At 59.9% G+C, this 57,671-nt stretch carries 48 protein-coding genes (1 of these 48 running past the window's edge); 30 read left to right on the forward strand and 18 right to left on the reverse strand.

Features of this window, described 5'->3' with window-relative positions; genetic code table 11:
• The 3 genes from ACFE0K_RS07475 to ACFE0K_RS07485 all read left to right on the forward strand — a co-directional run.
• Positions 1 to 449, forward strand: a 449-nt coding sequence (locus ACFE0K_RS07475; RefSeq protein ID WP_434535469.1) for a sodium:calcium antiporter, incomplete at its 5' end; no start/stop codon positions are given.
• Positions 450 to 610: 161 nt separating this feature from the next.
• Positions 611 to 967 (forward strand): roadblock/LC7 domain-containing protein, encoded by a 357-nt coding sequence (locus ACFE0K_RS07480; RefSeq protein WP_434535470.1) that lies wholly within the window; start codon positions 611 to 613, stop codon positions 965 to 967.
• A 172-nt stretch (positions 968 to 1,139) separates the two neighbouring features.
• Positions 1,140 to 2,960 (forward strand): S8 family serine peptidase, encoded by a 1,821-nt coding sequence (locus tag ACFE0K_RS07485; RefSeq protein ID WP_434535471.1) that lies wholly within the window; start codon positions 1,140 to 1,142, stop codon positions 2,958 to 2,960.
• Between the two features lie 72 nt (positions 2,961 to 3,032).
• Here ACFE0K_RS07485 and ACFE0K_RS07490 read toward each other — a convergent pair whose 3' ends face one another.
• Positions 3,033 to 3,188 (reverse strand): hypothetical protein, encoded by a 156-nt coding sequence (locus ACFE0K_RS07490; RefSeq protein ID WP_434535472.1) that lies wholly within the window; start codon positions 3,186 to 3,188, stop codon positions 3,033 to 3,035.
• 20 nt (positions 3,189 to 3,208) lie between these two features.
• Positions 3,209 to 4,729, reverse strand: a complete 1,521-nt coding sequence (locus tag ACFE0K_RS07495; protein WP_434535473.1) for a cryptochrome/photolyase family protein — start codon at positions 4,727 to 4,729, stop codon at positions 3,209 to 3,211.
• A 119-nt stretch (positions 4,730 to 4,848) separates the two neighbouring features.
• Between ACFE0K_RS07495 and ACFE0K_RS07500 the strand changes: the two genes are divergently transcribed.
• Positions 4,849 to 5,151 (forward strand): hypothetical protein, encoded by a 303-nt coding sequence (locus ACFE0K_RS07500; protein ID WP_434535474.1) that lies wholly within the window; start codon positions 4,849 to 4,851, stop codon positions 5,149 to 5,151.
• A gap of 50 nt (positions 5,152 to 5,201) precedes the next feature.
• Here ACFE0K_RS07500 and ACFE0K_RS07505 read toward each other — a convergent pair whose 3' ends face one another.
• Positions 5,202 to 7,784, reverse strand: a complete 2,583-nt coding sequence (locus ACFE0K_RS07505; protein WP_434535475.1) for an EAL domain-containing protein — start codon at positions 7,782 to 7,784, stop codon at positions 5,202 to 5,204.
• A gap of 208 nt (positions 7,785 to 7,992) precedes the next feature.
• Here ACFE0K_RS07505 and mtgA point away from each other — a divergent pair, with 208 nt between their 5' ends.
• Genes mtgA through ACFE0K_RS07520 form a run of 3 tightly spaced genes read left to right on the forward strand, consistent with a single transcriptional unit; the run spans position 7,993 to position 10,775 of the window.
• Positions 7,993 to 8,727, forward strand: coding sequence for a monofunctional biosynthetic peptidoglycan transglycosylase (gene mtgA / locus ACFE0K_RS07510; RefSeq protein WP_434535476.1), 735 nt, complete (start codon positions 7,993 to 7,995; stop codon positions 8,725 to 8,727).
• Positions 8,724 to 10,055 carry an META domain-containing protein gene (locus tag ACFE0K_RS07515; RefSeq protein WP_434535477.1) on the forward strand — a complete coding sequence of 444 codons (1,332 nt, stop codon included), beginning with the start codon at positions 8,724 to 8,726 and terminating at the stop codon, positions 10,053 to 10,055. Before mtgA ends, ACFE0K_RS07515 begins: the two co-directional genes overlap by 4 nt.
• Positions 10,056 to 10,085: 30 nt before the next feature.
• A complete protein-coding gene (locus ACFE0K_RS07520) occupies positions 10,086 to 10,775 on the forward strand; it encodes a type 1 glutamine amidotransferase (RefSeq protein ID WP_434535478.1) in 690 nt (229 codons plus the stop codon).
• A gap of 101 nt (positions 10,776 to 10,876) precedes the next feature.
• Here the strand turns inward: ACFE0K_RS07520 and ACFE0K_RS07525 are convergent, their stop codons facing one another.
• Positions 10,877 to 12,556, reverse strand: coding sequence for a 2-isopropylmalate synthase (locus tag ACFE0K_RS07525; RefSeq protein WP_434535479.1), 1,680 nt, complete (start codon positions 12,554 to 12,556; stop codon positions 10,877 to 10,879).
• A gap of 301 nt (positions 12,557 to 12,857) precedes the next feature.
• Between ACFE0K_RS07525 and ACFE0K_RS07530 the strand changes: the two genes are divergently transcribed.
• Together ACFE0K_RS07530 and ACFE0K_RS07535 are read left to right on the forward strand one after the other, a co-directional pair.
• A complete protein-coding gene (locus tag ACFE0K_RS07530; protein WP_434535480.1) occupies positions 12,858 to 13,352 on the forward strand; it encodes an Lrp/AsnC family transcriptional regulator in 495 nt (164 codons plus the stop codon).
• Positions 13,353 to 13,624: 272 nt separating this feature from the next.
• A complete protein-coding gene (locus ACFE0K_RS07535) occupies positions 13,625 to 14,086 on the forward strand; it encodes a flavodoxin family protein (RefSeq protein WP_434535481.1) in 462 nt (153 codons plus the stop codon).
• 135 nt (positions 14,087 to 14,221) lie between these two features.
• On the opposite strand, the gene ACFE0K_RS07540 is transcribed toward ACFE0K_RS07535, so the two are convergent.
• Entirely contained in the window at positions 14,222 to 14,989 is a 768-nt protein-coding gene (locus ACFE0K_RS07540; protein ID WP_434535482.1) for an enoyl-CoA hydratase-related protein, read from the reverse strand.
• 138 nt (positions 14,990 to 15,127) lie between these two features.
• Between ACFE0K_RS07540 and ACFE0K_RS07545 the strand changes: the two genes are divergently transcribed.
• Complete coding sequence (locus ACFE0K_RS07545; protein WP_434535483.1) at positions 15,128 to 15,925, forward strand: ATP-grasp domain-containing protein; 798 nt, start codon at positions 15,128 to 15,130, stop codon at positions 15,923 to 15,925.
• Here the strand turns inward: ACFE0K_RS07545 and ACFE0K_RS07550 are convergent.
• On the reverse strand, positions 15,868 to 17,061 hold the full coding sequence (locus ACFE0K_RS07550; RefSeq protein ID WP_434535484.1) for a hypothetical protein: 1,194 nt from the start codon (positions 17,059 to 17,061) through the stop codon (positions 15,868 to 15,870). The two genes, ACFE0K_RS07545 and ACFE0K_RS07550, sit on opposite strands and share 58 nt — an antisense overlap.
• Before the next feature lie 240 nt (positions 17,062 to 17,301).
• Here ACFE0K_RS07550 and serB point away from each other — a divergent pair, with 240 nt between their 5' ends.
• The gene (serB, locus tag ACFE0K_RS07555; protein ID WP_434535485.1) at positions 17,302 to 18,537 is read left to right on the forward strand and encodes a phosphoserine phosphatase SerB; all 1,236 of its coding nucleotides are present in this window, start codon (positions 17,302 to 17,304) and stop codon (positions 18,535 to 18,537) included.
• 158 nt (positions 18,538 to 18,695) lie between these two features.
• On the opposite strand, the gene ACFE0K_RS07560 is transcribed toward serB, so the two are convergent.
• The 3 genes from ACFE0K_RS07560 to epmB form a co-directional block, all read right to left on the reverse strand.
• Complete coding sequence (locus ACFE0K_RS07560) at positions 18,696 to 20,783, reverse strand: EAL domain-containing protein (protein WP_434535486.1); 2,088 nt, start codon at positions 20,781 to 20,783, stop codon at positions 18,696 to 18,698.
• A gap of 221 nt (positions 20,784 to 21,004) precedes the next feature.
• Positions 21,005 to 22,771, reverse strand: coding sequence for a hypothetical protein (locus ACFE0K_RS07565; protein WP_434535487.1), 1,767 nt, complete (start codon positions 22,769 to 22,771; stop codon positions 21,005 to 21,007).
• 223 nt (positions 22,772 to 22,994) lie between these two features.
• Positions 22,995 to 24,008: an EF-P beta-lysylation protein EpmB gene (gene epmB / locus ACFE0K_RS07570; RefSeq protein ID WP_434535488.1), complete on the reverse strand. Its 1,014-nt coding sequence runs from the start codon at positions 24,006 to 24,008 to the stop codon at positions 22,995 to 22,997.
• A 39-nt stretch (positions 24,009 to 24,047) separates the two neighbouring features.
• Between epmB and efp the strand changes: the two genes are divergently transcribed.
• Positions 24,048 to 24,617, forward strand: a complete 570-nt coding sequence (gene efp, locus ACFE0K_RS07575) for an elongation factor P (protein ID WP_035248329.1) — start codon at positions 24,048 to 24,050, stop codon at positions 24,615 to 24,617.
• 2 nt (positions 24,618 to 24,619) lie between these two features.
• Positions 24,620 to 25,555 carry an EF-P lysine aminoacylase EpmA gene (epmA, locus tag ACFE0K_RS07580; protein WP_434535489.1) on the forward strand — a complete coding sequence of 312 codons (936 nt, stop codon included), beginning with the start codon at positions 24,620 to 24,622 and terminating at the stop codon, positions 25,553 to 25,555.
• 131 nt (positions 25,556 to 25,686) lie between these two features.
• On the opposite strand, the gene ACFE0K_RS07585 is transcribed toward epmA, so the two are convergent.
• Positions 25,687 to 26,619, reverse strand: coding sequence for an alpha/beta fold hydrolase (locus ACFE0K_RS07585; RefSeq protein ID WP_434535490.1), 933 nt, complete (start codon positions 26,617 to 26,619; stop codon positions 25,687 to 25,689).
• A gap of 86 nt (positions 26,620 to 26,705) precedes the next feature.
• On the reverse strand, positions 26,706 to 27,311 hold the full coding sequence (locus ACFE0K_RS07590; RefSeq protein WP_434535491.1) for a TetR/AcrR family transcriptional regulator: 606 nt from the start codon (positions 27,309 to 27,311) through the stop codon (positions 26,706 to 26,708).
• A 174-nt stretch (positions 27,312 to 27,485) separates the two neighbouring features.
• Here ACFE0K_RS07590 and fadI point away from each other — a divergent pair, with 174 nt between their 5' ends.
• The 6 genes from fadI to ACFE0K_RS07620 all read left to right on the forward strand — a co-directional run bounded on the left by fadI (position 27,486) and on the right by ACFE0K_RS07620 (position 36,950).
• Positions 27,486 to 28,790, forward strand: a complete 1,305-nt coding sequence (gene fadI, locus ACFE0K_RS07595) for an acetyl-CoA C-acyltransferase FadI (protein ID WP_434535492.1) — start codon at positions 27,486 to 27,488, stop codon at positions 28,788 to 28,790.
• Between the two features lie 10 nt (positions 28,791 to 28,800).
• Entirely contained in the window at positions 28,801 to 30,960 is a 2,160-nt protein-coding gene (gene fadJ, locus ACFE0K_RS07600; protein WP_434535493.1) for a fatty acid oxidation complex subunit alpha FadJ, read from the forward strand.
• Between the two features lie 79 nt (positions 30,961 to 31,039).
• Positions 31,040 to 33,343: an acyl-CoA dehydrogenase gene (locus ACFE0K_RS07605; RefSeq protein ID WP_434535494.1), complete on the forward strand. Its 2,304-nt coding sequence runs from the start codon at positions 31,040 to 31,042 to the stop codon at positions 33,341 to 33,343.
• Between the two features lie 122 nt (positions 33,344 to 33,465).
• Positions 33,466 to 34,668 carry a CaiB/BaiF CoA transferase family protein gene (locus ACFE0K_RS07610; RefSeq protein WP_434535495.1) on the forward strand — a complete coding sequence of 401 codons (1,203 nt, stop codon included), beginning with the start codon at positions 33,466 to 33,468 and terminating at the stop codon, positions 34,666 to 34,668.
• 91 nt (positions 34,669 to 34,759) lie between these two features.
• Complete coding sequence (locus ACFE0K_RS07615; protein WP_434535496.1) at positions 34,760 to 35,650, forward strand: alpha/beta hydrolase; 891 nt, start codon at positions 34,760 to 34,762, stop codon at positions 35,648 to 35,650.
• A 70-nt stretch (positions 35,651 to 35,720) separates the two neighbouring features.
• Positions 35,721 to 36,950 carry an alpha/beta hydrolase family protein gene (locus ACFE0K_RS07620; protein WP_434535497.1) on the forward strand — a complete coding sequence of 410 codons (1,230 nt, stop codon included), beginning with the start codon at positions 35,721 to 35,723 and terminating at the stop codon, positions 36,948 to 36,950.
• Between the two features lie 224 nt (positions 36,951 to 37,174).
• On the opposite strand, the gene ACFE0K_RS07625 is transcribed toward ACFE0K_RS07620, so the two are convergent.
• The 3 genes from ACFE0K_RS07625 to ACFE0K_RS07635 form a co-directional block, all read right to left on the reverse strand.
• Complete coding sequence (locus tag ACFE0K_RS07625; protein WP_434535498.1) at positions 37,175 to 37,801, reverse strand: DUF502 domain-containing protein; 627 nt, start codon at positions 37,799 to 37,801, stop codon at positions 37,175 to 37,177.
• Positions 37,802 to 37,918: 117 nt separating this feature from the next.
• The gene (greB, locus tag ACFE0K_RS07630; protein WP_434535499.1) at positions 37,919 to 38,431 is read right to left on the reverse strand and encodes a transcription elongation factor GreB; all 513 of its coding nucleotides are present in this window, start codon (positions 38,429 to 38,431) and stop codon (positions 37,919 to 37,921) included.
• 5 nt (positions 38,432 to 38,436) lie between these two features.
• Complete coding sequence (locus ACFE0K_RS07635; protein WP_035248308.1) at positions 38,437 to 38,859, reverse strand: VOC family protein; 423 nt, start codon at positions 38,857 to 38,859, stop codon at positions 38,437 to 38,439.
• 96 nt (positions 38,860 to 38,955) lie between these two features.
• On the opposite strand from ACFE0K_RS07635, the gene hemB reads away from it, so the two are divergent.
• From hemB to ACFE0K_RS07650, 3 genes are all read left to right on the forward strand, one after another.
• On the forward strand, positions 38,956 to 39,963 hold the full coding sequence (hemB, locus tag ACFE0K_RS07640) for a porphobilinogen synthase (RefSeq protein ID WP_434535500.1): 1,008 nt from the start codon (positions 38,956 to 38,958) through the stop codon (positions 39,961 to 39,963).
• 70 nt (positions 39,964 to 40,033) lie between these two features.
• Positions 40,034 to 41,320, forward strand: a complete 1,287-nt coding sequence (locus ACFE0K_RS07645) for a TPM domain-containing protein (RefSeq protein WP_434535501.1) — start codon at positions 40,034 to 40,036, stop codon at positions 41,318 to 41,320.
• Positions 41,321 to 41,391: 71 nt separating this feature from the next.
• Positions 41,392 to 41,853, forward strand: a complete 462-nt coding sequence (locus tag ACFE0K_RS07650) for a MarR family winged helix-turn-helix transcriptional regulator (RefSeq protein WP_434535502.1) — start codon at positions 41,392 to 41,394, stop codon at positions 41,851 to 41,853.
• Here the strand turns inward: ACFE0K_RS07650 and ACFE0K_RS07655 are convergent.
• Positions 41,837 to 42,685 (reverse strand): alpha/beta fold hydrolase, encoded by an 849-nt coding sequence (locus ACFE0K_RS07655; protein ID WP_434535503.1) that lies wholly within the window; start codon positions 42,683 to 42,685, stop codon positions 41,837 to 41,839. The genes ACFE0K_RS07650 and ACFE0K_RS07655 overlap by 17 nt on opposite strands.
• A gap of 251 nt (positions 42,686 to 42,936) precedes the next feature.
• Here ACFE0K_RS07655 and ACFE0K_RS07660 point away from each other — a divergent pair, with 251 nt between their 5' ends.
• Together ACFE0K_RS07660 and ppk1 are read left to right on the forward strand one after the other, a co-directional pair.
• Complete coding sequence (locus ACFE0K_RS07660) at positions 42,937 to 43,065, forward strand: hypothetical protein (RefSeq protein ID WP_434535504.1); 129 nt, start codon at positions 42,937 to 42,939, stop codon at positions 43,063 to 43,065.
• A gap of 190 nt (positions 43,066 to 43,255) precedes the next feature.
• A complete protein-coding gene (gene ppk1, locus ACFE0K_RS07665) occupies positions 43,256 to 45,340 on the forward strand; it encodes a polyphosphate kinase 1 (RefSeq protein ID WP_434535505.1) in 2,085 nt (694 codons plus the stop codon).
• A 108-nt stretch (positions 45,341 to 45,448) separates the two neighbouring features.
• Here ppk1 and ppx read toward each other — a convergent pair whose 3' ends face one another.
• Entirely contained in the window at positions 45,449 to 46,939 is a 1,491-nt protein-coding gene (ppx, locus tag ACFE0K_RS07670; protein ID WP_434535506.1) for an exopolyphosphatase, read from the reverse strand.
• A gap of 233 nt (positions 46,940 to 47,172) precedes the next feature.
• On the opposite strand from ppx, the gene trxA reads away from it, so the two are divergent.
• Positions 47,173 to 47,499: a thioredoxin TrxA gene (trxA, locus tag ACFE0K_RS07675; RefSeq protein WP_035248300.1), complete on the forward strand. Its 327-nt coding sequence runs from the start codon at positions 47,173 to 47,175 to the stop codon at positions 47,497 to 47,499.
• Between the two features lie 289 nt (positions 47,500 to 47,788).
• Entirely contained in the window at positions 47,789 to 49,048 is a 1,260-nt protein-coding gene (rho, locus tag ACFE0K_RS07680) for a transcription termination factor Rho (RefSeq protein WP_035248298.1), read from the forward strand.
• 93 nt (positions 49,049 to 49,141) lie between these two features.
• On the opposite strand, the gene ACFE0K_RS07685 is transcribed toward rho, so the two are convergent.
• Positions 49,142 to 51,202 (reverse strand): TonB-dependent receptor, encoded by a 2,061-nt coding sequence (locus tag ACFE0K_RS07685; protein WP_434535507.1) that lies wholly within the window; start codon positions 51,200 to 51,202, stop codon positions 49,142 to 49,144.
• Positions 51,203 to 51,348: 146 nt separating this feature from the next.
• On the reverse strand, positions 51,349 to 52,266 hold the full coding sequence (locus tag ACFE0K_RS07690; protein ID WP_434535508.1) for an aspartyl/asparaginyl beta-hydroxylase domain-containing protein: 918 nt from the start codon (positions 52,264 to 52,266) through the stop codon (positions 51,349 to 51,351).
• A 166-nt stretch (positions 52,267 to 52,432) separates the two neighbouring features.
• On the opposite strand from ACFE0K_RS07690, the gene ubiD reads away from it, so the two are divergent.
• The 4 genes from ubiD to ACFE0K_RS07710 form a co-directional block, all read left to right on the forward strand.
• On the forward strand, positions 52,433 to 53,905 hold the full coding sequence (gene ubiD / locus ACFE0K_RS07695) for a 4-hydroxy-3-polyprenylbenzoate decarboxylase (RefSeq protein ID WP_434535509.1): 1,473 nt from the start codon (positions 52,433 to 52,435) through the stop codon (positions 53,903 to 53,905).
• 240 nt (positions 53,906 to 54,145) lie between these two features.
• A complete protein-coding gene (locus ACFE0K_RS07700) occupies positions 54,146 to 55,513 on the forward strand; it encodes a D-arabinono-1,4-lactone oxidase (RefSeq protein ID WP_434535510.1) in 1,368 nt (455 codons plus the stop codon).
• Complete coding sequence (locus tag ACFE0K_RS07705; protein WP_434535511.1) at positions 55,510 to 56,784, forward strand: alanine racemase; 1,275 nt, start codon at positions 55,510 to 55,512, stop codon at positions 56,782 to 56,784. The genes ACFE0K_RS07700 and ACFE0K_RS07705 overlap by 4 nt, the downstream gene beginning before the upstream one ends.
• Before the next feature lie 176 nt (positions 56,785 to 56,960).
• Positions 56,961 to 57,671 carry part of the coding region annotated (locus ACFE0K_RS07710) for an SDR family oxidoreductase (protein WP_434535512.1) on the forward strand (this coding region is incomplete at its 3' end). Its footprint extends 974 nt past the window's final position, so 711 of the 1,685 annotated nt are shown.

Genomic DNA, 57,671 nt, shown 5'->3' on the forward strand with positions numbered 1-57,671 from the left:
GGCTGGTGGCCGGGCTGGTGCTGCTGATTGTCAGCTCCCGCGTGCTGGTCTGGGGGGCGGTAGAAATCGCCCATGGGTTCGGGGTGAGCGACCTGATTATCGGCCTGACCATTATCGCGGTGGGCACATCGCTACCGGAGCTGGCATCGTCGATCATTGCCGCCAGAAAGGGGGAGCACGATATTGCTCTGGGCAATATCCTGGGGTCCAACCTGTTCAACACCCTCGCCGTGGTGGGGATCGCCGGTACCATTCAGCCATTGGCGGTAGGGCCCGAGGTCCTCAATCGGGACATGCTGGTCATGGCGGCGCTGACGCTGTCGTTATTCGTCATCGGTTACGGGTTCCGGGGGCAAGGACGCATTAACCGCATTGAGGGCACCTTGCTGCTGGCAGCTTACGTTAGCTATACCCTTTACTTGCTCAGTACGGTATTCGGCCAATCGTAATAGCCCTATTCGACTTGCCGATGGCGAGCCGAACCAGCGGCCGTAAATCGGACACACGGCGACTTTCACCAGCCAATAACGGGCGACACCGTTATTGGCTTTGATTCCCGTTACCCCTGCCCTTAAGCTGACCTGAAAGCCACCATGCAGGGATAACAACCATGAAGCTCACCACCCTTACCCCGCCCCTGCAGGCTCTCCACGATTCCTCCGATGACATCCTGCTGGTATCGCTGATCAGCCATGATGGTCTACCGGTAGTGCATATCGGTGAGGGGCTGGATTATGACGAGCAGAGTGCGCTGTTCTTCGAGATGAAAAAAGCCTGTGACCGGGTACTCGACGGGTTACGCCTGGGGCACAGCGAAGAAATCTTCATCCGCTGCCGGGAAGGATGCCTCTGTATCTGGCCGGTGAACGATATGGTGTTTGCCTGTATGGCACGGCCATCGGTGAACTCCCAGCACATGCAGATGCTCGCCTGGAAAACCGTGTCGGCACTGGGCGGACTGGTTTAGCCCTTCACTCACCCTGCCTTCACACTCAGATCACAAAATGCTTCCTGCCCAGCAATCATGCTGCCTCCACCCTACTGAACTCTCTTCATCGCAACAAAAAAACACACCCATTGCATAGAGAGATACACCCGTACTAATTAGCGTCAGGGCACGACTTTTTGGAGGGATCTTCATGCAGAGAAAAACAGGTATTGGCGCCCTGCTGGCGGCGCTACTGGGTGGCAGCGTGCTCAGCCCGGTATGGGCCGATGACTCACCGTCTTTTGCGCAGCAGACGCAGAATGAGGTCATCGACAATCAATACATCGTGACCCTGGCCCCGGACATTATTCAGCGCCTTGGTGTTACGGATCTGACCACGGCCATTCGCACCTTGCTGGCCACGGTGGGTGGCGGCGACGTGCTTTATACTTACCAGCATGCGCTCACTGGCATGACAGTGCGGCTAACGGATCTGCAGGCCACCTTGCTGAGCCAGCTGCCCGGCGTGATCGGCCTGGAACAGGACCGTCGGGTACAGGCCATCGCCACCCAGGCAAACGCCACTTGGGGCCTGGACCGGGTAGATCAGCCGGCACTGCCGCTGGATGGCAGCTACCAGTACCCCAACAGCGCCGGCAGCGATGTCACCGTCTATGTGATCGACACCGGTCTGCGCGCCAGCCATAACGAATTCAGCGGACGGGTCAGCCCCGGCCGTAACTTTGTCAGCAGTGGCGGCGGCTTCCTGTTTGGTGGCGGCAGCGTCGACCCGGCCAATACCAACGACTGTAATGGGCACGGCACCCATGTGGCCGGCACGGCCACTGGCACCGTTTACGGGGTGGCCAAGCAGGCACAGATTGCCCCCGTGCGAGTCCTCGACTGTAACGGTAGCGGCAGCAATTCCGGCGTCATTGCCGGGGTGGACTGGGTGGCCGGCAATCACCGCAAACCCGCCGTCGCCAATATGTCTCTGGGGGGTGGCAGCTCCAGCGCCCTGGATACCGCCGTGCGCAATGCGGTCTCCGCAGGGGTAAGCATGGTGGTGGCCGCCGGCAACGACAACACCAACGCCTGTAACGGCTCCCCCAACCGGGTGGCCGAAGCTCTCACTGTCGGCTCTAGCACCCGCACAGACCAGCGCTCCTCGTTCTCCAATTTCGGCGCCTGTGTGGACCTGTTTGCTCCGGGTAGCGACATTACCTCTGCCTGGTACCAATCCGACACCCAGACCGCACGCCTGAACGGCACATCCATGGCCGCCCCTCATGCCGCCGGTGCAGCGGCCGTGTATCTGGCAACGAATCCCAGCGCCAGCCCTGAGCAGGTGTTCGCGGCATTGGTCGATGGCAGCGCCACCGGCATGATCAGCAATCCCGGCAGCCAATCGCCCAACCGCCTGTTGCAGGTGGCTGAAGACGACGGCGGCACAGTGACGGATCGTTTGCCCACGGCCGCCTTTACGGCCCAGTGTAGCGGCACCGTCTGCCAGTTCGATGCCAGCGGCAGCAGCGATGACAATGGCGTGGCCGCCTGGGACTGGACCCTGGGCGACGGCAATGTGGCCAGCGGCGAACAGATCAGTCATGACTACGGCACTGCGGGCAACTTCACCGTGACGCTGACCGTCACCGACACCGCCAACCAGACCGCCAGCATCGACAAGAGCGTGACCAGCGAAGACACCAGTAACCCTTGCCCGGAATGCACTCGCTATGAAGGCAGCTTGGGCAACGGTGGCTCCGTGACCCTGCCCTCCGGTGGCTTCAGCTTCGGCGGCGGCAATGTGGAAGCCTTTTTGTACAGCCCTGCCGGTGGTGCCTTCTCATTGGCACTGGAGCAACGTAGCTGCTTCTTCCTGTTCGGCTGCAGCTGGTCCCAGGTGGGCAGCGCTCAACCGCAGAATGGTGTAGCAGAGCTGAGCGGCTCGGTGGGCAGCGGCACCTACCGCTGGCGAGTGACCGCAGAAAGCGGTTCCGGCGCGTATACGCTGCTGGCGAATCCACGTTAAGGACACCGTACCCTGAAACGAAAAAACCACCGCTTGCGGTGGTTTTTTCGTTCTAGCTGAGCGCCAGCAGGGTTAGACCCAGCTACAGCAGTTTTCGCCAGCATCTGCCTGCACAATGGCCAGCTCAAAAGCGCGTGACTTGTCGATCATTCCTGCAGCGCTGGCCTTGCCCTCGGTGCCCGCCTCCACCGCTGGAAGGAAACAGGCTGCGTAGGACCACGCCATCATATTGCCTTTCCCGACGCTACTCACAGGGCCTCCGGGTCCGCCAGCAATTGTTCCGCCCGATCCAGCATGGCGCCGACCTTGGCCGGATCCATGCGATCCAGGTTGCGATAGATCATCCGCATGCGGTGGTTGTGCTGGAACTGGCCGCGATGACGATGAATAAAATGCCAGTAGAGGCTGTTGAACGGGCAGCTGTCATCGTCACTAGCGGTTTTGACGTTGTACTGGCAGTGCTTGCAGTAATCCGACATGCGATTGATATAACTGCCGGACGCCGCATAAGGCTTGCTGCCCAGGTAGCCACCGTCGGCGTGCATCACCATGCCCAGGGTGTTGGGCAGCTCCACCCAGTCGTAGGCATCTGCATACACCTCCAGGTACCACTGGCAAATGGCTTCCGGCAGCACTCCCAGCAGCAGGGCAAAATTGCCGGTGACCATCAACCGCTGGATGTGATGGGCATAGGCGTGGTCCAGGGTATTGCGCAAGGCCTCGGACATGCAGTGCATGCGGGTATTACCGCTCCAGTAATAACCGGGCAACGAGCGCTGATTGTTGAGGCGGTTTTCCGCTGCATAATCCGGCATCAACAGCCAGTAGATGCCGCGCACATATTCCCGCCAGCCCAGTATCTGGCGAATAAACCCTTCCACCGCATTAAGCGGCGCCAGGCCATCCCACCAGGCCTGCTCCGCGGCCTGGCAGACCGCCAGCGGGTCCAGCAGGCCAATGTTCAGGTAGGGTGACAGCAAGCTGTGAAAGAGGGTGTCTTCCCCGGTGACCATGGCATCCTGAAAATCACCGAAGTGCGGGAGCCGCTGTTCGATAAAGTGTGCCAGTGCCTGCTGTGCCTGGGCGGCGGTGGTGCCCCAGCGAAAATCCGTCAGGTTGCCGATGTGTTCCGGAAACGCTTGTTCCACCAGCGCCAACACCTGCTCGTCGATGGCATCGCGGGGGAAAGAAAGATCCACAGGCAAGGGCACCTCACCCTTGTAGGCCTTGCGGTTACTGGCATCAAAATTCCACTGCCCGCCCACCGGCTCACCCCCTTCCATGAGCAGGCCGGTGTGGCGGCGCATTTCCCGGTAGAAGAACTCCATGCGCAGCTGTTTCTTGCCGCTGGCCCAACGCCGGAAGAAGGCCGGGGAGCAGAGGAATCGACTGTCTTCCAGACAGGTGACAGGGCAGGACAACTGCCCGGGCCATTGCTCATCGATCTGCTGCTGCAGACGATATTCGCCGCAGTGGGTAACCACCAACTCCTCAGCCTGCTCACAAAGCGGGCCCAGCACCTCAGGCAGGCTGGCATGGCCATGCTCGCCGTAGGCAAAGTAATCCAGTTGCCAGCCAGCCTCGCGCAGGTCTGCGGCGAAGTGGCGCATGGCGCTGAAGATAAAGGCGATCTTCTGTTTGTGATGGCCCACATAGGTGGCCTCGGCGGGTACCTCCGCCATCACCAGCCGGTCTCGCGTTTTGTCCAACGCCTGCAGCGTGGGCAGGGACAGGCTGAGCTGGTCACCCAGAATGATTCCGACTTTCACGACCTCTCCCTCAACATCTTAAAGCTCAAGAATGCCGTCAGGGGAGTGGCCGCCGGGTGAAGGAACCCGGCCCGGGTGATCCTGTCCCACCCAGTACGGAACCGACAGGGAGAAAGCCGATGGTGCGAATCGTATTGATGGCGGCCAGTCTGTTGGTCGGCACCGTGCATGCCGAGGGTTATGACTATATCCGTGGTGATGATGTCTATGAGGAGGACTATGACTACGGGGTGGATTATGACGGCCTGAGCAGTGTGCCGCAGACCCGGCTTCGCGGCAGCCGCCGCGATGATGCCGGCGGGCGACTCAAGCAACAGGCCCGGGACCTGCAAAAAGAAACCACGCAACCCTCCATGACCCGGGAACTGGAAAAGTGGAAGGCGGATGACAGCCTGACGCCGCCCGCCCTAGGCAAGGAGTAACCCTTAATGTTGGCGCCTTGTTCGCAAGGCGCCAACAAGTTCTGTCAGACTCAAGCGTCCCGATTCACCAACCGCAACTGCCGTCCCTGGAGTAACGAAGAAGCCACCAGCTGCTCGAACAGCATGGTCAGCGGTTGGGGACGGCCAATGGCGTAGCCCTGTACGAAATCCACACCGGCCTTCTCCAGCACCGGGATCATGGCGATATCTTCCACGTATTCCGCCACGGTTTGCACGCCCAGCCGATGGGCCACTTCGCTGATGGACTCGACAATGGTGCGGTCCACGCTGGAATAGAGCAGGTTGCGCACGAAACTGCCATCGATCTTGATGAAGTCCACCTGGAAATGCTTGAGATAATTGAACGAGCTGAAACCACTGCCAAAGTCATCCAGCGCCACCTTGCTGCCCTTCTGGCGAATCCGCGCCAGCAATTCGCTGGCACTGGAGAGCTGATTGACCACGGTAGTTTCGGTGATCTCGAAGGTAAGCCGCTCGGGCGCCACCGTGGTGCTATCAAGCAGTTCCTCCAGAAACGGAATAAAGGTGGGATCATCCAGGGAGGTGGCTGACAGATTGATCGCCAGATGCAGGTTGGGCAGGGCTGCCAATTCTTCGCTGAGCGTAACCAGCAGCTGAGTGAGCACCCAGCGATCGATGTGCGGCATCATCTGGTAACGTTCTGCCGCGGGTATAAAGGCACCAGGGTTGAGAATGTCGCCGTTGCGGTCGCGCAGGCGTAACAGGATTTCGTAGTGTGAGGCATCCGTTTCCCCACCGATGGGCCGGATTTCCTGGGCATAGAGCAGAAAGCGATCCGACTCCAGGGACTCGCGCAGGCCTGCGGCCATCTGCAGCTCCAGATGCCGGCGGGATGCTTCACTGTCATCCGGGGTGTACACAGAGACCCGATTGCGGCCTCGGTGTTTGGCGGCGTAGCAGGCCACGTCTGCCCGACTCATGGCCTCTTCCACGCTGATCAGATTGCCATCCAGTTGCACCAGGCCGACGCTGGCACCGATATCGTAGAGGGAATCTTTCCAGGCAAAACGGATGTCTCCCAGGGCCGCGATCAGCCGTTCGGCAATCTGCACGGCCTTGTCTGACGGGCAGCTACGCAGCAACAGGCCGAACTCGTCGCCCCCCAGTCGGGCCACCACATCCCCGTCGCGAATCTGCCGGCCAATGACCCGGGCACATTCGCGCAACAGGGCATCACCGGCCACATGCCCGGCGGTATCGTTAACCACCTTGAAACGATCCAGATCGATAAAGCACAACACGCTCTGCTCGGCGATGCCTTCATCCAGTGTCTGCTGCAGGGTATTTTCAAACTCGCGCCGGTTGGTCAGGCCGGTCAGCGCATCATGGGTGGCGTGATAGCGCAGCTTCTTCTGCATGGCCCGACGGGCGCTCACATCACGAAACACCATCACCGCCCCTTTCACCTCACCTTCGGCGGTTTTCACCGGGGCGGCCGAATCCTGGATCTCATAGCGGCTGCCATCGCGGCTCAGCAGAAAACAGTCCTCGCGCAAAAAGCACATGTCGCCGCCGCGCAAGGCCACGGCAATGGGATTGGTGAGCGTGGGGCGCCCCTCTTCATCACTAAGCTGCAGCACCGTATCCACGGGCCGGCCCTCGGCATCCCGTTCCCGCCAGCCAGTTAATGATTCTGCCACCGGATTCATGAAGGTAATCCGCCCGCCTTGATCCGTGGCGATAACCCCGTCGGCAATGGAGTTGAGCGTCACCCGCAGGCTTTCCTTCTCGTGGGCCAGTGAGTGCTGCATAGTCCGTTCGGCAGTCACATCCCAGTTAGTTCCCACCATCAGAGGCACCTTGTCCGGACCGACCAGGATGGTCTCGGCACGGGCGCGGATATAGCGCTCTTCGCCAGCCGGGGTAAGGATACGGAATTCCCCGTCCAGCTCGCCGGGAGCATCCATCACCTTTTGCAGTCTGGGCCGAAGATGGGCCAGGTCGTCCGGATGAATGCGGTCGTACCAGATTTTCAGGGTACCCTCGCCCTCCTCGCCAGGTTTGACCCCATACATCTCGTAGGTGCGTTCATCCCAGTCCAACTGGCCGGTGACGGTGTTGTACTGCCAGATCCCCACGCCGCCGGCAGACAGCGCCAGTTGCAGCTGGTGGCGGCTTTCCGCCAGGGCATGCTCGGCCTCCTTCGCGGCCTGGATATCCTCGCACTGAACGATCAGATAGCGAACGTTACCGTCTTCACTCACTCCGGCAATGGACAGGCGCACCCAGACCAGCTCACCGGCCTTGGTGACATAGCGCTTTTCCAGACGCAGGGTGTCTACCCGGCCTGCCAGCAAGAAACCCAGTTGCTGCAGATCATCCTGCAGGTCATCAGGGTAGATCAGCTGCTGGAAGGAACTCGCCAGTAGCTCCTCTTCCCGGTAGCCGGTCAGACGGCACAGGGCCCGATTCACCGCCAGCCAGCGACCGTCCGGGCCCATCAGCGCCATGGCAATCGCCGCACCCTCCATGGTCAGCCTGAAACGCTTCTCCCGTTCCGCCAGGGCCGCTCGCCCAGCGCGTTCGCGGCGGAAAAAAATGACCGCCAGGGCCACCACCCCCACGGCTGCCCCAATCAGCAAAGCCTGCATGGTTCACGTCCATTGTTGGTTATTATGATTCCTGACCACCTGTTCACTTTTTGAACTGCTCGCCCCTTACTTGCCAGCGTCACCTGACAAAACCGGAACTTTCACCGACAATTGGGTGACTATCAGAGGGCCTCCGACCCGAACATTCGCCTGCGGCTTGCCAATCGCTTCCCGCAAAAGGAGTATCGCCTACCCGGCTGTGCAGACCATGACGCTCCGATACCGTGCCCTACAATGCCTCGCCCTGCTGTTTGTGGCCTTTGCCCTGTCCCAGCTCTGGTATCTGGGGCAGGTACTGCGCCTGCAGCACCACAATCCGGAAGGCAGCGCCTATATGCAGCGGGCCAAGGCTCAGGGACAGGTGCAGCAGCACTGGCGGGACTACGATCAGATCAGCGATTACCTGAAGCGCTCGGTACTGATTTCCGAGGATGCTCAGTTTACCAACCACAGCGGTTTTGACTGGCAAGGCATCCGTTACGCCCTGCGGCGCAACATGGAAGCGGGCAAGCCGGTGGCCGGTGGCTCTACCATCACCCAGCAACTGGCCAAGAACCTGTATCTTTCCGGCGCACGCAGTTATACCCGCAAGGTTCAGGAAGCCCTGATTGCGTTGATGCTGGAAATCGGCCTGAGCAAACGCCGCATTCTGGAGCTGTATCTGAATGTGGCCCAGTGGGGCCACCAGATTTACGGCGCAGAAGCCGCCGCCCGACACTATTTCCAGGTCAGCGCCGCCGAACTCAGCATCGACCAGGCGGCGCAACTGGCGGCCATGCTGCCACGCCCCAATTACTATGATTTCAAAGGCCCGACCGATTATGTACAACAACGGGCCAACTGGATTCAGGAGCAAATGGCACTGGTGCGCATCCCCGATCCCGGGAACCTGCCGCTGCCACAGCCGTCTGAACCCGACCCTCGCCAAGGAAAAACGCAATGAAGCAGTTTGTAGTACTTTGCCTGACCGGCCTGGCCCTGCTGGGCTGCAGCGACAACGACAGCCGGACTCCGCCGATCTCGTCACCGGCCACCAATGACACCAGCAACCCGCTGGTGGGCGCCTGGCAAAACGGCGAACAGACACTGGTACTGGAAGAAAACGGCGATTTCTACCTGCCCGCCGACAAGCAGCGCCAGGGCCTGACCTGGGAAAACAATGATGGCACCTTCACCTTCCACTATCTGGATAACAGCCAGCTGGCGGTAGAAACCCAGAGCGCCAGCGGCGAACAACTGCAGGACACACTCAGCCTCAGCCCTTCCTCCCAATCTAGCGGGGAAGAAGAGCAAGCCGACAGCCCCCTGTTCACCGGCGACTATCAACGCGCCAACGACGCCGTCGGCCATCTCAGCGGCAAGGTGGAACTCCCCGAGGACAGCGAACTACCCGACAAGGCAGTGCTGACCGTCTCCCTGCTCACCAGCAACGACGAGGAGGTGATCCGCCGCCTGATCCCCCTGACCAGCGATGCGCTCAGTCAGCCCTTCCGGCTTTATTACCCGGCCAGCGCAGTGAACGCGGATAGCGACTATCAGGTGCGCAGCCAGATCCTTGCCGACGGCGGCCTGTTCTTCCAGTCCGAGCCCACGCCTCTGGTCGTTACCCGGGGCCAGTTTGCCGATATTACCCTGCCCCTCAGTGCAGTAATGACGGCCAGCGAAACCCTTCGCGGCGCTCTGGTATACCAGTACGGCACCACCAGCCTGATCCTCTGTAACAGCGATCGCCGCCTGCAACTGGCCGGCCCCCAGCGCGACGACCTGACCGACGCCTATGAAACTGCCCGCGAGTATCCGCTGCAGCCACGCGTGGCCACCGTCAGCGGCTTGCTGCGCAAGGTACCCGGCGAACAGGAAGGCAGCACCCAGAACGGCATCATCGTGGAAAGCTTTTCCCTGGAAAGCGGCTATAACGACTGCCGCCTGCCCGGCGCAGCGCTGACCAACACCCGCTGGCAGCTCAGTGCGCTCGGTAACAAGACCCTTGAGGCGAGCCAACAACAGCCCTACCTGACCCTGGACGGTGAAGGCAACGTGCATGGCAATGCCGGTTGCAACGGCCTCAACGGCAGCTACCAACTCGGCGACGGCACCCTATCCTTCGGCGCCATTGCGACCACCCGCAAGGCCTGCCCGGATATGGCAGGCGAACAGGCCTTTTTGCAGGCTCTGAAAGCGGCCCGGGGTTTCCGTATCGACGGCGAGTTACTCACCCTGTTCGATGATAGCAACCAGCCGCTGGCCGGGTTTCAGGCCATCGCGCTGTAACCGCCCGCTTGAGCATTAAAGGGAAAGATCATGCGCATCCATTACCTGTCCCATGTCCCGTTCGAACAACTGGGCGCCATGGAAGCCTGGTTCCGCGAGCGCGACGCCACCATTAGCCAGTCGCTGCTGTTTCAGGGCGACTCACTCCCTGACACCACCGAGTTTGATGTGCTGGTGGTCATGGGCGGCCCCATGGGGGCGGATGATGATGACAGCCATACCTGGATGGCCCCGGAAAAGGCGCTGATTCGCGACAGCATCGCCGCCGGCAAGAAAGTGCTGGGCATCTGTCTCGGCGCCCAACTGATTGCCCGTGTGCTGGGCGCCCCGGTGACCGCCAACCGGGACAGGGAAATCGGCTGGTTTCCGGTCTACCCCACCAGTGCCGGCAAGTCCGACAGCATCGGCAAACTGTTTGCCGGCGCCCCGCCGGTGCTGCACTGGCACGGCGACACCTTCGCCATTCCTGACGGTGCCGTACACCTGCTGGAAAGCGAAGGCTGCGCCAATCAGGCGTTTCGTTATGGCGATAATGTGCTGGGCTTACAGTTTCACCTGGAACTGCAGGCCGACAATGCCGCCGCCCTCTGCGATGCCTGCCCGGAAGACCTGGCAGACGGCCCCTGGGTGGAACCCCGCGCCAGCATGCTGGCTGACGAACAACGGTTTGAGGATGCCCGGCGGTTACTGGGGCGGGTGTTGAGCGCCTTTCTACGCTAAGCCGGCCAAACTCCATGCTCCCACAAAAACAAGAAGCCGCACCCCTACCAGGAGCGCGGCTTCTTCGTTTTCAGCTCAATCGACGCGACCTCGCGCCGCTGTTAACTATTCACTATTAACTGTTCACTACCTTCCTGCACCCTGCCCACGGCCGACAGGATCGCCTGCAGCGCAGCCGCGGTCGTATCGGCAGCGGTAGCCACAGCACTCTGCACCGTTTCCCCCACCTGAACCCGCACACAGGCCATGGCGTTGGCTTCGGTGTTATCGCCCAATGAATACTCATCGAAGGACACCACCTTCACCTCGCCACCGATACGACGGTTGAGGGCATCTACCAGTGCCGACATGGCGCCGTCACCGCGGCCGGACAACAGGGTGACCGGCTGGCTGGAGTCGCCAATACTGATCTGGGCCTGCACCTGATCGTTGCTGCGATTCAGGTCATAGGAACGCAACATCCAGCCCAGCGGCACATTCAGATAATCGCTATTGAAGCGACGATGCACCCGCTCGCTGGTGATCTCGCCACCATCCTCTTCCGCATCGCGCTGCACCACCCCGGCCAGCTCCTGCTGCAACCAGCGCGGCAGGTCGATACCGAAATCCCGCTCCAGCACATGGGCGACCCCGCCCTTGCCGGACTGGGAGTTGATGCGCACCACTTCCTCGTAGCGACGCCCCACATCCGCCGGATCAATGGGCAGATACGCCACCTGCCAGATATCGCCCTCCTGATAACGGGCCAGGCATTTGCGGATGGCATCCTGGTGGCTGCCGGAGAAGGCGCTGAATACCAGATCACCGGCATAAGGATGACGCGGGTGAGTCTGGATGTCGGTGATTTCTTCCACCAGGGCAATGATCTCCTTCATCTGCGAGAAGTCGATTTGCGGGTCGATGCCCTGGCTGTACAGGTTCATACCAGCGGTGACCAGGTCCATGTTACCGGTACGCTCGCCATTACCCAGCAAGGTCCCTTCCACCCGGTCGGCCCCGGCCATCACCGCCATTTCTGCGGCCGCCACGCCACAGCCACGGTCATCGTGGGTATGCACACTGATAATCACATGCTCGCGGTACTGAATATTGTCATGCACCAGCTCCACCTGGTCGGCAAACACATTGGGCGTGCTCACCTCCACGGTGGCCGGCAGGTTGATGATCACCCGCTGGCCCTGGTCCGGACGCCATACCGCATTCACCGCATCAATCACCTCGATGGCGAAATCGGTTTCCGTGGCGCTGAAGGTTTCCGGGGAATACTGGAAGCTCCAGTGGGTCTCCGGCTGCGTCGCGGCACAGGCTTTCACCCAGCCGGCAGCACGTTCGGCAATGGCCTTGCAGCCGGCTTTGTCCACGCTGAACACCTGCTCGCGGAAAGTAGGCGAGGTGGCATTGTAGATATGCACGATGGCGTTCTTCGCCCCCTTGAGGGATTCAAAGGTCCGGGAGATCAACTCTTCCCGAGCCTGGGTGAGCACCTGGATATGTACGTCATCCGGCACCAGATTTTCCTCGATCAGGGCCCGGCAGAAATCGAAATCGATCTGGCTGGCAGACGGGAAGCCCACTTCGATTTCCTTGTAGCCCAACTCCACCAACATCTGGAAGAAGCGACGTTTCTGGGCCACGGACATGGGCTTGATCAGCGCCTGGTTGCCATCGCGCAGGTCCACCGCCGCCCACAGCGGGGCTTTCTCGATACGCTGACTCGGCCAGCGACGGTCGGGTTTGTCGATAACCGGGAAAGGCTGGTACTTACGGTGATCAAAGCTCATGTCATTTCCTCAAACCAAAAAGGGGCATGGCCTGCCCCCCGAAGAAGAATTCCCGACCGAATCCAGGGGGTGAGCCGGATTGGGCCAACAACTCGCTGTTTGTGATCTCGGGTATCGATCAGCGCGCCGATAGGCACGGATGGCAACGAAGAGTGGCGGCCCGCTTTTGGCGGTTCGCATCATCGCCCCACGAGAGATACTTTACGGCAGCAAACCGGCAATGTGCTTGCTTTTTTCATCCAAAAACCGCCTTATTGGCAATAATATTGCGCAATAATGACAAAAAGGGGTTAAAACCATCATGAGGAAGCAGGAACTGGCAAAACTGGACCGCACTGACCTGCGCATCCTTGAAGCCCTGCAACATAATGGCGGGCTCACCAACCAGCAGCTGGCGGAAACCGTGGGCCTGTCGCCCTCCCCCTGTTCCCGGCGGGTACAGAAGCTGGAGGCCGCCGGCATTATTCTCAAACGGGAGACCGTGCTGGACGCCCGTAAACTGGGCCTGGACCTGACCGTGATCATCCAGATCAGCATGGACCGCCACACCCCCGAGCGCTTCGCCAACTTCGAGGAGAAGGTGGCCAGCTACCCGGAAGTGCAACAGTGCTACCTGGTCACCGGCCAGGAAGCCGACTATCTACTGAAAGTGGTGGTGCCGGATATCGATGGCTACCAGCATTTCCTGCTCAACCAGATCACACGTATCGAAGGGGTGAGCGGGGTGCATTCCAGCTTTGTCATGCGGCGGGTGGTGGATACGGCAGCCCTGCCGTTGAATTATGTGGAGACGTAGCTCTCGCACTCGTAAATCCTGGTCCTTTGTAGGAGCACCTCTTGAGGTGCGAACAGGCGGAATGCAACGATCCAGGATGAAACATCGGCACGTCCAAGAATGCATTGCCATCGGCATACCGTTCCTTCGCCCAGGCTCGGATTCGCACCTCGAGAGGTGCTCCTACAGTTGCTTCATGGCCAGGCCAATGACATGCGTCAAGCCACGCTCCTACAGATAGCCCGGTCCTAACTGATATGCTGGCACTATCAAATGCGTAGAGTTGCGAGACCATGAAAAAGCTATTGATCGTCGCCCACGCCCCGTCGCCGAATACGCTGACACTTCGCGACGCCGCCGCCCGGGGCGCCAGCCATGAAGATATCGAGAACGTGACCGTAACGGTAAAGCCGCCTCTGGAAGCGGGGCCCGAGGATGTGCTGGACTGTGATGCCATTCTGCTCGGCACCACGGAAAATCTGGGCTACATGAGTGGCGCTCTAAAGGATTTTTTCGACCGCAGTTATTACCCGGTACTGGAAGAAAAACAGGGGTTACCCTGCGCCCTCTACATCCGCGCCGGCCAGGACGGCACCGGCACCCGTCGAGCCGTGGAAAGCATTGTCACCGGCCTGCGCTGGAACTGGGTACAGGAGCCACTGGTGCTGCGCGGAGAATGGCAGGATGCCTTCGAGCAGCAGGTAGAAGAATTGGGGATGTATCTGGCAGCAGGGCTGGATGCGGGGGTTCTTTAGCTGCGAGGCGCAGTAGAACTCTTGGGGATCTGAATGTCCGTGCCCGCGCCCAACCATGGGCGCGGGCACGGACTCTCCATTACTGACAAGCCAACCCGCGTCTAGTCGCTAGCAGCTAGAAGCTCAAAGCTGCTCTTACCCCTTGCTCTTGTTCACCATGGCCGCCAACACCGCCTTGGCCTCATCGCCCTGCAGCATTTCTCCAAACAGGGCCAGGTCTTCCTCCAGCACATCCTGCAGCGGCTTGCTGATCGCCTGACGCATCAAACGTTTGCTCTCGCGCAGGGCCTTCGGCGGTTTTTTTGCGAGGGTTTCAGCCCAGGCGCGAGCAGTGGTTTGCAGTTCTTCGCGGGCGACTACCTTGGCAATGAGGCCGGCCTCGAAGGCTTCCTGTGCCAGCATGGGCTCACCCAGCAGCAACATGCGGGCTGCGCGTTGATAGCCCAGCCAGTCTGGCAGCAGCTTGGCGGAACCGGCTTCCGGTGTCGCGCCAAGATCGGCAAAGGGCGTGATGAATTTGGCATCGTCAGACGCCACTACCATATCCATGTGCAGCAGCATGGTGGTACCCACACCCACTGCATTGCCCTGGACGGCGGCCACCACCACTTTCGGGAAGGCATAGATGGCCTTGATGAAATTCGCCGCCTCACCCACTTCACCGGGCTTGGCATTGAGGAAGTCCACCAGATCGTTGCCGGCGCTGAACGATTTGCCTTCGGCGGCAAACAGCACCACGCGAATCTCATCGCTCTGTTCCGCGGCGTTCAGCAGGGCGATCATGTCCCGGTACATGGCGCCGGTGAGGGCGTTCAGTTTGTCCGGGCGATTCAGGGTAATTTCCAATACCGATTCAGTATGTGTCACCAGAATCAGGTCACTTTCCAATGTCGGCAAGGTCACGACAGCTCTCCCAATCATTTTGTAGTCGGGCAAGGCTAGCCGTCCGCCCCGCCCATGCCAAGGACGAATACCGACAAAGGGTATTGACCAGCCGGTCAAAGCGCCTTAAAAAAGCGCTCCTCTTCTGAGATCGTCACCGTGAAACTGATCACTTTCGATCCTTTCCGCACCCTGGGCCTGCCCGGCGTGCGTTATATCAAGCCCGAACATATGAACCAGCACCGCGAGACCCTGGCGGAAGCGGACTGGTTACTGTTTCCCGGTTTCTGGCAGATCAACAGCCTGCACTATGTGCTCAAGCGCCCCATCTTCCCCAGCCTGAGCAGCTACCACCTGGGTCATGACAAGGTGGAGATGACCCGCGCGCTGCAAACCGCCTGCCCGGAGCATGTGCCGGAGACACTGATTGTGGCTTCCGACAAGTACGGCATTGGCCAAGTGCTGGATCAATGGCGGTTTCCGTTTGTGGCCAAATCGGTGCGCTCCAGCCAGGGCATGGGCGTCTACCTGATCGAGAACCGCCAACAGTTGCTGGACTATGCGGAGCGCGAAGCCGTGCTCTATATCCAGAAACTGCTGCCCATTGTGCGCGACCTGCGCGTGGTGGTGGTGGGCGAGGAAGTGGTGGCCAGCTACTGGCGGGAAGGAGTGGGCTTTCTGAACAACGTGAGCCAGGGCGGCCGCGTGCGCACCGATTTGCCGGTACCGGACAATGCCATTTCCCTGGTCGAGGGGCTGGCCCGCTATCTGGGCATCAACCATGCCGGCTTTGATGTGGCCATGGTGGATGGCCACCCCTACATCCTGGAATTCAATCGGCTGTTCGGCAACACCGGCATCCCCGATCTTAATCAGCGGGTGCAGCGGGCCATGAGCAGTTACCTGCTGGGCGACTCGTCGTCACCGCCTTCTTCGGACAGCAAGGTATCTGCCTGAGTGCGCAGCAGGTTCTGATAGCGGTGAGCCAGTTGCTCCACCGGCTGTAGCCGCACCTTGTGCTCACCAGCGGTGACCACCTGAGCCTTTTCCGGCTGGTACAAGGCTTTCACATCCAACTCGGTGGCAGCCAGTTGGGATTCCGGCACATTGAGCCGCCCCGGCACCCCGGCCACACACAGGGACCAGGCTTCCTGCTGGTCCCCATCAGTGGTGACCAGCGCCTTGAATTCCAGTGGCGGCTTGCCCTGCTGCTTGCGCAACGGCGCCAGCAGACGCACCACTCGCAGGAACAACAAACCCGCACACAGCGCAGAAAACGCACAGCGAGACGCTGGCTCCTGGTAGAAAAACAGCCCGGCCTGATCCCCTACCCTCTGGCCTACCCGGCCACCATAGATACCTGCCACCTTGTCGAGAATCCGCTGATAATCTGCCAGCACCTCGACCATGGCCGCCTGGGTATAACGCTGACGGATATGTTCGAAATTGACGATACTCAGACGCAGCTGAGCCAGTGGCTCAGCGCCTTCCGGCAGGGGCTCGGTCAGTGCCTGCGTCGATGCCGGAGTGGCCAACGGTGATGCTGCAGGGGGCTCCACTGGTGTCGGTGCTTCAGGTTCCGGCGGTGACGGCAGCAAGCGTTGCTGAATCAGGGCAACGGCCACCCGCAGCAACAACAGGCACAATACGGCCAGCACAAAGCCGGCTTCCAGCCGCTGGCGCGGCAAGGCACTGGTATCGCCCAGCAGGGTCAAAGTGCCGGCCAGCTCACCGTCCGGCAGCGCCACCGGCACCGAGATAACCAGATCGGAGCGAGACACCCCGGTCAGGCCCACCTGGATATCGGCCGCATCCTGAAAGCGCACCCCGGCCACCGGGGCCAGCTGCACGGTTTCCCGACCGATCAGGTTAATGCTGATGGAATCATCGCTGGCCAGCGCCTCGGCCGCCCGGCGGGCTGTCTGTTCGGCCAGCGCCTGCAGCTGTACCTTGCGCTCTTGCTCCAGACGCGCGGAGAAGTGCTCAAGAAAATAGACACCGACCACCAGCATGGCCAGCAGCATCAGGATCAACTCACGCAGCAGGCTGCGTTGTTGCCGAATCCATGGCCGCCATTGTTCCCACAGGGACATAGAGTTGCATTCCGTAGTATTGAGCTCGCGCGCAGTATACCGCGACAGGGAGAGATGACGTTGACCGAATCGGCGCACCTTAGCAGCGAAGATGCCCCTGCAGGCTATCGGCAATGTAAAACATCGCTAATCCCCAAGGCACTGCCGCTTGCGGTACCATTTCTGCTACCCTTACGCGGTTTTCGCGGGAGCCAATGCTTCCGCCTTCCGCTTGTCTGACTTGCCCCCGGGAGCCCATGCGTGCGCGAGATCATTCTGATTCAGGTATCCGGCAGTGACCGTCCCGGTCTGACAGCCGCTTTCACCCGGATTCTGGCCCGTTACCGGCTCAATATCCTGGATATCGGCCAGGCCGTGATCCACGACACCCTGTCGCTGGGTATCCTGGTGGAAACCCCGCCGGACGCGGAGTCCTCGGCGGTGCTCAAGGATCTGTTGTTCGAGGCCCACAAGCTGAACATCAATGTGCGCTTCCGGCCCATCGACGAAGACCGCTACGAGGAATGGGTGTCCGGCCAGGGCAAGGACCGCCACATCATCACCCTGCTGGCGCGCAAGATTACTGCCGAGCAACTCTCCGACGTCACCGCCACGGTGGCAGACAACGGCCTGAACATCGACAGCATCGCCCGCCTGTCCGGCCGGGTGCATCTGGAAGGAGAGGCTCTCAACGAGGACAGTCGCGCCTGCATCGAGATTTCCGTACGCGGCGAACCGAAAGACGGCGAAGCCATGCGCGCCGCCTTTCTCAGCATCGCCAACGAACGCAATCTGGATATCGCCTTCCAGCGCGACAGCGCCTTCCGCCGTAACCGGCGACTGGTGGTGTTCGATATGGACTCCACCCTGATCCGCTCGGAAGTGATCGACGAGCTGGCCATGGAGGCCGGGGTGGGCGAAGAGGTGGCAGAAATCACCGAGCGGGCCATGCGCGGCGAGCTGGATTTCAATGAAAGCTTTCGAGCCCGGGTGGCCCTGCTCAAGGGGCTGGATGAAGGGGCCCTGGAGCGGGTGCGCGAACGCATCCAGCTCACCGAAGGGGCGCAACGGTTGATCAGTACCCTGCGTGCCCTGGGCTATCGCACGGCCATCCTGTCCGGCGGCTTCACCTGGTTCGGCCAGTGGCTGCAGCAGCTGCTGGGCATCGACTATGTGTACGCCAACGAGCTGGAAATCGAGAACGGCCAGGTCACCGGCCGGGTAGTCGGCCAGATCGTCAATGGCCAGCGCAAGGCTGATCTGCTCAAGCAGATCGCCACCCAGGAAGGCATCAGCCTGGAACAGGTTATCGCCGTGGGCGACGGCGCCAACGATCTACCCATGCTCGGCGAAGCCGGCCTGGGCATCGCCTTCCGCGCCAAACCGCTGGTCAAGCAGAATGCCGAGCAGGCGATTTCCACTCTGGGGCTGGATGGAATTCTTTATCTGATCGGGGTGCGAGACAAGGATCAGGCGGAACTGCTTAAAGGCAGTTAATAGTGAACAGTGAATAGTTAACAGTTCGCGATCTGAGTGTTGTTGATTTTGAAACGCAAGAGGCCGCGCCCATCGTCTGGGCGCGGCCTCTTGCGTTTAAAGTCAGACAAGGCAAAACCGCGTCGCTGTTAACTATTCACTGTTCACTATTAACTGATTTACGCCGACTCCGGAATCTGCAACGTATCCATCGGCGCTTGCAGGTAGAAGCCTTGCAGGTAATCGATCCCGCCAAGACTCCACAGGGCCTGCATCTGGGCGGCGGATTCCACGAAACCTACCACCGTCTTGCGGTTGCCTTGTTTCACCTGTTTGACGATCTCGGTGAGCCGCTGGCGGCCTTCTGCCTTGGCCACATCCTGGGTGAAGGAGCCTTCGAATTTCACCATGGTGGCGGGAATGTGCTGGAACAGTTTGAACGGGTCCAGGCCACCGCCGAAGCGGCTGATGGAAATGCCGCAGCCGGCACTCTTCATCTTCTCGGCAAACACGCCGGCCTGCTTCAGGTAAGTGGTGGCATCGCCTTCGGTGAGCTGGAAGGTCAGGCGGGAACCGTCCATCTTGGCCGCACGCATGGCCTTGAGCAACCAGTCGGCCAGGGACGCATCGGCCAGCGATCCGCCATTGATATTGAATACCAGTTTCACCGGTTCACTCATGGTCGCCGCCGCGCGCATGGCGTTAAGCACCACCCAGCGATCAATCTTGCCCACCAGCCCCTGCTCGGCAGCCACCGGAATGAACTCCCCGGCTTCCATGACTTCGCCCTGCTTCTGGGGCAGGTTAACGAACACTTCAAACACGTGCTCGCTGTCGTCTTCCAGATTCATCAGCGGCTGATAGCGAAGATTGAAACTGCCCTGCTCCAGCGCCTGGCGCAGCAACATAACGATGGCTTCGGAAGAACCGGCAGCCACCTCATCCATGGGGTCGTGCACCTTGATGCTGTTGCCTTTGCCACTGTTTTCCCGTTGGGCCTGGTTACAACATTTCAGCGCCGTGGTCAGGGTGCCCTGACCGCTACGGGCATCCTCACGGACAAAGGCCACGCCCACACTGGCGGTTACCTGGATGGTCTTGGCCGCCACTTCCGGCATCAGCCCTTCAATACCGGCCCGCAGGCGCTCGGCCAACTCCTCCGCCTCGTCAGTGTCCGCCACCGGCAGCAGTACGGCAAAATCCTCGCCATCCACCCGGGCCAGCTTGGCATCACCAACCTGGCCACCGAGCCAGTCTGCCACCGCCCGCAAAATCTCATCGGCGCCATCAATGCCCAGGGAGGATTGATGTTGTTCGAAGTCATCAAGACGCAGATACAGCACGGTAGCCAACTGTCCTTCACGGGCCGCTTCGGCCACCGCATCATCGAGCTGATCCATAAACCATTTGCGGGCGAACAGGCCGGTGACCTGATCTTTCTGGCTCATCTCATGGAGCCGTTCCTGCATTTCGTTCTCATCGACCCCGCCGGCGCGGATCACGATCTGGGTACAGGCTTCGCCGTCGTAGGTACTGGACGAGAAGGTAAAGGACGCATCGAATTCGTGACCCTCGGTGTTAACCCCCTTGCACTCCAGTTCCTGGGTCTGGCTTTCATCCTGGGCGCGGCTGCGCAACAATTTTTTGAGCTTGTCGTGATCGGCCGCAGACACCATGTCCATTATCGGTACGCCTGCCAAATCGTCAGCACTTTCGTAACCGAACAATTCCACATAATTGTCATTGGCGTGAATATGCATGCCATCGAGCACATAGGCGATGGCGTCGCGGCTCTGGTCCATCAGCAGGGAGAGACGCTTTTCCGCATCATGGAGGGCAATCTCGGAATGCTGCAACTCCTTGCGTAGGCGCAGATTCTCCACTACCCGGTCCACCATCAACGTCAGCATGTCACGGTCGTCATTGGGGACCACGCCACTGGCACCTTGCAGCAATGCGGCTTTTACGGTCTCGGCAGAAAAGGTGTTTTCCAGCAGAATCACCGGCACCGCCTTACCCAGACGCTTGAGATGAGCCATGGCGGACTCGAAGCTGCCATCACCAAAGGAAGGCCGGCACAGCATCAGCTCCCAGGCGCCGCCCTTGAGGGCTCGTAGCAAGTCATCTTCGCCGAGGGCCAGTTGCGCCCGGGTCGCCCTACCGGCATTACGCAGCATATTCATCAGCTGCTCAGCCTCATCCTGTGAATCATGGGCGATCAGTAGGCGGAGATTGTCCAGGGCATAGCTCATGGGGTGACGACTCATACTGTTTTCGTACGGCCCACCATTGTGCCTGACAACCCTGTCTTGGCAACTTTCCAGCAGAAAAAGAGAGAACTAACCGGCCCTTCCCGGGAGATATCGCGGCAGATTTCGTGTTTTCTGTTTATGGAAAGCTACCCGGCCAATGTCAGAAAACCATCGCACAGCATCCTCGCTGTGAACATAACAAACGGGCCAGACGCGCATCAGCGCGTCCTTAATTTTTATAGACTGGACCAGATCGAATCCAGATCACCTTCATCATCATCGCTCACCGGCTTGGCGGGAGCAGCAGGGGTTGCCATATCCCGGAACGGGTACTGGCTGAACCCGGATGCCCCCTGGGTACGGCGCAACAACTGTACGCGACGGGGCTCACCAGCCTCAACCAGCTCTACCTTGACCCCTTCATTGAAACCCACAGTGGGCAGCAACAGGGTGGCCGGCTGACCGACACCGGTCAATTCGGGCAGCAGGATAGCGCGCATGAAATCGCTGTCATCCCCCTGCTTGCGCAGGGCTCGTGCCGCCACCGGCCGGCCTCCCGGGGCCAGCAGCTCCACTCCGAAGCGGGCACCATGATTGGGTAACTGGGTGACCCAGCGCACCACCGCCAGCATCCACTGGCCTTCCGGGTGATCACGCAATGCCAGCAACTCGCCGGTGCGCATCAGGCTCGGTGTATTGCCCTGCCAGGACAGGCAATAGCCGCCGGGACTGGCATTGACCTTCTGGCAGTGATAGCTCTGCGGCAGCGCTGCCTCGCTGCGAAGCGAGGTGTCCGGTTTACCGATATCGATGGTTTCATTGGGAAATTCGGACTGATAGGCCGTGGCCCAGGGGTCTTCGTTGTGCTGCTTTTGGCGGGTGCTCACTTTGATATTACGCAGGAAGGGATTGTTCTCCTCCCCGTCTCCCATCACCGACAGGCTGCCGCGTTCAATCAGGGTTTCAAACGGCACCTTGCCGGACAAAAAGTAATGTACCCCCACCAGTCCGAAGCAGAGTTCGATCTCGCCGCTTTCCGCCATGCGCTTGAAGGCCCGCTCGGTGAGCGCGCCCCACACCTGCTGCAGATGCCCCATCATGCTGTCATCAAGCCCCTTGGGCACGACCAGATCGCTGTTCTGCGGCTCGTCTTTCCAGGCACTGATGGCCTGAACCAACCGGGTGGAATCAATATAGCGCCAGCTATCCGTGGCCTGGGAGGCATGGGTGCGATAAATCGGCGGACGGTCCGCCTGCAGATCAAACACGAACAGGTCTTCATCATCACTGGCGGTCTTGATCTCGATCAGATCCCCCCAGGTGAACGCGGCCTTGAACAGGGCTGCCAGTTCCTGCTGGCGCAATTGGTTGGGTTTTGCGGTAGCCAACAAAAGACAACGGGCATAGGCAGACTGAATACTGGAATTGCCCTTCTCGTCTTCCACCGGCGAGGCCGCGATGCCGTGCAGTTCCGCCAGCAGATAAAGCTGATGCAGCTCCAGCCAGAGATGGCGAGGGCTGGGGAAGTACAGCTGGTAGCAACGCAACAGCGTATCGCCAAGGGCACTGATGGCACGATGGATCGAGGTGGTCACTGCACGCCGGACTGTCTTGTCCTTGAGCTTGCGCATGCCCCTCACGGCCACCAGCTTGTAACCATTGGCCAGATGCCCCTGCAGGGCCTGAGCCAGGCTAGCTACCCGGCGGGCCTTATCCGGCAATACCAGGGACTGGTTCAGGTAATGTTTCTGCAGGGAATCGCTGACATGCAAAATGGAAGGGCGCACCACTTCCAACAACTGAAAGCGCTGTTTGGAGTCGATGTGCAGCCGGTTCAGCTCCTGAATGAACTGATAAAGCTGACGGGCAGTTTCCCCCATATTCATGACCGGGAGAGCGTCAACCCATTGTTGCAGCTTCTTTGGCTGATCAGCGCCAAGTGTCAGATGCGGCAAATCCTGCTCGGGCAGTTTCAAGCGCACTGTTTGGGCTGGTTGCTCCATGAAGATAATCCTTATCTCGGTGGCACCCAGATGGGGAACCCTGAACAATTTCTCCAAGAAGCCTGCCAACGACTCCGCAAGGCATAAAATATGCAAGAAATTGTTAGGCGAACCCTCTAGTTATTAAGTAGTAGTTCTTGTTTTCTATGTGTCCTTCGTCACATGACTTTACGATACCGTTACAGACCTGTAAACGTTGTGTTCGCGCCGACCGGCGGATGCACTAACCCGCCAATACGGTCTTTGCCGGCTCCCCAGGCTCTTCCCGGGATAACCTTGGCACCAGAAAACCCGGTAAGCGGCTGCGCAGCTCTCTATGCAATTGCATGGCCACCGAATCCGGCACCGCAAAGTGCGCCGCCCCTTGCACCGCATCCAGCTGGTGCAGGTAATAGGGCATCACCCCGGCCTCATGGAGCCGGTCCGACAGCCCCTCCAGCGCATCAACAGAATCGTTCACCCCGGCCAGCAACACACTCTGATTCAGCAGGGTGATCCCTTCCCGTCGCCACTGCCGGCAACGGTTCACCAGCTCATCGCTGATTTCCCGGGAGTGATTGGCGTGCAGCACCAGGGCGGTCTGCCAGCGTGAGTCCGACAGCAGCGCCAGCAGAGGCTCATCCAGCCGCTCGGGGATGACCACCGGCGTGCGGCTATGAATACGTAGCCGACGCAGATGGGGGATCTCCGCCAGCGCCGTCAGCAGTTCCTGCAAGCGACGATTGTTCAGGGTCAGCGGATCGCCACCGCTGAGGATCACCTCGCGGATATCCGGGCGCGATGCCAGCCATTCCAGCGCCTGATCCCAGCGCTTGCCACTCAGGTGACTCTGGTAGGGAAAATGCCGACGAAAACAGTAACGACAATGCACCGCGCAGGCACCGGTGACCACCAGCAGCGCGCGACCATGGTATTTGTGCAACAACCCCGGCACTGGCGTGTGGGAGGCTTCTTCCAGCGGATCGCTGCTGTAGCCCTCCTCTTCGCGCAGCTCCGCCGGCACACTGAGTACCTGCCGCAGCAGCGGGTCATCCGGGTTGCCCGGCTCCATCAATCGTACATAGCCACGGGGTACGCGCAGGGGGAAACCCTTCACCGCCGCAAGGCTTTCAGGTAGGGACTCAGCATCCAGCCCCAGCAGGCTGAGCAGCTCCGCCGGATCGGTAATCAGGTCCGCCTGCTGGCGCTGCCAGCCCGGCAACTCCCAACCAGCTTCGTCCTGCGTTATGATTGCCACCCTCTGCGACGCCATACATCAACCTTTGGAACAACATTTATGGCCAACTATTCTACCAGTGAATTCAAGTCCGGCTTGAAAGTGATGCTCGATGGCGACCCCTGCGCCATCATCGAGAACGAATTCGTCAAGCCCGGCAAGGGCCAGGCGTTCAGCCGTGTCCGCCTGCGCAACCTGCGTAGCGGCAAGGTCTGGGACCGCACCTTCAAGTCCGGCGACTCCCTGGAAGGCGCCGACGTGATGGACGTATCCATGCAGTACATCTTCAACGATGGCGAATTCTGGCACTTCATGGACCAGACCAGCTTCGAACAAAAGCAAGCCGATGAAGCTGCCGTGGGCGATGCCAAAAAGTGGCTGAAAGAAGAGGACATCTGCGAGGTCACCCTCTACAACGGTGAACCCCTGTCTGTCAGCCCGCCGAACTTCGTGGAACTGCAGATCGTGGAAACCGACCCGGGCCTGAAAGGCGACACCGCTGGCACCGGCGGCAAACCCGCCACCCTGACCACTGGCGCGGTTGTACGTGTGCCACTGTTCGTGCAGGAAGGCGAGATCGTCAAGGTGGACACCCGCACCGGCGATTACGTGGGTCGCATCAAGAGCTAGTCGTGAGCGACTGGCAACCCACCGCCTCGCTGGCGGCCATCAAGGCGCGCGCCGAGCTGCTGAGCACGGCGCGCGCTTTTTTTGCCGCCCGCAACGTACTGGAAGTGGACACCCCGCAACTGGCCCGCTACGGCGTCAGCGATCCACACATCCAGTGCATTCCGGTGCCCGGCTACGGCTACCTGCAAAGCTCGCCGGAATACCACATGAAGCGGCTGTTGGCAGCGGGCAGCGGCCCCATCTACCAGATCTGCAAAGCCTACCGCCATGGCGAAGCCGGCGGCCGACATAATCCCGAATTCACCATGCTGGAGTGGTACCGTCCCGGGTTTGGCTTGAATGACCTGGTCGAGGAATGCCTGACCCTGTTCAGCGACCTGTTCCCCGACGCCCGGTCACAAACCTACCGCTTCCGCGACCTGTTCCATGACGTCACCGGTCTGGACCTGCTCACCGCCGATGATTCAGCCCTGATCGCCCACGCCGAATCCCACGGCGCCCCGGAAGGCCTGAACAAACCCGCCGCCGTGGACTACCTCATGGCCACCCAGGTAGAAGCCGCTCTGCCCGCCGAGCAACTATCCGTAGTCACCGACTTCCCCGGCTGGGCCGCCGCCCTGGCGCAAACTCATGAAGACGAAGACGGCGCTACCGTAGCCAGACGCTTTGAGATTTATTACCGGGGACTGGAGCTGGCCAATGGTTATCAGGAGCTGACCGATGCGGCAGAACAAAAACGGCGTTTTGAGAAGGACAATATTCAGCGTGAACAACATGATCTGCACCCCATGGATGCCGACCCTTATTTACTCGATGCCATGAAGGCCGGCCTCCCCGACTGCAGCGGCGTGGCCATGGGCGTGGAACGACTGCTCATGGCCCAACAGGGCAGCGGCAAAATCCATGATGTCATCACCTTCCCCGGGTCCCGAGCCTGAACAGCCCACCCTGGAAGCGTCACCAGGGCCAAGGCCCAGCAACAAAAAGGCCGCACCCAAATTCTGGACGCGGCCTTTTTCCTCTCAATCACAAAAGCCCTATCACGCGAGCTGTTAACTATTCATTGCCCTCACGCCATCGCCGGCTGCGCCACCGAATTGGCCCGTGCCACCGTCTCCGCAATCAGATCACCAATCCGGTCAATGGCCGACGGCGGGAAGTCATGGCCCATGCCGGGAATGATGACCAGCTTGGCGCCGCGAATGTGACGGGCAGAGGCCTTGCCGCCGGCAGGGCGGATCAGCGGATCGGCGCCGCCGTGGACCACGGTGGCCGGGCAGCGGATCTGTTTGAGGTGCTTGGTCAGGGCACCGGTAGCCAGCACGGCCAGGAACTGGTTGCGAATGCCGCGCGGGTTGATGCCGCGGGCCCAGCATTCCCGGTACATGGCTTCCAGCTCATCACGACCCTGGGGCAGGGTGCCGGCCAGCTTGCTCATCATTTCCAGGCCGAAGGCCACGAACTGGTCTTCGGTTTCCACCTTCACTCCCGGAGCCACCAGGGTCTTTAGTGCCGCTGGTTTGGGTAATGGCAGGTAGGGACTGTTGTTGCTGGACATGATGGAGGTGAGTGACAACACCCGATCAGGATGGGTGGCAGCCATCAACTGGCTGATCATCCCGCCCATGGAGGCGCCGGCAAAATGGGCCCGCTCGATATTCAGGGCATCCAGCAGTCCCACGGTGTCGGCGACCATGTCGTGCAGGGTATAGGCACTGTCCACGGAAAGACCCAGGGTATAGCGCAGCAAGGCAATCAGCGGTCCCTGTTTGAAGGGCTTGCGAATACGGGTGGATTTGCCCACATCCCGATTGTCGAAACGGATCACCCGGTAGCCACGCTCTACCAGTGCATCCAGCAACGGTTCCGGCCAGAACACCATCTGCGCGGACAGCCCCATGACAAAGACAATAGGCTCCCCGTTTTCCGGGCCACGACTCTCGTAAAAAAGCTCGATTCCGTTACTGCTCACCGTGCCTGACTGCATATCTATACCCTTCATTGTTCTACTGCGAGCTGATCAACATAGGAAAGCCCCGGGCAAACCACAAGCACAGGCGCCGCGATTGGCCCGATGGGCCGACAAGTTCACACCGTTATTGCCCGCCATAGCATGTCGAACAGCACCCCATGCTGATCCGCCATGCGTCCGGGGCGACCACGCAGCAAGTGCATCTGGGAAATACGCAGCAGTACCCCGTAGAAGAAATCCAGCAGGATCGGCGTGGCCACCTGGCTGTTGAGAATGCCCTGCTCCTGCCCCTCACTCAGCACGCTCAGAAACAGCTCGGTAAGCCGCTGCTGCCCCGGCGTGGTATCGCTACCCCAACGGCCCGGGTAGACCGAGTTAATCATCATTCGGCCCATCTGCGGGTTACGGTCGAAGAAATCCAGCACCACCCAGAACACCTTGCTGAGCCGGTCGCGGAAGGTGTCTATGCCGGCCAGGTGATCCAGCATGCGCTCGGCCAACTGCTCCAGGCCGTGGTGCAGACAAGCGCTGAGTAGCGCTTCTTTACTGCCATAGTAGCGGTACAGGGTCTGCAGGCTGCACTGCGCCGCTTTGGCAATTTGCTGCAGCGTCACCTGGTGAAATTCCGAGTCCGCAAACACCTGCACCGCCGCCCATTCGATGCGCTGGCGTACCGCCGGGTCCTGGCGGGATTCGGGAAGCACTGCCGTACCGTTTCTCACACGCTCATTTCCTTGCACTGTAATTCTTATTACACCCCTGTCGGACAGAGCTCATTGCGACGTTGACTCACTGCCAAGAGGCTTCTAGTCTCGACACACTTTGTCACCATTCAATGTCACATTTCGTGTAATTAAAATTACACCGTGACCGGCAACCCCTGCAAGGAGTCTGGAATGCCTGTTCGCAAAATGAAGCTGGCTGGCCGTAGCGGCCGCGTGGCCGTGGTGGATGGTCTGCGTACCCCGTTCGCCCGTATCGCCACCCACTACAAAGACATGAACGCCATCGACCTTGGCGCCATGGCCGTCAAAGAACTGATGGCCCGCAACAACCTGGACCAGCGCGATATCGAGCAACTGGTGTTCGGCATGACGGTGATGATCCCGGAAGCGCCCTTTATCGCCCGGGAGATTGCCCTGGCGCTGGGCATGGACACGGTAGACGCTCACTCCATCACCCGTGCCTGCGCCACCAGCTTCCAGACCGCCGCCAGCGTGGCGGACAATATCGTCGCCGGTTACAGCGATATCGCCATCGCCGGTGGCACCGACTCCACCAGCTCTGCCCGGGTGCCGCTGTCCGCAGAGCTGAGCGCGGTGCTGCGTGATGTGAGCTTTGCCAAGAGCATGACCGACCGCATCAAGCTGCTCAGCCAGCTGAAGGCGAAAGATCTGCTGCCCCAGGCGCCGTCCATTACCGAATACTCGGTGGGCGAAACCATGGGAGAGAGCACCGAAAAAATGGTGAAGAAGTGGGGCATCAGCCGCCAGGAACAGGACGATCTGGCCCACGCCTCCCACAGCAATGCCGCCCGCGCCTGGGCCGAGGGTCGTCTGGACAAGCAGGTAATGACCGCTTTCCTGCCCCCCAACGCCACCCCGCTGAAGGACGACAACCTGGTTCGCAAGAATTCCGAGCGCGCCGGCTACAGCAAACTGAAGCCGGTGTTCGACAAGGTGTCCGGTAGCGTCACCGCCGCCAACAGCAGCCCGCTCACCGACGGTGCTGGGGCCCTGCTGATGATGAGCGAGAAAAAGGCCAAGGCACTGGGCTACGAGCCGCTGGGCTACATTCGCTCCTATGCCTTTGCCGCCCGCACCCCGAAAGACGACCTGCTGATGGGCCCGGTACTGGCCGCCCCCATGGCCATGGCCCGTGCCGGACTCACGCTGGACGACCTGACCCTGATAGACATGCACGAAGCCTTCGCCGGCCAGGTGGCCTGCAACCTGAAAGGCCTGGCCGACGACGACTATGTGCGCAGCCAGACCGGCCTCGCCGCCCTGGGTGAAGTGGACCGCAGCAAGCTCAATGTGAACGGCGGCTCTATCGCCTATGGCCACCCCTTCGGCGCCACCGGCGCCCGTGTCATCAGCCAGGCGTTGTATGAACTGCAACGTCGCGGTGGCGGCCTGGCCCTGACCACCGCCTGCGCCGCCGGCGGTATCGGTGCCGCCATGGTGCTGGAAGCGGAATAAGGAGATCCCCATGAGCAACACACAACGTGCTTTTACTCTCAAACCGCTGGATAACGGTGTGGCGGTACTGGAAATCAATGTTCCCAATGATGCCCAGAACACCCTGAAAGCGGAGTTTGCCGACGATTTCAACGCAGCCTTTGCTGCTATCGAAAAGGCCCGACCGAAAGCCCTTGTGCTCTACTCCACCAAGGCGGGCTCTTTCATGGCCGGCGCCGATATCAAGCTGTTTGAAAGCGCCAAGACCGCGAAGGAAGTCAGCGATCTGTCTACCCAGTGCCAGCAGACTTTCCAGAAACTGGAAGACCTGGATATCCCTGTAGTTGCCGCCATCAAGGGCGCCTGCCTGGGTGGCGGCATGGAACTGGCACTGGCCTGTTCCTACCGCATCGCCGCCAGCAGCAGCGATACCGTACTGGGTCTGCCGGAAGTGATGCTGGGGCTGCTGCCTGCCGGCGGTGGTACCCAGCGCATGCCGCGCCAGGTCGGTATCGCCACCGCCCTGGACCTGATGCTCACCGGTCGTCAGTTGAAAGCCAAACCGGCCAAGAAAATGGGGCTGGTAGATGAAGTGGTGGAAGCCGTGGCGGTCTACGACCGGGCCGTGGCCCGCGCCCTGGAACTGGCCGACGCCAAGGAAGAAAGCGGCGTCAATCTCGCCAGCTACTTCAGCAAGGACGGCCTCACCAAGGCGGCGCTGGAGCAGAACAGCCTGGGCCGCAAGGTGGTTTTCGATCAGGCCCGCAAGCAGACCGCCAAGAAAACTCATGGTCTGTACCCGGCACCGCCGGCCATCATCGATGCGGTGGAAGCCGGCTTCGAGGAAGGCATCGAACAGGGTTACGCCACCGAAGCGCGCCTGTTTGGCGAGCTGGCCATGTCGCCGCAATCGAAACAGTTGCGCGGCATTTTCCACGCCACCAATACCCTGAAAAAAGAAACCTTTGTGGCCGACGGCGTGAAAGCCCGGAACATGGAAAAAATCGGCGTACTCGGCGCCGGGCTGATGGGGGCGGGCATCGCGCTGACCACCATCAACAAGGCCAAGCTGCCAGTACGTCTGAAAGACCGGGACGACAAAGGCCTGGCCCACGGCGTGAAGTATGTCAGCGAGTTCTACAACAAGCGCGCTAAAAAGGGCGCCATGACTGCCGCCGATGCCAGCGCCGAACAGGGCCGCATTTCCTATACCGCCGATTACAGCGGTTTCAAGGGCCTGGACCTGGTGGTGGAAGCGGTGTTCGAGGACCTGGGCCTGAAGCACAAGATGCTCAAGGACGTGGAAGCCAACGGCAACAAACACACCGTTTTTGCCTCCAACACCTCGTCCATTCCCATCACCGATATTGCCAGCGCCGCCGAGCGCCCGGAAAACGTTATCGGCCTGCATTACTTTTCCCCGGTGGAAAAGATGCCGCTGCTGGAAATCATCACCACGGACAAGACCGCGCCTGAAGTGACCGCCGGCTGTGTGGCCTTCGGCAAGGCCCAGGGCAAGACCGTGATCGTGGTGAAGGATGGCCCGGGCTTCTACACCACTCGCATCCTCGCGCCCTACCTGAACGAAGCTACCCGCCTGCTCACCGAAGGGGTGGATGTGAAAGCCGTGGACAAGGCGCTGGTGCGCTTCGGCTTCCCGGTGGGCCCCATCACCTTGCTCGACGAAGTGGGTGTGGATGTGGGCACCAAGGTGGGGCCGGTACTGGAAAAGGCCTTTGGTGACCGCATGGCGTCACCGGATGCCGCCGGCCTGATGATCGAAAACGATTATCTGGGCCGCAAGAGTGGCCGCGGTTTCTATATCTACGAAGGCGTGGCCAAGGGCGAAAAGCCGGTGAATACCGCTCTCTATGAGCTGATGAATGTCACCAGCGAGAAAGATGCGGATGACGAGGAAATCGTCAGCCGTTGTGCCTGGCTGATGATCAACGAAGCCGCCTACTGTCTGCAGGACGGCATCATCAGCGACCCCATGCACGGTGATATCGGCGCCATCTTCGGTCTGGGTTTTCCGCCCTTCCGCGGCGGCCCGTTCCGTTACATGGACAGCCTCGGCCTCACCAATTCGGTGCGTACCCTGGAGCGCCTGGCCGAACAGTTTGGCGAGCGCTTCACACCGGCTCCGTTATTGATAGAGATGGCCAAAAAGAAACAACGCTTTTACCAGTAAGCGTCCGGCGCCAGTTTATTAGCGCCCGTAAACGTTCGCCCTGCCCCGCAGGGCTTAACAACCTCAAAGGAACCACAGCATGTTTCAACAAGTGATGAACTGGATGCGGGACAACAAGATTCTCCCGCAGATCTCCGACACCGAACGACAAGCGCTGGAAGCTGGCGATGTGTGGATTGATGGTCAATTCTTCGGCGGCAAGGTGGACTTTGAAAACATCCTCGCCGAAAACTATGACCAGCTCCCCGCCCACGAACAGGCGTTCCTGGACGGCCCGGTTGAAGAGCTGCTGAAGATGGCCGACAGCTATGAGCTGTCGCGCACCCGCAAGCTGCCGGACGACATCTTCAAGTTCATGTCAGACAACGGCTTCTTCGCCATGCAGATCGCCAAGGAATACGGCGGCATGCCCATGTCCACCCAGGCCAAGTCCTGCATCATGGCCAAGGTCAGCTCCCACTCCGGCCTGCTCAGCGCCATGGTGGTGATCCCCAACTCCCTGGGCGCCGCTGAACTGTTGGGCCACTACGGCACCGACGAGCAGAAGAACTACTACCTGCCCAAACTGGCCAAGGGCGAGTTCATTCCCTGCTTCGGTCTCACCGAACCCACCGCCGGCTCCGACGCTGCCTCCATCAAGGCGGAAGGCGTGGTGTTCAAGGACGACGATGGCGAAGTGAAGTTCAAGCTCAACTTCCGCAAGCGCTATATCACTCTGGCACCGGTCTCCAATCTGATTTCCCTGGCAGTGCGCCTGCACGATCCGGAAAACCTGCTGGGTAAAGGTGAAGAGCCGGGCATCACCGTGGTACTGATCGAGAAAGGCACCCCGGGAACCGAAGGCCTGCACATTGGCGACCACCACCAGCCTATCGGCGAACACTTCCCCAATGGCCCCATTGTTGGCCGTGATGTGATCATCGCCGCCGACAAAGTTCTCGGTGGCGTGGAATACACCGGCATGGGCTGGAAGATGCTGATGGAAGCCCTGGCCGGCGGCCGTATGGTCTCGCTGCCTGCCACCGGTATCTGCGGTGTGCGCCACGGCGCCATGATTTCCGGCGCCTACTCCATGGTGCGCCAGCAGTTCGGCATTCCCATTGGTCGCATGGAAGGCGTGGAGCACAAGATCGGCAAGGCCGCCGGCATGACCTACGCCTTCGACGCTGCCCGCGTGTTCGGCTGCTCCGCCGTGGATCACGGCATTCAGCCGCCGGTAATGTCCGCGGTAATGAAAGCCTACTCCACCGAGATGGGCCGTGAGATCGGCACCGATGCCATGGACGTGACTGCCGGCTACGGCGTTATGCAGGGCCCCAACAACACCATGGGTCGCCTGTACAACTCCGCCCCGGTGAGTGTCACCGTGGAAGGCGCCAACATCATGACCCGCACCCTGATGATCTTTGGTCAAGGTGCCACCCGCTGCCACCCCTACGCCTACAAGGTGGTACAGGCGGTGGAAAACGAGGATGTGGCCAGCTTCCGCAAAAATCTCACCGGCTGGATGGTGCAGTTCCTGCTCGGCATGGTGATGACCCTGGTACGCGGCGTTACCCGTGGCTGGTTCACCGTGAAGGTGCCGGATGTGGAGCCGAAGACCAAGAGCATCTACCGTCGTCTGGGCTGGGCAGCCACCCGCTTTGGCCTGCTCACTAACCTGGCCATGTTCTTCGTGGGCGGCAAACTGAAAGCCCGCGGTAACCTGACCGGTCGCTATGCGGATGCGGTTGCCTGGTTGTACATCACCACCTCTGCCCTGCGTCGTTTTGAAGCAGAAGGTCGCAAAGCAGAAGACCTGGCGCTGGTGCAGTATTCTGGCGAATACGGCCTGACCCAGATCCAGAAAGCCTTCGAAGGCATCTATGAAAACTTCGGTGGCCCGGTGGGTGTGATCCTGAAAACCGTGGGCCGTATCTGGCTGGGTCTGAACCCGCTGGCAAAACTGCCCGATGACCAGCTGACCCACAAAGCCGCACTGACCCTGCAAAGCTACGGCGAGCAGTACAAGCGTCTGGTGGGCGGCAACTACATGCCGGAAGAAAGCGATCAGGGGCTGGGGCGTCTGCTCAAGGCCTTCCGCCTGACCACCGAAGCCGAGCCGGTTCGCGCCAAGATCCGTGCTGCCCAGAAAGCCCGCAAACTGGGCCGAGGCAAGGTGGATGAAATCGCCGCCGAGGCGGCCCAGCAAGGTGTGATCAGCGATGCAGAACTGGCGCTGCTGAATGAGGCTACCGCCGCCTGCATGCTGGCCATTGAAGTGGACGTGTTCACCAAGGACGAGTACTACGGCGCTGGCGGTATTCCTGCCATGAGCGCCACCGGTGACGGTGGTGTGGAACAACCGCCGGAGTATGAGCTGGCCAAGGCGGTCGGCGAATAACGCCCCTGACACCGAACGCCCCTCCGGGCGTTCGGTTTTCTTTCTTTCAGTTTCCATTCCTTTGTTCTGCGATATCACAGTGCAAAGGAATTGATGCTCTACCTCTGTGACAGGATCCCCCCATGAACCCATTGCTCGACGGCCTGAAGGTCCTTGACCTGTCCCGTCTGTTACCCGGCCCTTTCTGTTCCCTCTCTCTGGCCCAGCTCGGCGCCGACGTGATCAAGATCGAGGAACCGGATGGCGGCGACTATGCCCGTGAACTGTCCCCGGAGCTGTTCGATATCGTTAACCGTGGCAAGCAATCCCTGACCCTGGACTTGCGCCAGGCAGACGGCGGGGCCCGCTTCAAACAATTGGTGGAAACCGCCGATGTGGTGCTGGAATCATTTCGCCCCGGCGTCATGGACAAGCTGGGCTGTGGCTACGACACCCTCAAGGCCATCAACCCGAAACTGGTCTATGCCTCTCTCACTGGCTACGGCCAGACCGGCCCCTACGCGGATCGCCCAGGCCATGATCTGAACTACCTGGGCTACGCCGGGGTGCTGGATCAGACAGGCCTGGCCGGCAAGCGCCCGGCCATGTCCAATGTGCAGATAGCTGACCTGGCTGGCGGCGCCCAGAATTGCACCATCGGTATTCTCGCCGCCGTCATGGGGGCACGGCAGAGTGGCGAAGGCTGCTGGGTGGACGTGGCCATGCTGGATGGCGCCCTGGCCCTGCAGAGCATGGCGCTGGCCACCCATCACCAGCACGGCAGCAGCCAGCCACGCGGCAAGGACATGCTCACCGGCGCCCTGGCCAACTACAACGTGTACCGCTGCCGCGACGGCAAGTACCTGGCGGTAGGCTCCCTGGAACCCAAATTCTTCATGGCATTCCTCAAGGAAATTACGCCCGCCTTTCTTTGGAAGAAGAAAAAGAAAAAAACCGGCAACGCTTCCAGCTCAACCGCCGACAAACCCAAACCCGCCGGTAGCGGCAACGATGCATTGACCCGCCTGGCCGCAGACCCGAAAAAACTGCGTCGCCTGATGATACCGGTGCGCTGGGCCATCCAATTGATCCTGCTGACCCGCACCCGCGATCAATGGGACGCCCGGCTGGCCCACAAGGATACCTGCGTCTCCGGCATCCTCACCCTGGAAGAAGCCCTAGCCAATGAACAGGTGCAGGCAAGAGGCCTGGTAACCGACAGCCAGAAAGGACCGGTGCTGCGCTCACCCATTCGCTTTGTGGGCGCACAGACCCGGGACGGGAAAAGCCCATCACTGGGCGAGCACAACCCTTTGTTTGCGGATCAGAATAAGCGCCGGGCCTGAAGCCGGCGCCTTCTGACCCGATCATCCCTGCTACTGGACTGGCTCAGACAGTAAGGTAGTGGGCAAAAGAATAATCAATACGGAACGTCCCATGAGCATTCAGGCAAAAATCATCAAGGCGGTGACCCGCCGCACGATCAAACGTCACGGCCTCAACGAGCAGCAACTGGTTCGTCACCTGCGCAAGGTGTTCAATGACACCCCGGTTCTCACCCTGCTGCCCCGAAAAGTCACACTCAACCCGATCCGCGAACCACAGTTCGAAGGGGATCACCTGAGTGTTTCCAACCCATCCACCACGGTGCTGTATCTGCACGGCGGCGCCTATATTGGTGGGGTCACAAAGACCTATCACAACCTGGCCGGACGTCTGGCCAAACAGCTACATGGCGAAGTCTATCTGCCACTTTATCCATTCGCCCCCGAGCACCCTTTTCCGGCAGCCGTGAACCGGGTGATGGACGCCTATGAATACCTGTTGGCCAAGGGCAAGAATCCCAGCGATATCGTGATTGCCGGCGACTCCGCCGGCGGCGGACTGACCCTGGCCACCCTGCTGCATATCCGCGACAAGGGCCTGCCACAACCACGCTGCGCGGTACTGTTTTCGCCGGCCAGCAATGCCTTCCCGGATGACAAGGTAATGGCCGCGCTGGACCCCAGCGACGCCATGCTGTCGGCGGACATTATCCGCACCGTGATTGATGTCTATCTGCCAAATAAAAAGGATCGCAAACACCCCTACGCCTCGCCCTGTCTGGGTGACTATAGCGGTGTCTGCCCGCTGCTGATCACCGCCAGTACCGACGAAGTGCTTTACCCGGATGGCAAGCAAGTCCGCAAGGCAGCAGAAAAGGCCGGTGTGCGGGTGAAATGGATTGAGCGCCCCGGCCTGTTCCACGTCTGGCCGATCATGGTGCCCTTCCTGCCGGAGGCAAATCGGGATCTGAAACGTGTGGTCGAGTTTATTCGTAGCGCCTGACTGTTTTGGTCATTGCTGCCAGCGCAGCAGCGGCGTTAACTCAATGGTTTCCAGTGACAGTGAGACGGTAATGACAGAACTGCCCCGCATCCATCCGGACGACTATTGTGACGAGGATCTGCCCCGGCTTTCCCAGCCCTGGTGGCAAACTCTGCCGGGTAACTTTCATGCGCTGCCGGATCATTTTCTCGCGGACAATGATACCCGCTGGCGAATCGACTACACCGCCAGCATCGACACCCTGGCGCGTACCGGCCTGGCCAGTATGGCTGGTGCTGCGGCCCTGCCCGCTACGCTGAACATCTCGCGGCAGAAGGAAGAACGGACGCTGGTGGATTTTTATCGGCCCTTTCTCCAGGAGGAGGATCCCAATACGTTCTTTACCCGGCCCACACAGACGGCAAACATCGAACGCATTCCGGTAGCCTCCTATCACTTTCAGCCGGAGGACGGCGACGCCCATACCTTGCGCTTTCGTTCACCCTTCGAGCCCAGGAACCCGGCGCTGCGTGACCGTTATCTGGGCCACCGCCGCAACCGCACCGCCTGGGCCCAGCACTGGCGCCACCATGGCGAGCCGCGCCCGACCCTGATCATGATCCACGGCTTTGTCGCCGACCCCTACTGGCTCAACACCCGCTGGTTGGCATTACCCTGGTTCTACAAACAGGGCTTTGATGTGCTGCTTTATACCCTGCCCTTCCACGGACGCCGTAAAGGCCGCTTCGCGCCATTCAGTGGTGCGGAATTTTTCAGCCAGGGCATGGCGCTTCTCAACGAAACCTTTGCTCACGCCATCCATGACCTGCGTCTTTTCATGGACTATTTACGCGAACAGGGCACACCGGCCATGGGCGCCACCGGCATTTCCCTGGGCGGTTACACCACCGGGTTACTGGCCGCGCTGGAAGATGAGCTGGCCTTCGCCATTCCCAACGTGCCGCTAGTCAGCATCATCGATCTGATGCAGAGCTGGTTCCCGATCAACCTGCAAGTGGGCTTGCTAAAGAAGGTCTACGGCACCGACCTGCAGGGACTGCGGGAGGTCACCGCCCTGCATTCGCCCCTCACCTGGCCCTGCAAGGTGCCCCAGGCCGGGCGCATGATCATTGGTGGTGCTGGCGACCGCTTTGCGCCACCCAAGCACAGCCATCTGTTGCACCAGCACTGGGGAAATTGCGATCTGCACTGGTTCCCGGGGAATCATCTGCTGCATCTGGATCAGGGGCTGTATCTGAAAGCCATGCGCGATTTCATGAAAGCAGCGCTGGACGAGAAAACAGCGACGGCGAGTGCCTGAATCTCCCCCTTACCCCGTTGGAGCCATGCTTGCATGGCAAAGGCGTTGGAAGACAGCGAGGCGGTAAATTTGGATAGACCTGTCGAGCGCGGAAATGCCCGATCGCCCTCCGGTCGATTTCCGCGCAAGCGCGGTTCGCCATGCAAGCATAGCTACAACGCGACCTTGTAGAGAACACAGCTTTCGGGGAAGTTTTTCAGCGGTTCCTTAAGAGTAGCTCGTAGCTACGCCTTGTCGGTCTTGAACAACACCGCCGTGCCTGCACCGCAGGACACCACGGTTTTCATCATGCTCTCCACGCCGATTTCCGGGTGCAGCTCCACCAGACTCTGATCCACGTGATAGATAAAACCGCTGGTGGGATTGGGGCCAGTGGGAACAAAAATGGTGACATGGCCATCCGCATGGCGGGAGGTGACCAGCGCGGTCACCGACACATCGGTATCACGGCCATACAGCCACACCCGCGCCACCTCACCACGGCTGAACGGGCTGTCACTACTGCTGCCCATCAATTGGCCGATCACTTCTTTCACCGTCTTGTAACCCGGTAGCCGGGTCATCACGTTCTCTTCCCACTGATGCCACAACCAGCTGCCCACTCGGGTGGCCACCAGGGTGCCTACCAGAAAACACAACACCAGAACCGCCAGCACCGACAACCAGTCGGCCACGAATTTGGGCAGCTCAAAGGCGCGGATAAATACCGTGGTAAACGGCGCGATCATTTCCGTGACCGTCTGGTAAATCCAGCGGAAGAAAAACACGATGATGGAGATGGGCAGCAGGATGGTAAGACCACCCAGCAGGGATTTGCGGATAAAGAACCAGATGCGGCGATTGGCACTCATGGGCTATAAGCCTTCACATTGTGGCTATCAGTTTTAGTCGGTAAAGAGACAACGCAGGCCGGCAAGGGTTCTATTGCCATTCTCGCTATCGCCGGGTTTTGTATGGCGCCGATTGCCTCAACGCCTCTCGCCTTGCTCATACCAGATACGGCTGATAAACAGGCACCGCTCACCGGCGGGGGTATCGACCACCACCTCATCGTCTACCTGTTTCTTCAGCAAGGCTCGTGCCAATGGCGCGTCGATGCTGATGAAGTGCCGCTTTGCATCGGTTTCATCCGGCCCCACCAATCGGTAGGTTTCCATATCACCGTCTTCATTTTCCAACTCCACCCAGGCCCCGAAAAACACCTTACTCTGATCTTCCGGCAAGCGATCCACTACGGTCATGTCATCCAGGCGCTTACTCAGAAAACGCACCCGCCCATCGATCTCGCGTAACTGCTTCTTGCCGTAGATGTATTCGGCATTCTCCGACCGATCCCCCTGGGCTGCGGCTTCCTGTACCGACTGGGTCACCGCCGGGCGCTTTTCCTTCCACAGGTATTGCAGCTCATCGTTGAGCTTCTTGTAGCCTTCAGCGGTGATGTACTTGGAAGCAGGTATGCCTTTTGGTCGCCAGCGGCCCATGACGGTTACACCTCAAAGATACGGTCAATCTCGCGCAGTCCTTTGAACTCCAGCGTATTACCGGTGGGGTCCTGCACGAAAAAGGTGCCCTGCTCGGCGGGCTGACCGACAAACCGTTCACGGGGCTTGAGCAGGAACGGCCAATCATTGTCGTAAATGCGTTCCACCAGGGTTTCCCAGCGGGCGAAATCCAGCACCACGCCAAAGTGCGGCATGGGTACCGGGTGGCCATCCACCTCACTGTAGCCCTGGATCGGTGTCAGATCCTCACCTTTGTGCAGGGAAAGCTGATGGCCATGCAGATCAATATCCACCCAATTGGGCGCATCCCGCCCCCGTCGGCCACCCAACACACGGCAGTAAAAGTCTGCCGCTTCTTCCAGGTCATTCACCATAAAGGCCAGATGAAAGGCCGGCTGTTTTTCCATCGTCTACCGCTCTTGCTAAACTCTCGTCATTCCGCCCGATGCGGGATCTTTCTTCACGAGCGTCGGGCGCCCCATGTTACTAGAGGACTCCGCCCCATGTCTGTCACCCGCGCCCCCTGGCCCGCCACTCGTCTTCGTCGAATGCGTCGCGACGACTTCTCCCGCCGGCTGATGCGCGAGAACACGCTGACCGTGGACGATCTGATCTATCCGGTGTTTGTGCTTGAGGGTAAAAACCAGACCGAAACCGTCGCCTCCATGCCCGGCGTGGAACGCATGAGTGTGGACCTGCTGGTCAAGGAAGCCGAGGCACTGGCCAGGCTGGGTGTCCCGGCCATGGCCCTGTTTCCGGTAACGCCCGCCGAGGTAAAAACCCTGGACGGCAAGGAAGCCTGGAACCCGGACGGTCTGGCCCAGCGGGCGGTACGCGCCATCAAGGCAGCGGTGCCGGAAATGGGCATAATCACCGATGGCGCCCTGGACCCGTTCACCACCCACGGTCAGGACGGCATCATCGACGACAATGGCTACGTGCTCAACGATGAAACTGTGGATGCGCTGGTCAAACAGGCCCTGTCCCAGGCGGACGCCGGGGCCGACGTGATCGCCCCCTCGGACATGATGGACGGGCGCATCGGTGCCATCCGCGAGGCCCTGGAAGCAGGCGGCCATATCCACACCCGCATCATGGCCTACTCCGCCAAGTATGCCAGCGCCTACTACGGCCCGTTCCGTGACGCCGTGGGCTCCGCCGGCAACCTGGGCAAGGCGGACAAGACCACCTACCAGATGGACCCGGCCAACAGCGACGAGGCCCTGCACGAAATCGCCCTGGACCTGGCCGAAGGCGCCGACATGGTAATGGTAAAACCCGGCATGCCCTACCTGGACGTGGTGCGCCGGGTGAAAGATGAGTTCAAGGTGCCTGTGTACGCCTACCAGGTGAGCGGGGAATACGCCATGCACATGGCCGCCTTCCAGAATGGCTGGCTGGACCAGGACAAGGTGATGATGGAATCCCTGCTGGCCTTCAAGCGTGCCGGCGCCGACGGCATCCTCACCTACTTTGCCAAGGCGGCAGCGCAGAAGCTGGCCGGACAATAAAAGCTCGCTGGGAGTGTTATTGAGCGCCCAGACAACGTTTCAGACAGACAAAACAAGAAAGGAGAGCACCATGCAAGGACGCATTCGCCTGCTCGTTCTCGGCATCCTGCCAGCCCTGTTTCTCCTCTCCGGTTGTGACAACCGGCAATGGCTGGACGATAAGCAAGGATACCTGAGCAAACCCGCCAGCGAACAACTCAACACCCAGAACCGCCATCTGCTCGAAGACCACGACATCGACTACCGGCTGGTGATCCAGGCCGCTGAGGGAGACATCAATCAACGTGCCCGCCGTCTCTTCCAGGACAGCGGTGCAGGGCAACGTAGTCAGACAGGCCGCGGCTTGCTGTTATTGCTCGACCCCCAACAAAATGAAGTCCGTCTGGAAGTCTCCACGGCGCTGGAAGGCGTTTATACCGACGCTTTCGTCTCCTATCTTGAACGCCAGCAGATGGTGCCCTTTTTTCGCCACAACCGGGTTGCCGACGGCATTGCCGCCACCACAGAACTGATCATCGAACGGGCCCGGCAGGCGAAAGCCAACCAGGCGTTTCAGGCTCCCAAACAGCCGGCCTTCAGTGCCGGCGGCGGAGCCAGGGTGCCGGCACTGATCGGCGAGGGAGCGCAGAAAGCGCAGAAAGCGCCAGACGAACACGATGACGTTTCCACGGCCAGCACACCAGAACAGGCGGTACAGCGTTATCTGGCGGCCATGGCTGCCCACAACGACCGGGCGGATCTGTCCATTTACACCCACAACACCCGCGACATGCTGGCCGACTGGGTCGTCACCCCGGCACAGATGGACAATCTGGCCAGCAGCTACCAGCAATGCGGCCCGGCACAGACCCTGCTCGGCCCCAGCCGCCGCGGCCCGCTGGCCGTCATCCGTTACCCCATCGAGCAACGGCAATGTGCCCCCTGGCTGTTGCGTATCGAAGAGCAGCAATGGCGTCTGGACCTGGCATCCCAGCAGACCCTGATCCGGTTTGGCCGCAACAACCAATGGCACCTGGACCACCAGCAACGCAACCCCTGGTTCTTCGGGTTCATGGACTGGCAATTTGATCGCAACGGATTCCCGCTCAGGACAATTCAGCACCGCTGGGCGCTATCAGTCACCAGTCGGGGCGACGATACCTTTGTACGCTGGGTGGGTGAAGGCGCCGCCGCCGATCAGCTGGGTCTGCGTTACGCAGACCAGTTGCTAAGCTGGAACGGCACCCAGATAACCGATCACCGCCAGGTGGCTCAATTGATGGGTACCAGCGACCCCGGTTCCAGCGTCAGGATTACCATTCTTCGGGATGGCCAGACTCTGGAACTTACCGGCCAGGTACCACCGCGATTGCAATAGCGCCTACTGGACAACCAACCCCGCCGTCGACCTATAATGCATATACACCAATAGTTCGGCGGAGCACACTAATGAGCCAAAAAGCACCAGACACCCTCGCCCCCCTGGAAGTGGGCCGCCATTGCGCCGCCCTTCACTCCCGGGTGCTGTCACGTCTGGTCACCCGCCTCTACAACAACAAGTTGGCAGACACCGGCCTGCGCATTACCCAGTTTTCCATCCTCAATGCCATCAAGGCACAACCGCCGGAATCCATTTTCCAGTTATCCGAATGGCTAGGCATGGAGCGTACCTCCCTGCAGCGCACCGTGGACAAACTGATCGAGAAAGGCCTGGTGGAATCCGAGCCCACTGGCAACAGGCGCTCGCTGGGACTCTCGCTCACCGCCGATGGCGAGGCTCTCTACCAGCAGGCACTGATACGCTGGCAGGAAGCCCAGAATGCTTTTGAGTCCATGGTGGGAAAAGAGGAGTGGGACAACATGGCCAGCCAACTTCATCGCTTCAGCACGCGGGTCAAGCAAGAGCTTTAACCGGCGCTTGAGAAGGCTGGGGCGAATCCGAAAACGCTTTAACGGTATCGATCACCGCCGCATCCCTGAGCACTTTGCGATGACCCAACCCTTGCGTTTGATGCAGCGTAGCCTCGGGAATCGCTTTTTGCAGACGCAGCGCCTCCGCAAAAGGAATCTCCCTGTCACCGGCATCATGGATCAGCAATACAGGGCCACGAATCTGCTTGCCCAAACGCGCTATATTCAGTGCATCGAAACCAATCCCCACCCGGGCGGCCATTTTCTGTAGAAGCTGGCGCCGTGCCCGCTGGCCCAGATGCAGAAACGAAGCGAAATTATTGACCATGCCGCGAAATTCCGCCGGTCCGGCAATCAGCACCAGCCTCTCGATACGGTTTTCCTGTGTGGCCACGTGGGCCAGGGCCCCGGCACCCATGGAATGCCCCAGCGCAACGGATACCGGGCCGCCGATAAAATCCAGCGCCAGCCGAATCGCCGCAATAAAGTCCCCCACATGGGCCGGCCCGTCCGCCTGCGGACCATGCCCCGGCAGAATCAGGGCGTAGCGGGTGTAACGGTTGGCGTCCACCGCGTCGATGAAAGACGACATCTGTGTAGCCCGCCCAGACCAACCATGCACAAACAGCGCGGCCTCATCGCCACCTTGCCAGATTGCCAATTTCGCCCGCTCACCCAGCGAGACAGTCAGATCCGGCTCTGATCCCCGGAACGACAATGGCCCTCTGGACATCCGCGGCGTGGTTAACAGTTGCAGCGCCGTATCGCTGGCCCTACCCGGTAGCAGCCGACTGTAGCCAGCCATCAAGGTTTGAAAAACGGATAACAACATAGCTCCTCTCCTTTTAATGTATACACACTATAAAGCAAGGAAAAAACAGTCTCTCTGTCGCGCCTTTCTTTTGGTGTAATTGCACTTTAAAGGGCTTTATCCACCCTGACAAGCCAGCGCGATGCCGACGATGGCCCCGGGAGCCGGGAGGACAGGCAGCAATAGCCAATGGCTTATATGAAGAAATGGTTAGAATTTCACCGTTTTCTGCTGATTCTGATGACTGGGTCCCTGACCCAAGGAGAACCGTAATGCGTACACTGATACTGATCTGTATCCTGAGTCTGTCGAGCCTGGCCTCCGCTGAAGGTCGCGCCCCCACCGAGCAAGAGATGCAGGAGCTGGACATCATCCTGCAATCCTGGATTTTCCAGGGCTGATTCCCCACGCCGCCGCCTCCGGGCGGCGTCGTTGTTTTTGCCCCGCCCGCTTCCCGCCTTCCCGAGTCCCGCGCTATCCTGAACCCTGCGGCTGCAGATTTAGCAAAAACATTTTACGGCTGTCATTGCCGTGTCACATTAATGTCATGCAATAGGGAGCCTTCGTAAACGGTCCCGTCAGGACGACGCCATGAATGACATTGCCAGCGAACACAGCGCCATCGACCTCAATAACCCGGACTACTATTTCAACCGGGAGCTGAGCCTGTTGCAGTTCAACCTGCGGGTGCTGGAGCAGGCCATGGACGACAGCCACCCCTTGATGGAAAGGCTGAATTTTCTGCTGATTTTTTCCAGCAACATGGATGAATTTTTCGAGATCCGTGTGGCCGGCCTGAAGAACAAGCTGGAAACCCACACCGGTCAGCCGGGCCCCGACGGCATGCTGGCCGAGGAAATCCTGAAGGAAATAAGCCGCTCTACCCACGAGGCGGTGGACCGTCAGTACCACATTCTCAACAACATTCTTCTGCCGGCTCTGCGCGAGGAAGGCGTGGACTTTTTGCGCCGGGAAGACTGGACCGAAGCACAGATTGAATGGGTGAAAAAATATTTTCGTGAACAAATCTACCCGGTGCTTACCCCCATCGCTCTGGACCCCTCCCACCCCTTCCCGCGGCTGGTCAACAAGAGCCTGAACTTTATCGTGTCGCTGGACGGCAAGGATGCCTTTGGCCGCTCCACCGGCCTGGCCATTGTTCCCGCGCCCCGCTCCCTGCCCCGGCTGATCCGTATTCCTGACGAGATCAGCGAAAGCGGCGACGACAATTTCGTGTTCCTGTCATCCATGATCCACGCCCACGTGTCGGATCTATTCCCGGGTATGAAGGCCACCGGCTGTTATCAGTTCCGGGTGACCCGTAACGCGGACATGGAAGTCGACGAGGACGTGGAAGATCTGGCCAGCGCGCTGAAAGGGCAGCTGTTATCACGGCGTTATGGTGACGAGGTGCGTCTGGAAGTAGCGGACAACTGCCCGCGCCACCTGACCGATTATTTGCTGGAGCAGTTCGAACTGACCGAGATAGATCTGTACGAAGTGAATGGCCCGGTGAACCTGGCGCGCATGTTCACCAGCGTGAACCGTCCGCGCCTGCACTACCCGCCTTTCACACCGAAGCTGGCACCGGCAGTCAAAAAAGCGGAAACCATTTTCGACGCCATGGATCAGGGTGACATTCTGCTACATCACCCCTATGAATCCTTCCAGCCGGTGGTCAGCCTGCTGGCCGAAGCGGCCCGCGACCCCAAGGTCCTGGCCATCAAGCAGACCCTGTACCGTACCGGCACCAAGTCAGAAATCCTCGATCATCTGGAAACCGCCGCCCGGAATGGCAAGGAAGTCACTGCCATCGTGGAGCTGCGTGCGCGCTTCGACGAGGAATCCAATATCGAAGGGGCCCGGCGCCTGCAGGAAGCCGGCGCCATCGTGGTGTACGGGGTGGTGGGCTACAAGACCCACGCCAAGATGCTGCTGGTAGTTCGCCGCGAAGGCGATGGCATCAAGCGCTATGTGCATCTGGGCACCGGCAACTACCACACCAAGACCACCAAGTTGTACACCGACTACGGCCTGATGACCTGCGAGAAAGGTATCTGCCAGGACGTGCACAAGATCTTCCAGGAGCTCACCGGCATGGGCAAGGCGGCGCGGCTCAAGCAGCTTAAGCATTCGCCCTTTACCCTGCATCCCTCGCTGATCGAATGGATCGACTTTGAAACGCAGCAAGCCACCGCCGGCAACCCGGCGCGGATTATTGCCAAATTCAATTCACTCACCGAAGAGAAGATCATCCAGGCCCTGTATCGGGCCAGTCAGGCAGGGGTGGAGATTGATCTGATCGTGCGAGGTATCTGCTGCCTGAAGCCGGGGGTGGCCGGGCTATCCGACAATATCCGGGTGCGCTCTGTGATCGGGCGTTTTCTGGAACACACCCGCATTTATCACTTCCATCACGGCGGCGAAGATCTGGTGTATGGCTCCAGTGCCGACTGGATGGATCGCAATCTGTTCAACCGGGTGGAAACCTGCTTCCCGATCAATGACCCGGTGCTCAAGGCGCAGGTGATTGAGCAGGGCCTGCATTACTATCTGGCCGATAACAGCCGCGCCTGGATACTGCAACCCGATGGCAGCTACCTGCGCGCCCAGCCCCAGGCAGGCGAAGCGGTATTTATCGCCCAACAAACCTTGCTGGAAACCCTGGGCGGATAAGGCTCCTCCCAGTTTCGAAGAGCGAGTTACGAGAACGAAGAACGAAGAGCGAACAAAGCGTTGCCTTTCGCAACTCGCTCCTCGTGACCCGCTTCTGCTTCCCCCGCATCACCCCAGTTTCAGTTCGTACCCCCCTGCACGGAAGTAATCCTGTTCCTGTTCCAGATCAGCCAGTGTCAGCGGATGCTCTTCAAGCCAGTGCTCCGGAAACCGCAGGGAGAGAGTCTTGTCTTCGGCTTTCAGGACCATCTCGGGGATGACTTCGTCGCACCGGGCATGGTGCAGGCGGGCAGACAATCGCAACACCAGGCATAGCCGCAACAGGCCCTGCTGCTCATCGTCCGGCAACTCAGACAGGGCGGACAGGGGGAGCTTGCGGCGATGACCGCGCACCAGCACCGCCACCGCCTGCTGTTCCTGCCGGGAAAAACCGGGCAGGTCCGAGTTGGTCACCAGGTAGGAACCGTGCTTGTGGAACTGGCTATGGGAAACCGCCAGCCCCACCTCATGCAACAGCGCGCCCCAACGCAGGGTATCGGCCAACTCATCGTCTTCCAGCTGCCAGCTGGTAGCCACCTGGCGATACAGGCCCATGGCCGTGTCGCACACCCGTTCCGCCTGGGTGCGCTCCACATGATGGCGGCTCATCAGCGACTGAATGCTGCGCTCGCGCACATCCTCGTGAGCAAAGCGCCCGAGCAAGTCATACAGGAGCCCTTCGCGAAGGGCGCCGCCGGACACTTCCATCTGCTCAATGCTTAGCTGCTCGAAAATACCGTAGAGAATCGCCAGTCCGGAGGGGAAAATGGCTCTGCGATCTTCGCGCAGGCCCTTGAGGTCCAGCTGCTCCACCTTGCCAGCCTTGACCACCTTCTTGCGGGCCTTTTTCAGGCCTTCCATGGTAATGCCGGATTCCGACCAACCGTTCTCCACACACACCTGGCTGATTGCCTTGATGGTGCCGGACGCGCCCACCGACTGCTGCCAGCCCAGGCGCCGGTAGTTGGCATGGATCGACAGCACTTCCTGGCGGGCTGCGGTCACCGCCCGGTCGAAGGCCTTTTCAGTGATACTGCCGTCAGCGAAGAAGCGCTGGGCAAAACTGACACAGCCCATGTGCAGAGATTCCGTCTCGGTGGATTCGAAACGCTCGCCGATGATCAGCTCGGTGGAACCGCCACCGATATCCACCACCAGCCTCTGGCCGGCATCATCGGCCAGGCTGTGCGCCACCCCCAGATAAATCAGACGGGCCTCTTCACGCCCGGCCACGATCTCGATGTCATGACCCAGCACCGCTTCCGCCCGGTCGATGAATTCGCGGGCATTGCGGGCCTGGCGCAGGGTATTGGTCCCCACCACCCGCACGCTGCCGCGGGGAATGCCGGCAATCCGCTGGGCAAACCGACCCAGGCAATCCAGCGCCCGCTCCTGGGTATCCGCGTCCAGCCGGTTGTCCCGGTCGAGCCCGGCACCCAGCTGCACCTTCTCGGACATGCCATCCAGAATCTGGACCTCACCGTGGACCTGCCGGGCCACTACCATGTGAAAGCTGTTCGATCCCAGGTCAATGGCCGCCAGATGCTCACCATGTTCCATATGCACTCCTTTCCTGAAAGGCCATTGCCCTTTCTCTGCCCACACCGGGTAGGCGAAGAATGAAAAAACACCCTGAATTCTAACCGAATATCATGGCGTTACGGTGTCATAGGCAAACTCTACCGCGATAATTCACTCACTCGCTTGAAATTCAGCACCCACGACCTGATATTATCCACCATCGCAACAGCCCGCCCGTCGGGCCAGCTAACCCCCTATCTCAGGAGAATTCAATGAGCGGCGAGATTATCAATGTGACCGACGCGGACTTCGAAGCCCAGGTCATCAATGCAGACGGCCCGGTGCTGGTAGACTACTGGGCACCCTGGTGCGGCCCCTGCAAAATGGTCGCGCCGATCCTGGAGCAACTGGCCGGCGAGTACGGTGACAAGCTGACCATTGCCAAGATCAACATTGACGACAACCCGGAAACGCCCAAGAAATACGGCGTTCGCGGCATTCCCACCCTGACCGTGTTCAAGAACGGCAACGTGGAAGCCACCAAGGTGGGAGCCCTGTCCAAGAGCCAGCTGGCCGCATTTCTGGACAGCACTCTCTAAGACAGACAGCAACCCCCACTAACACCCCCGCCGCCCGGCGGGGGTGTTACGTTTTATTGCCACAGCCAATTAGGCTAGACAGCCTGTTGTTCCAGTGGTAGATTCCAGAACCAGCTTACAACAAGCATCCCCTTAGCAAGTCTTTCGGAACCTCTGGTTACCTTTTCCTGATGGCCCCCTTTATAGGCTTGCCGGGCCAGATTCCGAATCAACCAGATTATCAAAACAACCGCCGCACCACCTGTGGTGCACCCTCTCAATTCATTCAAAGACATCAAACTAGACGCCAATGAATCTTTCTGAACTGAAGCAGAAGCCGATTGGAGAACTTCTGGACATTGCCAAGGAACTCGGCCTCGAGAACCTGGCAAGAACCCGCAAACAGGACGTAATCTTTTCCATCCTCAAACGCGCCGCCAAGAACGGCTCCGATATCTACGGAGACGGGGTGCTTGAGATCCTGCAGGATGGTTTCGGCTTCCTTCGTTCCGCAGAGGGCTCTTACCTGGCCGGACCGGATGACATTTACGTTTCTCCCAGCCAGATCCGCCGTTTCAACCTGCGCACCGGCGACACCATTTCCGGCAAGATCCGACCTCCCAAGGACGGCGAACGCTATTTCGCCATGCTCAAGGTCAACGAGATCAACTTTGACCGCCCGGAAAACGCCAAGAACAAGATCCTGTTCGAAAACCTGACGCCGCTGTTCCCAACGGAACGTTTCGTCATGGAAGCAGGCAATGGCTCCACCGAAGACATCACCAGCCGGGTGATCGACTTGGTAGCGCCAATCGGCAAGGGCCAGCGCGGCCTGATCGTGGCACCGCCAAAAGCCGGCAAGACCATGCTGCTGCAAACCGTGGCCCAGTCCATTGCTCGCAACAATCCCGAATCGCACATGATTGTGCTGCTGATTGACGAGCGCCCGGAAGAAGTGACCGAGATGTCCCGTACCGTGCGCGGTGAAGTGGTGGCATCCACCTTCGACGAGCCCCCCGCACGTCACGTGCAGGTTGCCGAAATGGTGATCGAGAAAGCCAAGCGTCTGGTAGAGCACAAGCAGGACGTAGTAATCCTGCTCGACTCCATCACGCGTCTGGCGCGGGCCTATAACACCGTGCAGCCCAGCTCCGGCAAGGTGCTCACCGGTGGTGTGGACGCCCATGCCCTGGAAAAACCCAAGCGCTTCTTCGGTGCCGCACGGAATATCGAGGAAGGCGGCAGCCTGACAATCCTGGCCACTGCCCTGGTAGACACGGGTTCCAAAATGGACGAGGTGATCTACGAAGAATTCAAGGGCACCGGCAACATGGAACTGCACCTGGATCGCAAGGTGGCAGAGAAACGCGTCTTCCCGGCCATGAACATCCGCAAGTCCGGCACCCGCCGCGAAGAGCGTCTGGTCAGCGAAGATGAACTGCAGAAGATGTGGATCCTGCGCAAGGTTCTGCATCCCATGGACGAAATCGGTGCCATGGAATTCCTCATCGACCGTATGAAGCATACCAAGACCAACCTGGAATTCTTCGAGTCCATGAAGAGGAAGTAACGCAAGTCAGCGACCGTCACGCTTGCTGACACATAAAAAACCCCGCTTCGGCGGGGTTTTTTTATGTGTGCTGGTAAAGCGTAGTGTCACCAATCAGAACTGGTGCTCTACACCAAGCCGCCAGGTGCGCGGCAGAATAGGGTGGAAATGCCGGTCTTCCACACCTCCGGCAGGCTCACCGGCCAGTCGTGAGGCATAGAAGTAATCAATGTCGTTATGCTCAACGTCGGCCAGATTGAGGACTTCCAGAGCCACTTCCCAGCGCTGCCCCTGCAGTCCTACCTTGATATTCTGAATCGTGGTACTGGATGATTCCTGGTTGGAAAAGCTGTCCAGCGGCCTCGGACCAAAGTGGCGCAAGCGATACCCGGCAAACCAACGCTGCCCTCGATAGTGCGCCCCCAATGCCATGACCCGATCCGGGGCCCCTTCAATAAAGCGGCCTTCACCCGGTTCATCACCCTGGAATCGTGCTCGGGTGGTTGCCAATTCCACATCGAATTCCCAGCTTCGAGTGGGCCGATAAACCACATTCATCTCCGCCCCACGGCGCAAACTACGCCGGTTCGCCTCTGTGTTCCCCGCATCGCCAACAAACAACAATTCGGAAGCCAACCGCAACTGCCACGCAGCCAGGGTCACCTGCCATTGATCGTTCGGGTAAAAACGGGCACCCAGCTCTTCACCACGGCTTCTCACCAGTGGGTCCACCTGATCAACAGGCGTTCCTTCAACAGGATCAATCTCGATAGTGGTGCCACGGGCATCGTTGCTGTGAAAGCTATATCCGGCAGACAGGTAGTACTCGGCTTTCTCATTTGGCAACCACGCCAGGCTGAACTTGGGACTGGTGATGCCATCATGGGCATTACCGCCATTGGCGGACAGATCGAATCCATTAACGTTAACCCCGGCACGATCGCGGACATCGAAGTAATAATGGTCGTAGCGCATGCCAAGAGTGGCCCGCCATTTCTCTGCGAAGGGGTACACCACAGAGCCAAACAGCGCCGCACTGGTTTGAGCCACTCGGTCCCGGCGCACGACCCCCAGTCGATTTCTGTCAGCACTTTTGAACAACCCCACATCTCGAATCTGGTCGTGACGCCACTCAAGACCCCAATGCAGCGTCAGAGGAGCAAAGGCGGTTAACCACTGATAGTCATACTGCACATCGCCACCAACGACAGCACGGTCATCGATCTGCTCGAATTCATCGCCGTTGACGGGGTCATCCAGAAAGTAGGTAAAGTTGGACCATAGATTGAGGCCGTAATCGATGGCGTAGACAGAGCCACGCTGGCCGGGTTTATCCCACTGAAATGACAGGGAGTAACGGTGCGACTCGCCCCCGGCATCCTCGTCCAGCGAACCCAATCGACTGATCTGGCCTGAGCGGACAGCACGATTGGCGATCTGGTCGGCACTATTCCACGTATTATCGTAAACCATCAGGGTCGTCGCATAATGGGATTCACCCTGATGCCACTCGTGGCCTAATAAAACATTAACCTTCTCGACATCCTCGTTGATATCTCGCCATGGACCATTAAAAGTTTGCCCTTCAACGGCATAAACCAGGCGGTGATCACCGGAACGCTGGCCGCCGTAAACAAGACCTCGGTAATAATCATGCTCACCACCGGTCACTTTCACATGCTGACGGGTAAACGAACGGCGCGTGCTGATACCCACGCTGCCTGCGCTGGAGAAATCACCCTCCGATGCATAGTAAGGGCCTTTGCGATACTCAACGGTATCGATGACTTCCGGTATCAGGAAATTCACATCGGTATAGCCCTGGCCATGACCATGGCTGGGCAGATTGACAGGCATGCCGTTCACTTCAGTACGGAAATCCGTACCGTGATCCAGATTAAAACCACGAAAGAAATACTGGTTGGCCTTGCCGTTGCCGGAATGCTGAGTGGCAATCATGCCAGGCACCGCCTCCATGACTTCTCCGGCTCTGAGAAGGGGACGGACCTGCAATTCCTCACCCGTAACATGCCCTTGTGAGGCGGACACAGGAAGAGGAGCCGCTGCTCCACTAACCTCCACTGGCGCCAGCTCATGACCCGCCACCGAGCCTGCCCAGCTCAACCCCAGCAAACAAAACCCGTATCGATACACCCGATTCATCACTGACCCCATTGTCGACTTTCACACACTGTCGACCTGACACCGTGAGGAACGCGAGAATCACTGAGGCGAGAGAGAAAAGACTCCTGTGGATGGCATGCGCCGGTAATTCGATGGGACGCCTAGGGATCCTCTGGCGCCCACTGGCAAGCGATGTGTTACCCTAAGAAGACCATATAGAACACCCCTCCCAACAGCAGCCACTTGAGTCCGTAATACAGCTGTCTGTTTTTCTTCTTGAGTTGCTTGGCTTTTGTCCGCCCTTTGTAGAGCACATCAAAGAGTCGGTTTAGCACGCCTACCTTGTCACCTGCCACATTCTCGGTGCCGGTAGCGCGTACCACCACACGCTTGAACACCCGATTGATGGCCGTGGCAAACCGGTAACGCAGCGGGCGCTCCACATCGCAGAACAGAATCAGGCGATCCTGATCGGTAAAGTTCTCCGCCCAGTGAATGAACGTCTCATCGAACACCACATCATCACCGTCACGCCAGGAGTGTTTCTGCCCGTCCACATAAATAACACAGCGGTCATCATTGGGGGTGATCAGCCCAAGGTGATAGCGCACTGAGCCGGCAAAAGGGTCCCGGTGCTTACCCAGCTTGGCCCCGGCGGGGAGCAAGGCAAACATGGCGGCATTGACGCTGGGCACGCGATTGACCAACGCCACGGATTGCGGGCATAGCGCCCGTGCAGACGGCTGCGCATCGTCGTACCACTTCAGATAGAAGCGCTTCCAGCCGGTATTGAAGAAGGAGTGAAAGGCCAGATCATTGTCACTGGCGGCACGGCGAATGTAGCCTTCGTCAAACAGGTTCTTTGCCTCGTCCCGGAACACCTGCCAGTTATCGCGAAGCAGATCCAGGTCCGGAAACTCTTCCCGCTGCAACAGCGGCAGATTCCTGACTTTGCTGGTGGCGTACACAAAACAGTTATAGGGCCCCATAATGGTGGAATGATCCAGCAATTGACGGCCAATGCCATGCCGTACCTGGCCACGAAAATGCACATACAGCCCACAGACAACAAAGGCATACAGGACAAGGATTCTGCCCGACCACAACACATCCATGCGTTTTCTCCCGATCTTTGGCAAGCAAGATCCCATAGTATGGAAAGCTCATGCGCCCCACCATACTCCGTTGATCCGATAGCCCCTCACTGCGGCCTGACGTCAGCCTGCTATACTCACCCCAAACCAACGTCGCCATCCTCTGACTTTCGACAAAAGGATCGCCATGAAATACCGCGACCTGCGTGACTTTCTGCAACAGCTCGAGCAACTCGGCGAGCTCAAGCGCATCACCGCACCGGTGAACCCGAATCTGGAAATGACCGAAATCTGCGACCGCACCCTGCGTGCCGGCGGCCCAGCCCTGCTGTTCGAAAACCCGGTGGGCTTCGGCACCCCGGTGCTGGGCAACCTGTTCGGCACCGAACGACGGGTGGCGCTGGGCATGGGCCGCGAGTCAGTGGAAGAACTGCGTGAACTGGGCGAATTGCTGGCCTTTCTGAAGGAGCCGGAGCCCCCCAAGGGCATGCGCGACGCCTGGGAAAAACTGCCGGTGTTCCGCAAGGTGCTGAGCATGAGCCCCAAGCTGCGCGGGTCCGGCCCCTGCCAGGAAAAGGTACTGGAAGGCGATGACGTCGACCTGTACCAGTTACCGATCCAGACTTGCTGGCCCGGCGATGCCGGCCCGCTGGTGACTTGGCCACTGGTAATCACCCGCGGTCCCAACAAGGAACGCCAGAATCTGGGCATCTATCGCCAACAACTGATCGGCCGCAACAAACTGATCATGCGCTGGCTCAGCCATCGCGGTGGCGCCCTGGATTTCCAGGAATGGCAGCAGCAACACCCCGGTGAGCCTTTCCCGGTGGCGGTGGCCCTGGGCGCCGACCCGGCCACCATTCTCGGCGCAGTCACCCCGGTGCCCGACACGCTCAGCGAATATGCCTTTGCCGGTCTGCTACGCGGTTCCAAGACCGAGCTGGTGGAGTGTATTGGCAATGACCTGCAGGTACCGGCCAGCGCCGAGTTCGTACTGGAAGGCCATATCTATCCGGACGAGCTGGCAGAGGAAGGTCCGTTCGGCGACCACACCGGCTATTACAATGAGGTGGAACGTTTCCCGGTATTCACCGTGGAGCGCATCACCCACCGCCGCGATCCGATCGACCACAGCACCTACACCGGCCGGCCGCCGGATGAGCCGGCGGTGCTGGGCGTGGCCCTGAACGAAATCTTCGTGCCGATCCTGAAAAAGCAGTTCTCGGAGATCGAGGGTTTCTACCTGCCCCCGGAAGGCTGCTCCTACCGCATGGCGGTAGTAACCATGAAGAAGCAGTACCCGGGCCATGCCAAGCGGGTAATGATGGGCGTGTGGTCCTTCCTGCGCCAGTTCATGTACACCAAATTCGTGATCGTCTGCGACGACGATGTGAATGCCCGCGACTGGAAGGACGTGATCTGGGCCATGACCACCCGCATGGACCCGGCCCGGGATACCCTGCTGATTGAAAACACCCCCATCGATTACCTGGACTTCGCCTCCCCGGTATCCGGCCTGGGCTCCAAGATGGGCATGGACGCCACCAGCAAATGGCCCGGCGAAACCGACCGCGAATGGGGCCGCGCCATCAGCATGAGCCCGGCGGTGAAGCAACGGGTGGATGAGATGTGGGAAAGCCTGGGAATCAGTGAACAGTGAACAGTGAACAGTGAACAGTGAACAGTGAACAGTGAACAGTGAACAGTGAAGGCTGCCTGGCCCTCATACTTCGTCAAGATTTTGTTGCGTTTTTTTACCTGCGAGGCCGCGTTCAAAGTCTGGGCGCGGCGGCGGAGCTGGCAGAGCCTTCTCACGCCGCCCGCGCCACTGTTAACTATTCACTATTAACTATTCACTGCCTATCTTGTACGATGGTGCCAAATAACAAAAGGACGCACCATGGCCTTGTTGGATTCCATTGATCGACGCAGTTTCCTGAAAGCCCTGGCCAGTGCCGGGGCCACGGGCGCATTGACACCCCAGGCCCTGCTGGCCGAGACAGAGAAGGCGCCTGCCTGGCAGAACTGGTCCGGCAGCCAGAGCGCCAACCCGGCCAATCTGATATTTGCCACCAGCGAGGAACAGCTACGCCAGCTCCTGCGCGACAGCAGCGGCACCATCCGCCCCTTCGGTGGCAGCCATTCGTTCAGCGCCGTGGTGCCCAGCGATAACACCCTGGTGTCCCTGGAAGCCCTGGCCGGGCTGCGAGGCCAGGACGGCAATGTGTTCACCTATGGCGGCGGCACCCGACTGGCCATGGCCAGTGCCCAGGCCAATGGCATGGGCTACAGCTTCCGCAACGAACCAGACATCAATCTGCAGTCCCTGGCCGGCGCCATTGCCACCAGCACCCACGGCACCGGCACCAGTCTGCAGAGCCTGTCCGGCCAGGTGGAACGCCTGCGCCTGATCCTGCCCGACGGCGAGGCCCTGAATCTGACCCGAGACGACGGCGATAACTTTCTGGCCGCCTGCTGCAGCATCGGTGCCCTGGGCGTGGTCAGCGAGATCGGCTTTCGTCATGAGCCCGCCTACCGACTCAAGGAACGCACCTGGACCCTGCCCCTGCAGGAAGCCATGGATTTCGTGGAGCAGGAAAAGGACAACGTCCGCCATATCGAATTCTTTGCCTTCCCGCTGGGCGAGCAGGCCATCGTCAAGACTATGGAAATCACTGACGATCCCGAGGACAGCAGCGAACGGGAAGACAGTAACGACCTGCTGGAACTGGTCTGCAAAGTGGCCATGCGCGCCGGCTGGCTGACACCCACCCTGCAGAAGCTGGTCACCCTGTTCGTGGAAGACAGCACCTACACCGGCCCGGCTCACAAGGTGTTTGCCAACCGCCGCACGGTCCGTTTCAACGAAATGGAATACACGGTGCCGGCGGAAGACGGCATCGCCTGCCTGCAGGAAGTCTGCGAGACCATTCGCAAGCAGGACATCAATGTGTTCTTCCCCATCGAATTCCGCTACGTGGCCGCCGACGACAGCCTGTTGTCCATGTACCACGACCGCCCCGGCGCCAGCCTGTCCATCCACCAGTATTTCGAACAGGACTATCAGCCCCTGTTCTCCGCCGTGGAGCCGATCCTGCGCCGCTATGGCGGCCGCCCCCACTGGGGCAAGCTGCATACCCTGGGCCAGCGGGAACTGCGCGACCTCTACCCGGCCTTTGACCGTTTCCAGGCCGTGCGTCGGGAACTGGACCCGCAGGGGCGGATGCTCAATGAACACCTGACAACCCTGTTTGGAGAAACCGGATGAAACGCCGTGGATTTCTGATCGGGCTGGGGGCCCTTGCCGCAGGCGGCTGGCTGTTGAGGCCTGAGAATCAGGGCCAGGCCCATGACGACTACTTTCAGGCCATCAACGACTACCTGCGTAACGCCGGTTCCGGCCGGCCGCTGATGCTGGTGGATCAGCAGCGCCTGGTACGCAACTGTCACACTCTCAAAGCCATGCTGCCGTCACGCTGCGCGCTGCGCATTGTGGCCAAATCCCTGCCCAGCGTACCGATGATACAGACGGTAATGCGCGAGACCGGCAGCAACCGGGTGATGGTATTCCACCAGCCGTTCATGAATGCGCTGGCCGAGGCAGAACCCGGCGTGGACATGCTGCTGGGCAAACCCATGCCGGTACGGGCCGCCCGACAGTTCTACAACGAGCTGAGTGGCGACTTCGATGCGGACCGGCAACTTCAGTGGCTGATCGACTCCCGCCAGCGGCTGGAGCAGTACCTGCAACTGGCCCGAACCCTGAACCGGCGCCTGAACATCAATATCGAACTGGACGTGGGCCTGCACCGGGGCGGCCTCACCGACCCGAGCCAACTCGATGAAATGGTTGCCCTGATTCAGACCCACTCGGCGCATCTGCGTTTCAGCGGTTTCATGGGCTACGACGCCCATGTGGGCAAACTGCCTGCGTTTATTCAAAGTGCCGAGGAAGGCCACCGGGAAACCGAAGCCACCTACCAGCGCTACATCGAGCGTCTTTACCAACTGGCCCCGGCTTACCGGAATGAGAGCCTGTGTTTCAACGGCGGCGGCAGCCCCACCATCGGCCTCTACGACGACAGCACCGTGGTCAACGAACTGGCCGCCGGCTCCTGCCTGGTGAAAGCCAGCGACTTCGACCTGCCTCTGCTGGCGGATTTCGAACCGGCAGTATTTATCGCCGCACCGGTGCTCAAGCAATGGGACGGACTGAACCTGCCCGGGCCGATACCGCTGGGGGAACTGTGGCAACGCTGGGACCCGAATCGTCGCCACACCTATTTCATTTATGGCGGTTACTGGAAGGCCACACCGGTGTCCCCCGCGGGCATCAGCGAGAACAGCGTCTATGGTCACAGCACCAACCAGATGATGTTCAACGGCAGCCCGGAGACCGCCTTGCAGGTGGACGACCAACTGTTCCTGCGCCCCACGCAAAGCGAATTCGTGCTGCTGCAATTCGGCGATCTGGCGGTGTGGCAAGACGGTGCCATCCAGAACTGGTGGCCACCACTGACGCAAGGCCAAGGTGCCTGATCCAGCCTCAACCCCTCTTCCTCTCCCTGCTCACCCACTCCTCCACTTGACCATTGGCGCCGAATAGGCGGTCCCGATGGTCACATCCTGCTCGTTGACCGTTACATTGGTCACTGATACATTCGAATAACTTGACGTTGTCTAGATTTCGCGTCGTCACCTTCCAGGAGAGCCTTATGACAACCACAACCACGGTGACCAGTCAGGGTGTCAATCTGCAGGTCTACACCTTTGGGGACAGCAACAAGGTGCCGGTGGTGCTGGTTCATGGTTACCCGGATAACCACAGCGTCTGGCAGCCGGTGGCCGACCGGTTGGCGAAGAAGTACTTCGTGATCAGCTACGACGTGCGCGGCGCCGGTGCCTCCGACGCCCCCCGCAAACAGGCGGATTACCGTATGAGCCAGCTGTCTGCGGATCTGGCCGCGGTGGTGGACGCCACCATCGCCGGGCGGGATTTTCACCTGGTTGGCCATGACTGGGGCTCCATCCAGAGCTGGGAATCGGTCACCGCCGAGGGGCCGCTCAAGGCACGCATCAAGTCCTACACCACCATATCCGGCCCTTGCCTGGATCACATGGGCCACTGGATGCGCCGGCGCACCCTGAACCTGTCTCCTTCCGCCAAGACCAAGGTGTTCAAGCAGGCACTCAGCTCCTGGTACATCGGTTTCTTTCACTTGCCGGTGCTGGCCCCCGGTGCCTGGCAGGGTGGCCTGGACAAGCTCTGGCCCCGCTATCTGAAACACCGCGAGAATGTGCAGGAGCCGGAAGCCAACCCCACCCAGAGCAAGGACGGCAAGCACGGCGTGCAGCTGTACCGCGCCAACTTCCGCAACAAGCTGATCAACCCGGAGGCTCGCCACGCCGCCTGTCCAGTACAGCTA

The sequence above is a fragment of the Alcanivorax sp. genome (genome assembly GCF_051117345.1).
Classification (GTDB): Bacteria; Pseudomonadota; Gammaproteobacteria; order Pseudomonadales; family Alcanivoracaceae; genus Alcanivorax.

What these genes read in the sequence shown, in the direction of transcription:
- trxA (WP_035248300.1), top strand. Translation starts at nt 47,173, where the DNA reads ATGAGCGGCGAGATTATCAATGTGACCGACGCGGACTTCGAAGCCCAG.
- ppx (WP_434535506.1), bottom strand. Translation starts at nt 46,939, where the DNA reads ATGGAACATGGTGAGCATCTGGCGGCCATTGACCTGGGATCGAACAGC.
- ACFE0K_RS07485 (WP_434535471.1), top strand. Translation starts at nt 1,140, where the DNA reads ATGCAGAGAAAAACAGGTATTGGCGCCCTGCTGGCGGCGCTACTGGGT.
- ACFE0K_RS07525 (WP_434535479.1), bottom strand. Translation starts at nt 12,556, where the DNA reads ATGAGCTTTGATCACCGTAAGTACCAGCCTTTCCCGGTTATCGACAAA.
- ACFE0K_RS07615 (WP_434535496.1), top strand. Translation starts at nt 34,760, where the DNA reads ATGAGCATTCAGGCAAAAATCATCAAGGCGGTGACCCGCCGCACGATC.
- ACFE0K_RS07505 (WP_434535475.1), bottom strand. Translation starts at nt 7,784, where the DNA reads ATGCAGGCTTTGCTGATTGGGGCAGCCGTGGGGGTGGTGGCCCTGGCG.
- ACFE0K_RS07690 (WP_434535508.1), bottom strand. Translation starts at nt 52,266, where the DNA reads ATGGATGTGTTGTGGTCGGGCAGAATCCTTGTCCTGTATGCCTTTGTT.
- ppk1 (WP_434535505.1), top strand. Translation starts at nt 43,256, where the DNA reads ATGAATGACATTGCCAGCGAACACAGCGCCATCGACCTCAATAACCCG.
- ACFE0K_RS07500 (WP_434535474.1), top strand. Translation starts at nt 4,849, where the DNA reads ATGGTGCGAATCGTATTGATGGCGGCCAGTCTGTTGGTCGGCACCGTG.
- ACFE0K_RS07650 (WP_434535502.1), top strand. Translation starts at nt 41,392, where the DNA reads ATGAGCCAAAAAGCACCAGACACCCTCGCCCCCCTGGAAGTGGGCCGC.
- ACFE0K_RS07530 (WP_434535480.1), top strand. Translation starts at nt 12,858, where the DNA reads ATGAGGAAGCAGGAACTGGCAAAACTGGACCGCACTGACCTGCGCATC.
- ACFE0K_RS07705 (WP_434535511.1), top strand. Translation starts at nt 55,510, where the DNA reads ATGAAACGCCGTGGATTTCTGATCGGGCTGGGGGCCCTTGCCGCAGGC.
- ACFE0K_RS07585 (WP_434535490.1), bottom strand. Translation starts at nt 26,619, where the DNA reads ATGAAGGGTATAGATATGCAGTCAGGCACGGTGAGCAGTAACGGAATC.
- ACFE0K_RS07560 (WP_434535486.1), bottom strand. Translation starts at nt 20,783, where the DNA reads ATGAGTCGTCACCCCATGAGCTATGCCCTGGACAATCTCCGCCTACTG.
- ACFE0K_RS07645 (WP_434535501.1), top strand. Translation starts at nt 40,034, where the DNA reads ATGCAAGGACGCATTCGCCTGCTCGTTCTCGGCATCCTGCCAGCCCTG.
- ACFE0K_RS07515 (WP_434535477.1), top strand. Translation starts at nt 8,724, where the DNA reads ATGAAGCAGTTTGTAGTACTTTGCCTGACCGGCCTGGCCCTGCTGGGC.
- ACFE0K_RS07620 (WP_434535497.1), top strand. Translation starts at nt 35,721, where the DNA reads ATGACAGAACTGCCCCGCATCCATCCGGACGACTATTGTGACGAGGAT.
- ACFE0K_RS07605 (WP_434535494.1), top strand. Translation starts at nt 31,040, where the DNA reads ATGTTTCAACAAGTGATGAACTGGATGCGGGACAACAAGATTCTCCCG.
- ubiD (WP_434535509.1), top strand. Translation starts at nt 52,433, where the DNA reads ATGAAATACCGCGACCTGCGTGACTTTCTGCAACAGCTCGAGCAACTC.
- ACFE0K_RS07700 (WP_434535510.1), top strand. Translation starts at nt 54,146, where the DNA reads ATGGCCTTGTTGGATTCCATTGATCGACGCAGTTTCCTGAAAGCCCTG.
- ACFE0K_RS07550 (WP_434535484.1), bottom strand. Translation starts at nt 17,061, where the DNA reads ATGTCCCTGTGGGAACAATGGCGGCCATGGATTCGGCAACAACGCAGC.
- ACFE0K_RS07520 (WP_434535478.1), top strand. Translation starts at nt 10,086, where the DNA reads ATGCGCATCCATTACCTGTCCCATGTCCCGTTCGAACAACTGGGCGCC.
- fadI (WP_434535492.1), top strand. Translation starts at nt 27,486, where the DNA reads ATGCCTGTTCGCAAAATGAAGCTGGCTGGCCGTAGCGGCCGCGTGGCC.
- fadJ (WP_434535493.1), top strand. Translation starts at nt 28,801, where the DNA reads ATGAGCAACACACAACGTGCTTTTACTCTCAAACCGCTGGATAACGGT.
- ACFE0K_RS07625 (WP_434535498.1), bottom strand. Translation starts at nt 37,801, where the DNA reads ATGAGTGCCAATCGCCGCATCTGGTTCTTTATCCGCAAATCCCTGCTG.
- greB (WP_434535499.1), bottom strand. Translation starts at nt 38,431, where the DNA reads ATGGGCCGCTGGCGACCAAAAGGCATACCTGCTTCCAAGTACATCACC.
- rho (WP_035248298.1), top strand. Translation starts at nt 47,789, where the DNA reads ATGAATCTTTCTGAACTGAAGCAGAAGCCGATTGGAGAACTTCTGGAC.
- ACFE0K_RS07685 (WP_434535507.1), bottom strand. Translation starts at nt 51,202, where the DNA reads ATGGGGTCAGTGATGAATCGGGTGTATCGATACGGGTTTTGTTTGCTG.
- ACFE0K_RS07635 (WP_035248308.1), bottom strand. Translation starts at nt 38,859, where the DNA reads ATGGAAAAACAGCCGGCCTTTCATCTGGCCTTTATGGTGAATGACCTG.
- efp (WP_035248329.1), top strand. Translation starts at nt 24,048, where the DNA reads ATGGCCAACTATTCTACCAGTGAATTCAAGTCCGGCTTGAAAGTGATG.
- ACFE0K_RS07565 (WP_434535487.1), bottom strand. Translation starts at nt 22,771, where the DNA reads ATGGAGCAACCAGCCCAAACAGTGCGCTTGAAACTGCCCGAGCAGGAT.
- ACFE0K_RS07610 (WP_434535495.1), top strand. Translation starts at nt 33,466, where the DNA reads ATGAACCCATTGCTCGACGGCCTGAAGGTCCTTGACCTGTCCCGTCTG.
- ACFE0K_RS07535 (WP_434535481.1), top strand. Translation starts at nt 13,625, where the DNA reads ATGAAAAAGCTATTGATCGTCGCCCACGCCCCGTCGCCGAATACGCTG.
- mtgA (WP_434535476.1), top strand. Translation starts at nt 7,993, where the DNA reads ATGACGCTCCGATACCGTGCCCTACAATGCCTCGCCCTGCTGTTTGTG.
- hemB (WP_434535500.1), top strand. Translation starts at nt 38,956, where the DNA reads ATGTCTGTCACCCGCGCCCCCTGGCCCGCCACTCGTCTTCGTCGAATG.
- ACFE0K_RS07490 (WP_434535472.1), bottom strand. Translation starts at nt 3,188, where the DNA reads ATGATGGCGTGGTCCTACGCAGCCTGTTTCCTTCCAGCGGTGGAGGCG.
- ACFE0K_RS07480 (WP_434535470.1), top strand. Translation starts at nt 611, where the DNA reads ATGAAGCTCACCACCCTTACCCCGCCCCTGCAGGCTCTCCACGATTCC.
- ACFE0K_RS07660 (WP_434535504.1), top strand. Translation starts at nt 42,937, where the DNA reads ATGCGTACACTGATACTGATCTGTATCCTGAGTCTGTCGAGCCTGGCC.
- ACFE0K_RS07655 (WP_434535503.1), bottom strand. Translation starts at nt 42,685, where the DNA reads ATGTTGTTATCCGTTTTTCAAACCTTGATGGCTGGCTACAGTCGGCTG.